This window comes from Salipiger abyssi, from assembly GCF_001975705.1.
GTDB classification, from domain to species: Bacteria; Pseudomonadota; Alphaproteobacteria; order Rhodobacterales; family Rhodobacteraceae; genus Salipiger; species Salipiger abyssi.
On record NZ_CP015093.1, the window covers coordinates 613190 to 668520 of the forward strand.

Genomic DNA, 55331 nt, shown 5'->3' on the forward strand with positions numbered 1-55331 from the left:
AACGACCGAAAACTCGTCGAGCCCGTTCGGATCGACATCGTCGCGCAGCGGCATGGCAGACTCCTTGTGCTTTTGCGCTATCGCTACCCTCTCGCGCGGCAAAGCGCAAAGCCTCCGATGGTCGCGCCCGCTCCGATCAGAGCGGCCCCGGACGACGCTCCTCGCTCAGCATGACATTGGCCTCGACATTGCCGACCCCGGGCAGCGTCATGATCCGCCGCCGCAGCACCCGCTCGAAATCCGGCAGGTCGCGCGCCGCCACCCGCAGCCGGTAATCGAAGGCGCCCAGCACATGCTCGACGATCTGCACCTCGGGGATGGCGCTCACCGCGCGCTCGAAATCCTCCAGGCTGACCCGCCCCTTGGTGGCCAGCTTGATGCCGAGGAACACCGTGACGCCGAAACCAAGCCGTGCGAGATCCAGATCCAGCCGCGCGCCCCGGAACAGCCCCGCCGCGCGCAGCCGCTGGATGCGCCGCCAGCAGGCCGGCTGCGACAGGCCGAAACGCCGCCCCAGCGCGCCCGCGCTGGCCTGCGCGTCCTCCGCCAGCGCCCGGATCAGCGCGCGGTCGGTGGCATCCAGGGTCAGCTCGGCGCTCACAGCGGCACCGTCTCGTCGGATTTCACCAGCGCCACATGCATCAGCGCCTCCACATCGGCGATATGCGGCAGGGTGAGCAGCTTTTCCCGATAGAGGCTCTGGTAATGCCCCAGATCGCGGGCGATCACCGCCAGCCGCACGTCGATGGAGCCCAGAAAGGTCTGGATCTCGATCACTTCCGGCACCCCGCGCGCCCCCGCGATGAACTCGTCGAAGGCGCGCGGCGCGGTCTTGTCGAGCGTCACCCGCAGGCTGACCTCCACATCGTATCCCAGCGCCGGCCAGTGGATCACCCCCCGCACGCCGCGCAGCACGCCGCCCTCGCGCATCGCCGCCAGCCGCCGCGCCAGCGTCGAGGGCGTCACGCCTGCGCGCTCGGCCAGTTCCACCGAGGGCGCCCCCGGCTCCGCCTGATACTGGCGCAGGATGCGCCGATCCGTGTCGTCCAGCATGAATTCTCCGGTAATCCGCCATTCAACGAATGATCTTTCATCTTTCCGACAAATACTCAAGAAAAACGCAACCACTCTCGCCCCGCCGGGCCTAGGCTGCGCAGCATAACAACACCAAGGAAGGACGAGAAAGATGCGCGTCTATTACGATCGCGATTGCGACATCAACCTCATCAAGGACATGAAAGTGGCGATCCTGGGCTACGGCTCGCAGGGTCACGCCCACGCGCTGAACCTGCGCGACAGCGGTGCCAAGAATGTCGTCGTCGCCCTGCGCGAAGGCTCGGCCTCGGCCAAGAAAGCCGAAGGCGAAGGCCTTCAGGTCATGGGCATCGCCGAAGCCGCCGCCTGGTGCGACCTGATCATGTTCACCATGCCCGACGAACTTCAGGCCGAGACCTACAAGAAATACGTGCATGACAACCTGAAGGAAGGCGCCGCGATTGCCTTCGCCCACGGTCTGAACGTGCATTTCGGCCTGATCGAGCCGAAGCCCGGCGTCGACGTCATCATGATGGCGCCCAAGGGCCCCGGCCACACCGTGCGCGGCGAATATGTCAAGGGCGGCGGCGTGCCCTGCCTTGTGGCCGTCGACAATGACGCCACCGGCAAGGCGCTGGAAATCGGCCTCTCCTATTGCTCCGCCATCGGCGGCGGCCGTTCGGGCATCATCGAGACCAACTTCCGCGAGGAATGCGAAACCGACCTCTTCGGCGAGCAGGTCGTGCTCTGCGGCGGTCTGGTCGAGCTCATCCGCATGGGCTTCGAGACCCTGGTGGAGGCCGGCTACGCCCCCGAGATGGCCTATTTCGAGTGCCTGCACGAGGTGAAGCTGATCGTGGACCTGATCTACGAGGGCGGCATCGCCAACATGAACTACTCGATCTCGAACACCGCCGAATACGGCGAGTATGTCTCGGGCCCGCGCATCCTCCCCTACGAGGAGACCAAGGCGCGCATGAAGGCGGTTCTCTCGGACATCCAGCGCGGCAAGTTCGTGCGCGATTTCATGCAGGAAAACGCCGTGGGTCAGCCGTTCTTCAAGGGCACCCGCCGGATCAACGACGAGCACCAGATCGAGCAGGTCGGCGCGAAGCTGCGCGAGATGATGCCGTGGATCTCGGCCGGCAAAATGGTCGACAAAGCCAAGAACTGATCGGTCACCTCCCGATCCGTCAGACCGAAGCCCGCGCCGCCATGGCGCGGGCTTTTTCGTACCCCGCGCCGGGCCTCAGAGCGCCTCGCCCTGCCCCAGCCGGATGGCGGCATCGACCTGCGGCGCGCCGGTGCACCATTTTTCACCCTTCGCCAGCCAGACCGCGTCGCGCACCTCCGCACGCACGGTGATCCGGTCGGGGGTCCTATCGACGATCTCCTGCGGCAGGACCGACAGGAAGAGAAACAGCGCTTGCGGGGTGAGGCACATATGGGCGCATCCTTTCATCATCCGCTCCTCCCGCCCGACAGTCTGCCCCGGCGCGCCAACGCGGCGCAGAGGTTTCCGCTGCATCGCAGCAAAACCCCGCCCGCCCGCGCAAAAGCGCTGAAAACACGGGCATCCGACGCGGATTTCAGAACAGCAGCCCCCAGAGGATCGGCAGCAGCAGCGCGGTGGCCAGCGCGTTCAGCCCCATGGCGAGCCCGGCAAAGGCGCCCGCCGTCTCGTTCACCTGAAGCGCCCGCGCCGTGCCGATGCCGTGGCTTGCAGTACCGATCGCCAGCCCGCGCGCGCTCCAGTCCCGCACGCCGGCGATGTTCAGCACCATAGGTCCGATCATCGCGCCCAGAATGCCGGTCACGATCACCAGCACGGCGGTGAGCGAGGGCACGCCGCCCAGCTCTTCGGCAATCGCCATGGCCACCGGCGCGGTGACCGATTTCGGCGCCAGCGAGGCCAGCACCTCGGCGCTGCCGCCGGCCAGCCAGGCCACGCCCAGCGCCGTCAGGATCGCGGTGAGCGAGCCGCAGAGCAGGCTCACGGTGATCGCCAGCGCCGAGCGCCGCACCAGCCGCCACTGGCGGTAAAGCGGCACGGCCAGCGACACCGTCGCGGGCCCCAGCAGGAAATGCACGAATTGCGCGCCCTCGAAATAGGTGGCGTAATCGGTGCCGGTCACCACCAGCACCGCCACCACAAGGACCACCGCCCCCAGCACCGGGTTCAGCAACGGGTTGTGCCCGCCCTTCTCAAAGAGCCAGGAGGCCGCCTGAAAGGCCAGCAGCGTCAGGGTCAGGTGAAAGAGCGGCGAGGCGCTGAGATAGACCCAGGTTTCCTGGAGATTGCCGAGATCATCCATCGGCCTTGCCCCGGCTCAGCCACGCCATGAACAGCCCGGTCACCGCGATGGTCGCCACCGTGCTCACCAGCAGCCCCAGCCCCAGCGGCAGCGCCGCCTCGCCCAGCAGGCGGAAATGCAGCATCACGCCCGTCCCCGCCGGCACGAAAAGCAGCGACATCGCCTTTTGCAGCCCGCCCGCCGCCTGCCCCAGCCCCTCGGGCACCGCGCCGCGCAGCATCAGGATGACAAAGAGCAGCACCATGCCCAGCACCGGGCCGGGCACCGGCAGCGCCAGCGCGCCGGCCACCAGCTCGCCCACGAGCTGACAGACGAAAATCAGTGTAAGATGGCCGAGCATCGGCGCCTCCCTAATGACGAAGCATCAGGGCCGGGCATCCCCGCCCCTTGCCAGCGATCCGGGCGAGAGCCGCCTTGGGGCCTATTCCCAGCAGCTCACCTTAACGGTCATGTCCGAGGCGGTCGCGGTCAGATCCTCCGGCGCCATGGCGCCTTCGCCGCGCGTCTCGCGACTCTCGACACTTGCGCGCGTCAGGAAGGCCTGAAGCGCCTCCGCATCGGCGGCAAAGGCCACGTCGCCCGGCAGGGTCTGGTCGCTCTCCGGTTTCGGCAGCAGCATGCCCAGCACCGCGCCGCCGGCATCCAGCACCGGGCCGCCCGCATCGCCGGGCTGCGCCGCCAGCGCCAGCCGTTCGAGCTCTGCCTCGCCGGCCAGCCCCTTGACGTCTTCCAGCGAGCCGAAGGTCAGCGTCGGTGCGCTCAGCACGCCGCCGAACGGGTAGCCCGCCACAGCGATCTCGGATTTCAGCCGCGGCGTATCGCCCCGGAAGGCCGCCACGGCGCGCGGCGCCAGCGGCGTCTCGGGGCGCAGCACCGCCACGCCCAGAGCCGCGTCGCTGGCCGTGACCGAGGCCTCGTAGACATCTTCCAGCGTGATCCGCCCGCAGGAGGCCACCGCATCGGCGGCAGTCACCACCGCACCGCCCGCATCGACGAAGAAGCCCGAGACCGTCGCCTTGGGCTGGCGAATCTGTAGCCCGGAGACCAGGTCCACCGCCTGACCCTCGTCGCTGACCTCCGCCGGATCCAGCACCGCGCCGGTGGTGCTGAACGATGTCTGCATCAGCCCCAGCACGCGCTCCCGGCGCTCTTCGTCACCGGCGGGCCAGATCAGCGTCCAGCCCTTGATCTGGCCGTCGCGCAGTGTCGCCTCGGTATGGCTGACGATGTCGTCATTGGCGCCGGTCAGGGTGAAACCGTCGCGGCGGCGCTCGCGCGGGCCCTCCAGCGGCACGATCTCCAGCGTCTGCATGATCTCGTAAAGCCCGCTCAGCGTCTGCCGATCACCCGGCTGGCTGATGAGCAGCACCCGCGCGGCAAGCGCGCCGCTGGGCTCATAGACCGCAAAGGGCGCCTCGTAATGATCGAATTCGACCGCGCCGGTCGGCATCTGGATGGAGATGCCGGCGCGGGTATCGCTGACCGGCGCCATGTCCAGCCCCTCCAGCACCGCGTTATACTGCCCCAGCAGCGCCGCGCGCTGGCGCGTGGTCAGCACGCCGGTGGTCTCGTAACCGTTGGAGCTCTGCCAGCCGGCCATGGCCGCGCGGGTGCCGCGCCCGAACGCGCCGTCGATGGCGGCGTTATAATGGCCGGACCATTGCAGCGCCACCTGAAGCATCTCGCGCTCGCCCCTGCTCAGCGCCGCCTCGCTGGCGCGCGCCTCGCGCGGGGTTTCCTCGATGATCACGGGCTCTGCGGGCGCCTCGGTCACGGTGGCGGTCTCGGGCGCGTCGGGCAGCGCCTCCTCCACCGGCTGATCGGGCACCGGCACCGCCATCTGCGCGCCGAGCGACGCGCCGACCGGCCAGAACTGATCGCGATATTCGCTGGTGGCGGAAAGGTAGGAATCGCGCGGGATAAGCCCGTTGCTGCGCAGCTGGCGCATCATCGGGCCGGCCTCGTCCGCCGCATAGGGACCGAGCGCGATGCCGTACCAGCCGCCGCCGAGTGAAAAGCCGTTCACATCCTCAAGCGACATCGCATAGCCGCGCAGCGCATTCTCGGCCTGGGTAAGGCTGGGCTGCGCCTCGATCTGGATATAGACCAGCTCTTCGCCCGTGCCCTGTGCAGCGGCCCCGCCCGCGATCAGCAAAGCCGTCGCGCTCACCATCATAAAGGATTTGAACATACCTGTGCTTGCCCCTCAGGCCCAATATTCTTCTTTGTCTGCCGATCTGTTTAGCAGACCGCACCGCGCCGTCACCTCAAAATATGGTCAGGCACGAATTGACCCCTGCGCCCGTGGCGCATAAGCAAGCGGCATCATGCAGACAGGGCAGATGCGATGACCGAGACCAGCACCAAACCGCGGAGTTTCCAGGAGATCATCCTGCGGCTTCAGGCCTATTGGGCGTCCAAGGGCTGTGCCGTCCTGCAACCCTACGACATGGAGGTCGGCGCCGGCACGTTCCACCCGGCGACCACCCTGCGCGCGCTGGGATCGAAGCCCTGGGCGGCGGCCTATGTGCAGCCCTCGCGCCGCCCCACCGACGGGCGCTATGGCGAGAACCCGAACCGGCTCCAGCACTATTACCAGTTCCAGGTGCTGATCAAACCCTCGCCGCCGGATCTGCAAGAGCTCTATCTCGGCTCGCTGCGCGCCATCGGCATCGACATGGCCATGCACGACGTGCGCTTTGTCGAGGACGACTGGGAAAGCCCGACGCTGGGCGCCTGGGGGCTCGGCTGGGAAGTCTGGTGCGACGGCATGGAGGTCTCGCAGTTCACCTATTTCCAGCAGGTCGGCGGGCATGATTGCGCACCGGTCTCGGGCGAGCTGACCTATGGGCTCGAACGGCTGGCAATGTATGTGCTGGGCATCGACCACGTCATGGACATGCCGTTCAACGACCCGCAAACGCCGATCGCGCTCAGCTATGGCGACATCTTCCGCCAGACCGAGGAAGAATATTCCCGCTGGAATTTCGACATCGCCGATACCGAGGTGCTGCTGCGCCATTTCGAGGATGCCGAGGCGGAATGCCAGCGCATCCTGGAGGCCGAGGCCGAGGATCCCAAGACCGGCAAGCGCATCGTCATGGCGCATCCGGCCTATGACCAGTGCATCAAGGCCAGCCACCTGTTCAACCTGCTCGATGCGCGCGGGGTGATCTCGGTCACCGAGCGGCAATCCTATATCGGCCGGGTGCGGGCGCTGGCGAAACGCTGCGCCGATGCCTTCGTGATGACCGAGGCCGGGGGCTACGCCGCCTGAGCGCGGCGCCCGGAAACCCGAGGAGACACAGCATGAGCGGCAAGATCCTTGCCATCTTCATCGTCGTGAGCGCCCTGCTCTTCGGCGCCGGCGTCTACTACTTCCAGGTCTTCTACTACTACACCAAGGTCGCCGACGATGCCGGCGAGGTGTTCCTGACGCCGCTGGACGGCGGCGCGCCCGAACACATTCCCTATTCGGAGTTCGAGGGCATCGACGCCACCAGCTCGCCGATCCGCTTCCGCGCCTGTTTCTCCACGCCCGAGACGCCGGCCTCGCTCGATACGCGCTACGAGCGCTACGAGGGCGCCGAGCCGCGCAACGCGCCGTTCTGGTTCGGCTGCTTCGACGCAGAGGAAATCGGCCTGCTGATCGAGACCGGCGAGGCGCATGTCTATACCGCCGAGCGCAATGTCGAATATGGCATCGACCGGGTGATCGCCGTCACCACAGACGGGCGCGGCTATATCTGGGAAGAGATCAACGACTGCGGCGACAAGGCCTATGACGGCACGCCGCTGGGCGAGGACTGCCCCCGCGCGAGTAGCCCCCGCGCGCCCCGCAACCCCTTTCATCTTTCTGCAAATACTCCCGGCCCGCCCTCTGCACCCGCGCCAGGTCTGGACGCCGCGCCGCTTGCCCGTTATCCCCCATGCGAACCCAGCTTTGGTGAGACCATGCCCGACCTTCTGATCGAACTCTTTTCCGAGGAAATCCCTGCCCGCATGCAGACGCGTGCCGCGGGGGATCTGAAGAAGCTCGTCACCGACGGTCTGGTGGAAAGCGGTCTGACCTATGCCGGCGCCGCCGGTTTCTCGACGCCGCGGCGGCTGACGCTGACCGTACAGGGGCTGCTCGCCGCCTCGCCCGCCACGCGCGAGGAACGGCGCGGGCCGCGGGTCGATGCGCCGGAAAAGGCCATCGAGGGCTTCCTGCGCGGCGCGGGTGTTTCCCGCGAGCAATGTGAAGAGCGCGAGGACAAGAAGGGCACCGTGCTCTACGCCATCATCGAAAAGCCGGGCCGTCCGGCGGCAGAGATCGTGGCCGAGGTGCTGGAAACCACCATCCGCAACTTCCCCTGGCCGAAATCCATGCGCTGGGGCGCGGGCAGCCTGCGCTGGGTGCGTCCGCTGCACCGCATCACCTGCCTGCTCACCGACGAGGCCGGCGCCGAAATCGTGCCGCTGGAGATCGACGGCATCGTTGCGGGCAAGACCACCGAGGGCCACCGCTTCATGGGCGACGGGCCCTTCGAGGTGTCGTCTTTCGAGGATTACGAGGCAAGGCTGAAACGCTCCAAGGTCGTCCTCTCGGCTGAGGAACGCGCCGAAACCATCTGGCATGACGCGACAAACCGCGCTTTCGCCAGCGGGCTGGAGGTGGTCGAGGATCGCGGATTGCTGGCCGAGGTCGCGGGGCTCGTGGAATGGCCGGTGGTGCTGATGGGCGAGATCGGCGCGGAATTCCTGTCGCTGCCGCCCGAGGTGCTGCAAACCTCGATGAAAGAGCATCAGAAGTTCTTTTCGGTCAAGAATCCAGCCACGAAGCGCATCGAACGCTTCGTAACGGTTGCAAATGTGGAAACGCCGGATCACGGCGCCACCATCCTCGCGGGCAATAACAAGGTGCTGTCCGCGCGTCTGTCGGATGCCAAGTTCTTCTGGGAGAACGATCTGCGCGTCGCCAAACAGCAGGGGCTGGAAGCCTGGACCGAGAAGCTCGGCAATGTCACCTTCCACCACAAGCTGGGCTCGCAGCGCGCCCGGATCGAGCGCATCGCGGCGCTGGCGCGCGAGATCGCGCCCGCCGTCGGCGCCGACCCGGCGCTGGCCGAACAGGCCGCGCGCGTCGCCAAGGCCGATCTCAGCACGGAAATGGTCTATGAATTCCCCGAACTTCAGGGGCTTATGGGCCGTTATTATGCCGAAGCCGCGGGCCTGCCCGCCGAGGTCGCCAATGCCTGCGAAGAGCATTATTCGCCGCTCGGGCCCTCCGACGAGGTGCCCTCGGAGCCGGTCTCCATCGCCGTGGCGCTGGCCGACAAGCTCGACACGCTCACCGGGTTCTGGGCCATCGACGAGAAACCCACCGGCTCGAAAGACCCCTACGCGCTGCGCCGCGCGGCGCTCGGGGTGATCCGGCTGGTGCTGGCCAACGAGCTGCGCCTGCCGCTCGACCGCTACGCCGACGCCCAGATCCTGCGCCACAAGCGCCACCTGAACGGCGAGGCCAGCGAGGCCGATCTCGCCGCACTCGACGCGCTGGTCGACGAGATCGCCGATCACGGCGTCTTCGGCTCCGCCTTCCACGCCCTGCTCGACAAGCTGAGCGGCAAGGATCCGGCGGCGGAGGGCTCGCTGTTCCGCACCGTCGCGGGGCTGGTGCCGGATCTGTCGACCGATCTGCTGGCCTTCTTCCACGACCGGCTCAAGGTGCATCTGCGCGAAGAGGGGCTGCGTCACGACGTGATCGACGCCTGTCTCGCCATGCCCGGCGCCGACGATATCCGCCTGCTGGTCGCCCGCGCCGAGGCGCTTTCGGCCTTCCTGGGCACCGATGACGGCGAGAATCTCGTGCAGGGCTTCAAGCGCGCCAACAATATCCTCACCCAGGCCGAAGAGAAGGACGGGGTGGAATACAGCTTTGGTGCCGAGGCGAAATTCGCCGAAAGCGATGAAGAGAAAGCACTTTTCGACGCGCTCGACGCCGCCGATGGCAAGATCGTCCCGGCGATGAAGGACGAGAATTTCGCCACCGCCATGGGCGCCATGGCCGGGCTGCGCGGTCCGATCGACGCGTTTTTCGACGCGGTACAGGTCAATGCCGAAAACCCGGTGGTGCGCCGGAACCGGCTCAACCTGTTGTCGCGTATCCGCACCATCTGCCTTCAGGTCGCCGATCTGACGAAGCTGGAAGGCTGAGGCCGGTTGCGAAAAGACATTTCAGATCAACCGCCTGCCGCCTATTTCTGACACCGGCAGGCGCGCCGGGAGGATATTGGACGCCAGACCCGGCAGGAATTAACCTCTCCTTCGCAAGGAAAGGTGATATTGCCAGACGCCTTTTACGGGTTATGCTGCGCTGCGGAAAGAAAGGGAGTCCCCGTGCGCGACACGCTTCGACAGGACCAGGACCCTTATGTCACCCTGATCACCCCCAAGGCGCCGGTCTCGACGCCGACCCATGGGGGGCGGGCGAAGTGTCTTCAGCGGCTCATCCGGCTTGAGCTGCCGGTGCCGCGCACCGTCGCGCTGAGCTTTGAGACCGTGCACAGGATCGCCGCCGGCGAGCTGCCCGATATCGACCGCATCCTTGCGCAGTTTCCGGCGGGCGCCCTGCTCTGCGTGCGCCCCTCCTCGGAGGATCCCGACTGGGGCGGCCCCGGCTCGATCCTCAATATCGGCATGAACGACGCCACCTTCGTGGATCTGTCCGACAGCATCGGGCACGCTGCGGCCTCCTCGCTCTACAAGCGCTTTGTCATGGCCTATGCAATCCATGTGGCGCGGCTCGACCCGGATGTCTTCGAAGAGATCGAGGGCGTCGGTCAGGAGGGGCTGAGCGAGGCGCTGCGCTGCTACGAGGAAGAGGCCGAGGAGCCGTTCCCTCAGGATCCGGCGGTGCAGCTTGCCGAGGTGCTGCGGTCGATGGCGCGCGCCTGGGAAGGCACCACCGCGCGGCTGCTGCGCCAGGCCAAGGGCGCGCCGGTCGATGCCGGGCTGGGGCTGATCGTACAGGAGATGGCGCTGGGGCTCGGCTCGGGCGAGCGCGGCTCGGGTGTGTTGCAGCTGGTCAATTCCGAAACCGGGCTGCCGCAGGTCACCGGGCGCTATCTCAGCCAGAGCCAGGGCCGCGAGGCGCTCGAAGGGGGCCCTGCCGCGCTCTATCTCGAACGCGACCCGCGCGGCCCTTCGCTGGAAGAACTGGAGCCCGCGGCGTTCGAGGCGCTGAAGGAATACGCCGCCTTCATGCGCAAGAAACTGCGTGCAGAGATGCAGATCGAATTCACCATCGAGAACGGCCGCGTGCATATTCTCGACGGGATGCGCGTCAAACGCAGCCCGCGCGCGGCGTTGCGCATCGCGGTCCATCTGGCCGAGGACGGCATCATATCTCGGCAGGAAGCGGTGATGCGGGTCGAACCGCGCGGCCTTTCGGAACTGCTGCACCGTCAGGTCGACCCCGAGGCGGCGCGCGATGTGATCGGGCGCGGCGTGGCCGCCTCGCCGGGGGCCGCGACTGGCAAGATCGTCTTCTCCTCGTCCGAGGCGCAGGCCAGCGCCGCGCGCGGCGAGAACTGCATCCTCGTGCGGCGCGAGACCTCGCCCGAGGATGTGCGCGGCATGCATGCGGCGGTGGCGGTTCTGACCGAACGCGGCGGCATGACCAGCCACGCGGCGGTGATCGGACGCGGGTTCGGCCTGCCCTGCGTGGTGGGCGCGGCGCGCATGGGGTTCCGCCTGCACGACAAAATCCTGATCACCGAGGACGGGCGCCGCCTGCGCGAAGGCGAGATGATCACGGTAGACGGCTCGTCTGGCCAGGTGCTCGCCGGCGCGCCGCGGATGATCGAGGCGGCGCTGGACGACGCCTTTCACGTCTTCATGTCCTGGGCAGATGCCGAGCGCGATATCGGCATCCGCGCCAATGCCGACACCCCCGCCGACGCCACCACCGCGCGCAATTTCGCCGCGCAGGGCATCGGGCTCTGCCGCACCGAGCACATGTTCTTCGAGGCGGACCGCATCACACCGATGCGCGAGATGATCTTTGCCGACAGCCCCGAAGACCGGAAAGCCGCGCTTGCGCGGCTGCTGCCGATGCAGCGCGCCGATTTCATCGAGCTCTTCCGCATCATGGAGGGGATGCCGGTCTGCATCCGCCTCTTCGACCCGCCTCTGCACGAGTTCCTGCCCTCCGATCGCGCCGGGCTGCGCGATCTCGCCGAGGCGCTGGACCTGCCGGTCTCCGACGTGACCCGGCGGGTGGAAAGCATGGGCGAATACAACCCGATGCTGGGCATGCGCGGCGTGCGGCTGGGCATCGCGGTGCCCGAGATCTACGACATGCAGGCCCGCGCCATCTTCGAGGCGACGCTGGAGGCCTCTCAGGAGGGCGCGGCGGTGGTGCCCGAGATCATGCTGCCGCTGGTCTCGGCGATGCGCGAGGTGGAGCTGGTGCGCACAAGGATCGACGCGGTGGCCGCCGCCGTGCGCAACGAGCGCGGGCGCGAATTCGACTATTCGCTGGGCGTCATGGTCGAGACCCCGCGCGCCTGCCTGCGCGCCGATGAGATCGCCCAGCACGCGCATTTCCTCAGCTTCGGCACCAACGACCTGACCCAGATGACCTACGGGCTCTCGCGCGACGATGCCGGGCGGTTCATGTCGCATTACGTGCAGCAGGGCGTCTTTGCCGAGGATCCGTTCCACCGGCTCGATCCCGAGGGCGTGGGCGAGCTGATCCGCATGGGGGTGGAGCGCGGGCGGCGCGGCAATGGCGGCGTGATGCTGTCGATCTGTGGCGAGCATGGCGGCGACCCCGATTCGATTGCCTTCTGCCGCAGCGCCGGAATCGACTATGTGAGCTGCTCGCCCTTCCGGGTGCCGGTGGCGCGGCTCGCAGCGGCGCAGCTCGCCATTCGGGACAAAATCGGGTAGGTCCAGCCCCGCGCGCCCGCAAGATATGCCTGGTTGACGATATGTTTGGGCCGGAATCCGCCGGTAAATTTGCCCTGCGCTGGACCGAAAGACACAATTTTATTAAGACGCCCGGGTTTTGAGCGGTTTTGGGACGACCGCCACCTGGGACGTTAGAGGGATAGATGATCAAAGCGTTTGTATTTGCGCTGGCCGCGCTCGCCGTGGCCGTGCCGGCTTTTGCTGAAGTGAAACAGGACAATATCCGCCGTCTGGTGAAACTGGAAAAGCGCGGTCTGCAATCCACCACAAAAACCCATCTCGACGGGCTGATCACCCCGGTCTCGACCGGAGCGGCCCGCGGCTTTGCCTATGATGCCGGCTGGCTCGCCCGTCAGCCTGCTGCGAATGGCGGCACGCAATGGCAATGCCTGGCCGAGGCGCTCTATTTCGAGGCGCGCGGCGAAACCGTCCGGGGCCAGTTCGCGGTCGCCGAGGTGATCCTGAACCGGGTCGACAGCCCGCGTTTTCCCAATTCGGTCTGCGGTGTGATCAATCAGGGAACCGGCCGCAAATACGCCTGCCAGTTCACCTATACCTGCGACGGCCATCCGGAACACATCAACGAGCCCGCCGCCTGGGAGCGGGTCGCCAAGATCGCCAAGGTGATGCTCTCGGGCGCGCCCCGGGCGCTGACCAACGGCGCCACATATTACCACACCCATGCGGTGCGCCCCTCCTGGTCGCGCAAGTTCACCCGCACCGCCGCGATCGGCGATCACCTGTTCTACCGCGCGGGCTATCGCCTGAGCAGCAACTGACGCCGCGCCCGCGCCCGGAGATGCCGTTTCCGGCCCTCGCGCCCCGGCGTCACCTGCGATAAGGTCGCGCAAGCGCGGCGCGGTCGCGGGCGCAAGAGTTTTCGAAAACTCTTGCAAATCTCTTCGAAGAGATTTGTCCCGCCCCAGCCGACCGCCGCCCGAACAACCGCAGATCCCAGCCGGAAGACCCCGCCATGGCCAGTGAAATCCGTCTCGCCTTCGCCCACCCGTCGGAGCGTGCCATCTCCACCGAGGGCGAGGCCCCGCGCGATCGCATCTCCCTGCGCGAGCATGTACGCGAGGTCGAGATCGGCGCCTTCCAGGCCGAGCGCGGCCACACCCAGCGCGTGCGCTTCGACGTGGTGGTCGAGGTCGCGCCGTCGACCGGGCCCGCGCCCGACGACGATGTCGACCGCATCCTCAGCTACGACCGGGTGACCGAGGCCATCGCCACCGAGCTCGCCGCCGAGCGCGTCAACCTGCTGGAGACCCTCGCCGAACGCATCGCCGAGCGCATCCTGCTGGAACCGCAGGCCATGCGCACCTTCGTGCGGATCGAAAAGCTCGACCGCGGCCCTGGCGCGCTCGGGGTCGAGATCGTGCGCACCCGGCGCGATTTCGGCGAGCATCTGCACGAGGTCGCCCAGACCCGGCCGCATCCGCGCGTGGCCTACCTGTCGAACGCCGCCATAGCCTCCGACGCACTGGCCGGCTGGATCGACGGTTTCGCCGCCGAAGGCGCCCCGCTCATCCTTTGCGTCGGCCTTCCCGATGTGCCCCGCCCGCAGGCCGCGCACCCGCTGGCGCAGCGCCGCATCGACCTGCTCTCCATCGAACAAAACGGCTGGGTGCTGGCCGCGCGCGATCCGCGCTGCAAGGTCGTGGCCACACGCACCGAGCTCGACTGGGCGATGAAGAATGGCCAGATCTGCATCTGGGCGCCCTCCAAGATCGTGCTCGACGCGGCTCAGGGCCCGGCCAGCCAGCCGCGCGACTCCGTGGCGCTGGCGGGCTGGTTCGCCGGACTCGTCGAGGCCTGCGAGCTGGTCGCCATCGGCGAAACCCCGCCCGCCGACTCACCCGTCCCCACCCGGGCTGTAACAGTCGGAAACAGCTGAGCGCCGCGCCGCTGGACAAAGCCCGCGCGCTGTCGCAAGACACGAGCCATGCGTGACTACTACCGCCCCCTCGTCCGCTCGGACGATCCCCGCCCGGACGACGCCCTGCCGCTCGCCGGCGGCCCCCGCTGGTTCTCTCATGTCATCCGCCACCGGCGCGACGGCAGCCTCGCGCGGCTCGCCGCCGCCGCGTTGCCCGACGATGTGCGCACCCGGCTGAGCGCCCCGCGCCCGTCGCTGCTGGGTCTGCCGATGGACCGCCCGCAGATCATGGGCATCCTCAATGTGACGCCCGACAGTTTCTCCGACGGCGGCTCCGACCGCTCCGCCGCCGAGGCCGCGCTGCGCGGGCGCCGGATGATGAGCGAGGGCGCCGACCTGCTGGATATCGGTGGCGAAAGCACCCGGCCCGGCGCGCAGGAGGTGGCCGTGGGCGAGGAGATCGGGCGCACCGAGCCGGTGATCCGCGCCCTGGCCGGCGTGCCGATCTCCATCGACACGCGCAAGACCCGGGTGGCGCGCGCCGGCATCCGCGCGGGCGCGGCGCTGGTCAACGATGTCTCGGGGCTGACCTTCGACCCGGAGCTCGCCGGTTTCTGTGTCGACCATGGCATCCCGGTCTGCATCATGCATTCGCTGGGCGGCCCGGAGACCATGCAGGACGACCCGCGCTATGACGACGTGCTGCTGGATGTCTACGATTTCCTGGAGGCGCAGATCGCCATGATCGAGGCGCTGGGGCTCAGCCGCGACAAGATCGTGGTCGATCCGGGCATCGGCTTCGGCAAGACCCAGGCGCACAATCTGGCTCTGCTGAACGGGCTGGCACTGTTCCACGGGCTGGGGTGTCCGATCCTGCTCGGCGCCTCGCGCAAGGGCTTCATCGGGCGGCTCGGCGAGGCCCCCGATCCGAAAGACCGCGCGCCCGGCTCCATCGCCGTGGCGCTGGCGGGAATATCCCAGGGCGCGCAGATCGTCCGGGTTCACGATGTGGCCGCGACACGCCAGGCGCTGGCGCTCTGGCAGGCGGTCGAGCAGGGAGGCCGGGATGACGCGTAAGCTTTTCGGAACCGACGGGGTGCGCGGCACCGCAAACGCCTTTCCGATGACCGCCGAGATGGCGCTGATGATCGGCGCCGCCGCCGGGCGCTATTTCCGCCGCGAGCAGGGCGGCGTGCACCGGGTGGTGATCGGCAAGGATACGCGGCTCTCGGGCTATATGTTCGAAAACGCGCTGACGGCGGGGCTCACGTCCACCGGCATGAACGTGCTGCTGCTCGGGCCGGTGCCGACCCCTGCGGTGGGGCTGCTGACGCCCTCGATGCGCGCCGATCTCGGCATCATGATCTCGGCCAGCCACAACCCGGCGCATGACAATGGCATCAAGTTCTTCGGCCCCGACGGGTTCAAGCTGTCGGACGAGGCCGAGGCCGAGATCGAGGCGCTGGTCGAGACCGGCGTCCGCCCCGCGCAATCGGGCAATATCGGCCGCGCCAGACGCATCGACGACGGCCGCTTCCGCTATCAGGAACGGGTGAAATCCACCCTGCCCCACGGCATGCGGCTCGACGGCATGAAGGTGGTGGTGGATTGCGCCAACGGCGCCGCCTATCGCACCGCACCGGAGGTGCTCTGGGAGCTGGGCGCCGATGTCGTGCCCGTGGGCACCTCGCCCAACGGCCTGAACATCAACGAGAATTGCGGGTCGACCAAGCCGCAGGCTGCGGCAGAGGCGGTGGTGGCCCATGGTGCCGATATCGGCATCTGTCTCGACGGCGATGCCGACCGGATCATCCTCATCGACGAGACCGGCACGGTGGCCGATGGCGATCAGATCATGGCGCTGATGGCCGCCCGCTGGGCCGAGGAAGACCGGCTCGCCGGCGGCACGCTGGTGGCGACGGTGATGTCCAATCTCGGGCTCGAACGCTTCCTTCAGGGGCGCGGCCTGTCGCTGGCGCGCACCAAGGTGGGCGACCGCTATGTGGTGGAGGCGATGCGCGCGCGGGGCTGGAATCTGGGCGGCGAGCAGTCGGGCCATATCGTGATGACCGATTACGCCACCACCGGCGACGGGCTGATGGCCGGGCTGCAATTCCTCGCCGAGATGGTGCGTACCGGCCAGCCGGCCTCGGCGCTGGCGCGCAGCTTCGACCCGGTGCCGCAGCTCTTGAAGAATGTGCGCTTCGCCGCCGGGCAGACGCCGCTGGAGACGGCCGCCGTGCAGGGCGCGATTGCCGAGGCGGAAGCCGCGCTGAACGGCAGCGGGCGGCTGCTGATCCGCAAATCCGGCACCGAGCCGCTGATCCGCGTGATGGCGGAATGCGAGGACGAGGCGCTGCTGGAACGGGTGGTCGACAGCATCGTCGCCGAGGTGCAGGCCGCCGTCTGAAATCGCCTCTCCCCTGCCCGGCGCCGGCGCGGCTGGCAGGGGGCGGATGCCTCCGGCGGGGATATTTTTGGCCAATGGATGCCCTGGAGGGCGCCGGGTCGGACGGCGTTATCTGCCGCCGCGCACGGGATCGCGGCTGGCCCGCAGGACGGGACCGGAGGGCGTAACAGGCCGGGCACGATGCAGCGGCGGCTCGGAGCGCGGAGCGGATCCGGCGCGAGGACCGCGGCGGCGGAACGGCAGGTACAGCAGCGCGAGCAGCGCCGCGGCGGCGAGCCAGCCGCCGGCAAATCCCATGCCCGCGAAAACCAGCCCTTCGGGGGTCGCGGGCAGCGCCGGGCGAAAGGCCTGCCAGGTGCGCTCGGCGATCTCGGGATCCGAGAAATGCGCCGCGCCGGTCAGCCGCTCGAAGGCGCCGCGCCCGTCGAGGGCCGCGAGATCCGCCGCGAGCCGGTCGTGGCGCGCAATGGTACGGGTCATGCTGTCGGCGCGGGCCGCGCCGAAGGCGCCGCCGGTGGCGAGCTGTTCCAGGGCGGCGTCGCGGGCAAAGCCCAGCCGCCCGGCATCCGCGTCGAACTCCGCGATCTGGCGCGACAGTTCATCCACCGCCCCGCCTAGCCGCTGGACATATTGCTGTGTGAATTCCGGAACCTGCGAAAGCCCCACCGCGCCGGTCACCCCTGCGGCAAGAGCCAGTGCCCTTGTGATCATCTCTGCCTCCTGCGGCCCTCTTGCGGGGCCGACAGGGCACAGTTTAGCGCGAATCGCAGGCCCTGTCAGGCCTTGGCGACACCGTAGATGGCGGCGATCTTTGCCACGGCGGCCTCGGGCGCCAGCTCTTCGCTTTCGCCGGTGCGGCGCGAGGTCAGCTCGACCACGCCGTTCTTGAGCCCGCGCGGGCCCACGGTGATCCGCCAGGGCAGACCGATCAGGTCCATGCTGGCGAATTTCGCCCCCGCCCGCTCGGTGGTGTCGTCGTAAAGCGGCTCCAGCCCCAGCGCGGTGAGCGAGGCATAGAGCGCCTCGCAGGCGGCATCGGCCTCGGCATCGCCCTGCTTGAGATTGACGATGCCGGCATGGAAGGGCGTCACGCCCTCGGGCCAGATGATGCCCTTGTCATCATGGCTGGCCTCGATGATCGCGCCCAGCAGGCGCGACACGCCGATACCGTGGCTGCCCATATGCACCGGCACCTGGTTGCCTTCGGCATCGGAGACGGTGGCGCCCATGGCATCGGAATATTTCGTGCCGAAATAGAAGATCTGCCCGACCTCGATGCCGCGCGCCACACGGCGGCGCTCTTCGGGGATCTGGTTGAACAGCGCCTCGTCATGGGTCTCGTCGGTGCGGGCATAGCGCGAGGTGAACTCCTCGAGCACCGCCTGGCACTGCTCGCGCGATTCGAAGTCGATCTGGCGGTCGCCGAATTTCAGGTCGGTGATCTGCGAATCGTAGCACACTTCGGACTCGCCGGTCTCGGCCAGCACCAGGAATTCATGGGTGTTGTCGCCGCCGATGGGGCCGGAATCGGCGCGCATCGGAATCGCCTGAAGCCCCATGCGCTCATAGGTGCGCAGATAGCTCACCAGATGGCGGTTATAGGCGTGCAGCGCGTCCTCTTTGGTGAGGTCGAAATTGTAGCCGTCCTTCATGTAGAATTCGCGGCCCCGCATCACGCCGAAACGCGGGCGGATCTCGTCGCGGAACTTCCACTGGATCTGGTAGAGCGTCAGCGGCAGATCCTTGTAGGAGGACACGTTGGCGCGGAAAATGTCGGTGATCAGCTCTTCGGCGGTGGGCGTGAACAGCATGTCGCGGTCGTGCCGGTCCTTCATCCGCAGCATCTCGGCGCCATAGGCATCGTAGCGGCCCGACTCGCGCCACAGATCCGCCGACTGGATGATCGGCATCTGCATCGCGATATGGCCGGCGCGCGCCTGCTCTTCGTGGATGATGTTCTCGATCTTGCGCAGCACCTTGAAGCCCAGCGGCAGCCAGGAATAGATCCCGGCGCTGGCCTGCTTGATCATGCCCGCGCGCAGCATGTAGCGGTGCGAGACGATCTGCGCCTCGGCGGGCGTCTCCTTGAGGACGGGCAGGAAATAGCGGCTGAGGCGCATCGAGAGCTCCCGGAAAAATAAGGTCCGGGATGGGGTAAGCGAAGGGCGGCGCAAGAGCAAGGGGCTCGCGGTGGCAGAGCCTGCGCAAAGCCTTGCCCGCAAGCGCTGCCAGCGGATCCACTCGGAGCCGACGTGATCCTGCACGCTATGCAGCCAAAACACGCTGGAGCTGGATGACCGGCGATGTGTCCCCGCTCAAAGGCAGGACGCGATATCGCGGTACTGGCTTGAGGCGGGATCGGTCCAGGGGCTGTCGGCGCGGGTGATCCCCGCACCAGGCTTTGCACCCGGACGGGCCGGCGCGGCAGAGAGAAGGGTGAAAATCTTGCTGGCAATCTGTTTCGTCATGGGATCGAGCCTTATCTATCCTGCGGGGGGTCTTGAATGCATACGAGGCTAACAATGCCCTCCTCCGCGCCACAGGCGGGAAAACCCGACCCGGGGCGCGATCCGGGGGCGGGTATTCCCGACCCGGCCCGGCGCGCGGCCTTGAATCCGGCGCGGCGACACGCGATGTAGGGGCAGAGATTTCGGGGAAAGACCGCATATGGCGCTGCCGGTACGCACACAGCTGAAATACTGGGGGCTCGCCGCGGCGGTGTTCGCGGTGATCCTGTGGTTCCTTGGCGACGTGCTGCTGCCCTTCGTGCTGGGCGGGGCCATCGCTTATTTCCTCGACCCCGTCGCCGACCGGCTGGAACGTCTGGGGCTCAGTCGCGGCATGGCCACCGGCACGATCACCGTGGCTACCGGGCTGCTCTTTGTGATCCTGGCACTGGCGGTGGTGCCGGCGCTGGTGCGCCAGACCACGCAGCTTGTGGATTTCGCGCCGCAGCTTTTCCGCAACCTGCAAAGCTTCCTCACCGAACAGTTCCCCTCGGTCATGGTCGAGGACAGCCCGGTGCGCTCGGCACTGGTCTCCATCGGCGACACGGTCAAGGAGCGCGGCGCAGAGCTTTTGAACACCGCGCTGACCTCGGCGCTGTCGGTGATCAACATCCTGCTGCTCTTCGTCATCGTGCCGGTGGTGGCGGTCTACATGCTGCTCGACTGGGACAATATGGTCGCCCGCATCGACGAGCTGCTGCCGCGCGACCACGCGCCGGTGATCCGCCGGCTGGCCCGCGATGTCGATGCGACGCTCGCCGGCTTCATCCGTGGCATGGGCTCGGTCTGCCTGATCCTCGGCACCTATTACGCCGTGGCGCTTTGGCTGGTGGGGCTGCAATTCGGCCTCGTCGTGGGTGTGGTCGCGGGCATGCTGACCTTCATCCCCTATGTCGGCGCCATCGTCGGCGGCGTGCTGGCCATCGGGCTGGCGCTGTTCCAGTTCTGGGGCGACTGGTTCTGGATCGCCGCCGTGGCGGGGGTGTTCTTCTTCGGCCAGTTCCTTGAGGGCAATTTCCTCACGCCGAAACTGGTGGGCGACTCGGTCGGGCTGCACCCGGTCTGGCTGATCCTGGCGCTGTCGGTCTTCGGCACGCTGTTCGGCTTCATCGGCATGCTGGTGGCGGTGCCGCTGGCCGCCGCCCTGGGCGTCTTTGCCCGCTTCCTTGTCGAGCAATATACCGACAGCCGGCTCTATCGCGGCCTCACCGACGAAGAGCAGGAACAGCCATGATCGGGCCGGAGCAGCTGCCCCTGCCCCTGCCGGTCCGCACGGCACTGGGGCGCGAGGATTATTTCGTCGGCGGCTCGAACGCGCTGGCGGTGGCACTGATGGACAACTGGCGCGACTGGCCCAGCGGCAAGCTGGTGCTGGTGGGACCCGGCGGCGCCGGCAAGACCCATCTCGCCCATGTCTGGGCCGCCGAGACCGGTGCCGCCATCATCGGCGCCGCCGATCTGCCCGGCGCCGATATCCCGGCGCTCGCCACGGCACCGGTCTGCGTGGAGAATGCCGACCGCAGCGCCGGCGACCGCGCCGCCGAGGAGGCGCTCTTTCACCTGCACAACCTCGCGCTGGCGCAACGCCAGCCGCTGATGGTCACCGCCAGCGCCCCGCCGGCGCTCTGGCCGCTCACCCTGCCCGATCTGAAAAGCCGGATGGAGGGCACCCAGACCGCCACCCTGCCCGATCCGGACGACACGCTGCTGGCGGCGGTGCTGGTCAAGCAGCTCGCCGACCGGCAATGCGTGCCGGCGCCGGATGTGATTCCCTATCTCGTGCGCCACATGCCGCGCAGCTTCGCCATGGCGCAGGCGCTGGTCAAGGCGCTCGACGCCAGCGCCATGAGCCGGCCCAAGGGGATCACGCGGGCGCTGGCGCGCGCGGTGCTGACGCGGCTTGTAACGCCCCCGGAGGAGCTGTCAGAATAATCCAAGACCCCGTCACAAAGCTGTTGCAAACCTGAGCGCATAAGCCCCCCATGAGTATTGCAGATTTCCTTACAGCCCCGCTGCCCGCCCCCGTCGAGTTCGCCGATACCGATCTCTCGGGCTCCGGTCGTTTCTTCAACCGCGAGCTGAGCTGGCTCGGTTTCAACTGGCGCGTTCTGGAAGAGGCCGAGAACCCGCGCGTGCCGCTGCTGGAACGGCTGCGCTTTCTGTCGATCTCGGCGGGCAATCTCGACGAGTTCTACACCGTGCGCGTCGCCGGCCTGCGCGAGCTGGCACATGAGGGCAACACCACCCCCGCCGCCGACGGGCTGAGCCCGGCGGAGCAGCTTGTGCTGATCGACGAGGACGCGCGCCGGCTCATGGCGCATCAGCAAAAGGTGCTGCTGGCGCTGGAGACCGAGATGGCCGCGGCCGGCATCGACATCGTGCCGCGCGACCAGCTCGCCCCGGCGGATCTGGCGCATGTGGAAGAGGTCTTTCTCAATCAGGTCTTCCCGGTACTGTCGCCGCTGGCCATCGACCCGGCGCACCCGTTCCCCTTCATCGCCAATATGGGCTATTGCCTCGCGGTCACGCTGGAGCGCAAGCGCGACCGGCGCTCGCGCAACGCGCTGCTGCCGATCCCGCATCAGATCGACCGTTTCCTCGCGCTGCCCTCCACCGACGGTCAGCAGCGCTTCATCTATCTCGAAGACGTGCTGCTGCTTCATATCGACAGCCTGTTCCCGGGCTACCGGGTGAAGGATCATTTCGGCTTCCGCGTGCTGCGCGACAGCGATCTCGAGGTGGAGGAAGAGGCCGAGGATCTGGTCCGCGAATTCGAGGTGGCGCTGAAGCGCCGCCGCCGTGGCGAGGTGGTCCGGCTCACCGTCACCGCCGGCGCCCCCAAGGCGCTGCGCGACATCGTCCAGCGCGAGCTGCATGTGCAGGACGACGAGGTGATCGAGCTCGAGGGCATGATCGGCATCGCCGATGTCAAAGAGCTCGTGCTCGACAACCGCCCCGACCTGCTCTGGCCGAACTTCACCCCGCGCGTGCCGGAACGGGTGCAGGATCACGACGGCAACATGTTCCGCGCCATCGCGCAGAAGGACATGCTGCTGCACCACCCCTACGAGACCTTCGACATGGTGGTGCGTTTTCTGCATCAGGCGGCGCTGGATCCGGATGTGGTGGCGATCAAGCAGACGCTCTACCGCACCTCCAAGAACTCCCCCATCGTCGAGGCGCTCTGCGAGGCGGCGGAGGACGGCAAGTCGGTCACCGCGCTTGTCGAGCTGAAGGCGCGGTTCGACGAGGCCGCCAATATCCGCCAGTCGCGGCGGCTGGAGCGCTCGGGCGCGCATGTGGTCTATGGCTTCCTCGACTGGAAGACCCACGCCAAGATCTCTCAGGTGGTGCGCCGCGAGGGCGACAGGCTGGTGACCTATACCCATTGGGGCACCGGCAACTACCACCCGATCACCGCCAAGATCTATACCGACCTGTCGTTCTTTACCTGCGACCCGGCGCTGGGGCGCGATGCGGCCAAGATCTTCAACTATCTCTCCGGCTACGCCCAGCCCGAGGGGCTGGAAAACCTTTCGATCTCGCCGCATTCGCTGAAACCGCGCATGCTGGAGCTGATCGCCGCCGAGGCCGAGCATGCCCGCGCCGGAAAGCCCGCGCAGATCTGGATCAAGATGAACTCGTTGATCGAGCCCGACATGATCGACGCGCTTTATGCGGCAAGTCAGGCGGGGGTGAAGATCGACTGCGTGATACGCGGCATCTGCGGGCTGCGGCCCGGCATCAAGGGGCTGTCGGAGACTATCCGGGTGAAATCCATCGTCGGGCGGTTCCTCGAACACTCGCGCATCGCCTGTTTCGGCAACGGACACGGGCTGCCGCACAAGAATGCGCGGGTCTTCATGTCCTCGGCCGACTGGATGGGGCGCAACCTGAACCGGCGGATCGAGACCGGGGTGGAGATCCACAATGCCACGGTGAAGGCGCAGATCGTCAGCCAGATCATGGCGGCGAACCTTGCCGACACGGCGCAGAGCTGGGTGATGGAGCCCTCGGGCAAGTTCACCCGCCACGCGGTGCCGGAGGGCGAGACGCCGTTCAACTGCCACCGCTTCTTCATGGAGAACCCCTCGCTCTCGGGCCGTGGCTCGGCGGGCGCGGGCGATGTGCCGAAGCTCACACATGGCGACTGAACGGGGCGTGTAACGTTTGTGATGTAGGGCGGGCAAATTTTGCCCACCCTGCGGCGCCACGAACTGGAAAACCGCATCATCGCCGGCACATGGGCTCGCGGCGGCACGGTGCGCCTCGAGTCCGCGCCGGCTACGTGGCTCAAACGAGACGAAACCGGCACGTTTCTCCCCTCCCCTTAACCGACGCTCAATCTTTTCCGCCGAATCTGCCTTCCGCGCTCGGGGGGCGGGCGGCGCGGGAGGGCCATGCGCCCATGTCCCGTTTCTGCCGGAATGGCTAGACGGATGCCCCGGACACGGGGCCGCAGCGGTGCAAAGCGCCCGTTACCCCCGCCAAAGGCTTTGCCCCATGTCCAGCATTCTCACCAATGAGAGCGCCTCCATCGCGCTCCAGACCCTGCATCAGATCAACCTCAATATCGCCAGCACCCAGCAGGAGATCGCCACCGGCCGCCGCGTTTCCAGCGCCGAGGACAACGCCGCCGTCTGGGCGATCTCCCAGACCATGCAGGCCGATGTTCTGGGCTATAAACGCGTCTCCGACAGCCTCTCGCTCGGCAGTGCCACGCTGGCGGTGGCGCGCGACGCCTCGGAGACGGTGGCCGACCTGCTCACCGAGATGAAGGGCAGGATCGTCGCCGCGCAGGGCGAGAATGTCGACCGCGGCAAGATCCAGAACAATATCGACGCGCTGCGCGACCAGATCGGTGCGGTGGTCGAGATGGCGCAGTTCAACGGGCTGAATCTGCTGACGAACACCGAGAACACCGCCGGTTCCGGCAGCGAGGCGGTGCTGGGCTTCCTGCGCCGCGATGCGCAGGGGGTGACCGGCGCCGATATCGCCATCGCGAGGCGCGACCTCACCACCGGGGCCTCGGCGATTTCCGCGAGCGGCGGCACCTACACTTCCGACGCCGCCAGCGCCACGCTCGACGCCACGCAGAGCCGCGAGATCGACGCCAGCGGCATCGCGGTCGAGACCGGCATGGGCTTTACCCTCTCGGTCTTCGGCACCGATGCGGACGATTCGAGCTTTACCGAGGCGGATCTGCGCACCACGACCGGTGCCTCCGAAACCCGCGCCCAGATGGCCACGTCAGAGCTGCGCTATGTCGCCCGCGACGGCGACGGCATCAGCGATGTGGTGACCGCGCTGGCGCGGAAATGGGGCGACTACGCTGCCCGGAACGGCATCGACGACTCGGTTCTCTCGATCGCCGCCTCCGGCACCAGCCTGACCGTCTCCTCCTCCGTCACCGGCGGCACCGACACCATCGACGTGAATCTCAACACGCTCAGCGCCGAGGCCGGCAATACCATCGGCGGCGGGCTGGAGCTTCTCGCCGATCTCGACGTCTCCACCGCCGCCGGCGCCGAGGCAGCGCTGACCAGCATCGAAGGGCTGCTGGATTACACCGTCGCCGCCTCCGCCGGCTTCGGCTCGGATCAGAACCGGCTCGAAACCCAGCAGGCCTTCAACGACAAGCTCTCCGACGCGATGACCTCCGGCATCGGCACGCTGGTCGACACCGATATGGAAGAGGCCACCGCCCGGCTTCAGGCGCTGAATGTGCAGCAGCAGCTCGCGGTGGAGGCGCTCTCCATCGCCAACAACGCCCCGCAATCGCTGCTGTCGCTCTTCCGCTGACCCGACGGAACCGCTCGCCCTCTCCGTGCATTTCCCCGTCTGAGGTCTTTCGCGCCGCGGCAAAGCCGTGATACAGGGTCTCGCAGACAAACCGGGGATGCACATGGACGGACAAACCGATTCCGCCCACGGCGATTGGGGGCCTTTCGGGCACCCGCTCTTCGACAACCCGCAGGCGCGGCGCCTGTCGCGCGTGGGTGTCGTGGATATCGGATCGAACTCGGTCCGGCTTGTGGTATTCGACGGCGCGGCGCGCTCTCCGGCCTATTTCTACAATGAAAAGATCATGTGCGGGCTTGGCGCCGGCATGCCGGAGACCGGGCGGCTGAACCCCAAGGGCAAGGAGCGCGCGCTCTCCGCCCTGGCGCGGTTCCAGACGCTGGCGCGCGGCATGGACCTGCCGCCGCTCACCGCCGTCGCCACCGCCGCCATGCGCGAGGCCGAGGACGGCCCCGCCTTCCGCTCGGAAATCGAGCAAAAGACCGGGCTCAAGATCTGGGTGATCGACGGCGAGGAAGAGGCGCGGCTCTCGGCGCAGGGCGTGCTGCTCGGCTGGCCCGGCGCCGACGGCATGATCTGCGATATCGGCGGCTCCTCGATGGAGCTGGCCGGGCTTTCGGGCGGTCAGGTGGGCCGCCGCATGACCTCGCCGCTGGGCCCGCTGCGCTTCAAGGATCTCGACGGCGGCAAGAAGGCGCGCGAAAAGCATATCCGCAAGAACATCCAGAAGCTCGCCGACAAGATGGAGATGCCCGGCTCGCGCCTGTTCCTCGTCGGCGGTTCCTGGCGCGCCATTGCCCGTATCGACATGGAGCGCCGCGGCTACCCGCTGCATGTCCTGCACGAATACCGCATGGACCGCGAGGCGGTGAACGAGACGCTGAAATTCATCGAGAAGGCCGATCTCGAGGCGCTGCGCGGCGCCTGCTCGATCTCTTCGGCGCGGATGAGCCTGGTGCCCTATGCCGCCGAGGTGCTGGCCGAGCTGATGGAGGTGTTCGCCCCGTCCGAGATCGCCATCTCCTCCTACGGGATCCGCGAGGGGCTGCTTTACGAACAGATGCCGCAGATGCTGCGCGACCGAGATCCGCTGGTCGAGGCCTGCCGCTTTTCCGAGGCCAAGGACGCGCGCCTGCCGGGCTTCGGCAAAAAGCTCTACCGCTTCGTTCTGCCGCTCTTCGCCGGCGCCGGCGAGGCGCGGCTGCGCATCGTCAAGGCCGCCTGCCTGCTGCACGATGTGAGCTGGCGCGCCCATCCCGATTACCGCGCCGAGACCTGTTTCGACTATGTCACCCGCGCCAATCTCGGCGGGCTCGACCATCAGGAACGGGTGTTTCTCGGGCTGGCGCTGCTGCACCGCTACAAGAACAAGCGTGACGGCACCCGGTTCGAGGATTTCTACACGCTGATCGACGAGAGCGAGCAGCAAAAGGCCGAGGTGCTGGGCAAGGCGATGCGTTTCGGCTCGATGCTGTGGATGTCGGATGCCAGCCAGGAGGGCGGCGCGCATCTCGACTGGGATGCCGAGGCGCGCGCGCTGGTGCTGAATCTGACGCAGGAGGCGGCGCCGCTCTTTGGCGAGGTGGCCGAATCGCGCTTCAACTCGCTGGCCAGGTCGCTGAACGCCGACGAGGTGCGGGTGGAGATCGCCGGCGCCTGAGGTCGGCGCTCAGAGGTCGATCTCGCCCTCTTCCGGCGGATCGAGCTCCGGCGGGGTGAGCGGCGCGGGCAGATCCGGCGCCTCCGGCTTGCGGCGCAGGATGATATCGCCATTGGGCAGCATCTCGGGCGGTTCGTAGCGCGACCAGTCCTGCACCTGCCCCATGAGATCGCGCAGCGCCGGGCCCATCTCCTCGCCGAAACTGCGCAGCGCCGGCTCCATCTCGCCGGCCAGATCCTCCAGCTCGCGCATTGCCGGGTCCAGCTCGTCCATCAGCCCGCGCAGGAACATCTCCGCCCCGCGCTTCATCAGGCTGTCGGACTCGTCTTTTTCGGCCTCCTGCGCATAGGCGGGCGGGGACATCAGGCAGGCGGCGAGGATCAGGGCGGGTATGCGTTTCATGAGGTCAATATAGGGCGGCGGGCGCGGCCCGTTAAGCCCCGGCTCAGAGCGGATCGGTCCGGTAGAGCCGGATCTTCAGCGGCCCATGCGCCACCGGCGGCCCCGGCGGCAGGAAGGGCAGGCCCGTGGCCTTGGCCAACCCGGGCTCGGAGGTCACGATCCCCACGCGCCAGCCGCGGAAGCGCGCTTTCAGCACATCGCCCAGGCTCTTGTGCAGCGCGTGCAGCGGCCCCGGTTTGCCGATCCGCGCGCCGTAAGGCGGGTTCACCATCACCAGCCCCGGCGGCCCCTCGGGCCGCTCCAGCGCGCTGAAGGGCTGGCAGGCAAAGCTGGCAATACCCTCGACCCCGGCACGCGCGGCATTGGACGCCGCCATGCGCACCGCGCCCGCGTCACGGTCGAAGCCATGAAACCGCAGCGCCGTCTCGCGCGGCGCGTACTCCGCCTTCATCGCTTCCCAGGTATCGCCATCGAACCCGGCCAGCCGCTCGAAATCGAACGCTCGCGAACGCCCCGGCGCCAGCCCCATCGCGATCTCCGCCGCCTCGATCACAAAGGTGCCCGAGCCGCACATCGGATCGAGCACCGGCTCCTCGCCGCGATAGCCGCATTGACGCAGGAACAGTGCCGCCAGCGTCTCGCGCATCGGCGCCTTGCCAACCGCCTCTTTGTGGCCGCGCCGGTGCAGCGGCGCGCCGGAGGTATCGACCGAGAAACTCACCATGTTTTCCTCGATGCGCAGCAGCAGCCGCACGCCGTCATCGCCCACCGGCGCGCCCAGCTCCTCGGAGATCGCCCGCTCCACCCGCTCCTTCGCGGCGCCCGCGTGATAGATCTTCGACTTGCGGCTCAGCGCCTCGATCTTCACCGGCTGATCGGCGCGCAGCACCTCGCCCCAGGGGAATTTCCGCGCCCGCTTGTCGAGCTGCGCCAGATGCACCGCCGGAAACCCGCCGATCCGCGCCAGCACCCGCGCCGCGCCGCGCAGATACAGGTTGGCGCGCATGACCTCGACCCAGCCGCCATCGAAGGCCACGCCGCCCGCCACGGGGCGCAGAGGCCCGAACCCCGCCGCCTTGGCCTCACCCGCCAGCGCCGCCTCCAGCCCCGGCGCGCAGGCCAGGAAGATCTCGAATGTCTCACCCATCCCGCCCGCATACAGGCTTTGCCCGCCGGGAACGAGCCCCTGTTGTCTTCTCTTTTCCAAATACGCATTCCGCCCTCTCGGCCCGCGCGCCCCCTTCCCCCCGCGCGCAATCCGCGCCATAAGGCCCCCATGCTCAAGACCCGCATCATCCCCTGTCTCGATGTCGCCGATGGCCGTGTGGTCAAGGGCGTGAATTTCGTCGACCTGCGCGATGCGGGCGACCCTGTCGATGCCGCGCGCGCCTATGACGCCGCCGGCGCCGACGAGATCACCTTTCTCGACATCCACGCCACGCACGAGAATCGCGGCACGATGTTCGATGTGGTCACCCGCACCGCCGAGCAATGCTTCATCCCGCTCACCGTGGGCGGGGGCGTGCGAACGGTGGCCGATGTCCGCGCCCTCCTGCTCGCGGGCGCGGACAAGGTCAGCTTCAACTCGGCGGCGGTGGCCAACCCCGATGTGGTGGCCGAGGCCGCCGATCATTTCGGCTCGCAATGCATCGTGGTCGCAATCGACGCCAAGACCGTGGAACCGGGCCGCTGGGAGATCTTCACCCATGGCGGCCGCAAGCCCACCGGCATCGACGCTGTGGACTTCGCCCGCACGGTGACCGCAAAAGGCGCCGGAGAGATCCTGCTCACCTCCATGGACCGCGACGGCACCAAATCGGGCTTCAACCTGCCCCTGACCCGCGCCATCGCCGATGCGGTGGATGTGCCGGTGATCGCGAGCGGAGGCGTCGGCACGCTCGACCATCTGGTCGAGGGCGTGACCGAGGGCCATGCCTCCGCCGTGCTCGCCGCGTCGATCTTTCATTTCGGCGAATATTCCATCCAGGAGGCCAAGCAGCACATGGCCACCGCAGGCATCCCGGTGAGGCTCTGAATGACGCTGGAAGAACTCGAAACCATCGTCGCCACCCGCGCCGAGGCCTCGCCCGAGGAAAGCTGGACCGCCAAGCTGCTCGCCAAGGGGCCGGAGAAATGCGCCGAGAAATTCGGCGAGGAGGCGGTCGAGGCAATCATCGAGGCGGTGAAGAACGACCGCGAGAAACTCACCGGAGAGGCGGCGGATGTGCTCTTCCACTTCCTGGTGATGCTGAAGGCGCGCGATCTGCCGCTCTCTGACGTGATGGCCGAGCTGGCGCGGCGTCAGGGGCAGTCCGGCCTGGCCGAGAAGGCCGCGCGCAAGGGCTGAGAGGCGGCGCCCCTGCCCGGGGTCGCGCCCGGCCCCACGGTCGCGCCGTGAGTATTTGCCGGAAAGATGAAAGCAGCGGTCGGTCTGCGGGACGGCGGGCGGGGCGATGTTGCCCCCGGCAACGAGCGCCGTCCACCGTCAGAGCTTCGAGGAAATCACCCCGGTGTTGAACCCGCCCATGCGCAGCTCGCCATTGAGGCGCTGGTATTCGATCTTCGGGCAGCGGTTCATCACCACATCGACGCCCCGCGCCTCGGCCTTTGCGGCGGCCTCCGCATGCGCGACGCCGATCTGCATCCAGATCGTGCGCAGATTGGGCAGATGTTCCAGCGCCGCGTCGACGATGGGCGGCACTCCCTCGGAGCGGCGGAAGATGTCGACCATATCCACCTCCGCCGGCAGATCCTCGATCCCGCCGCGCACCGTCTCGCCAAAGAGCTGCGCGCCCGCATGACCGGGATTGACCCCGATCACCCGGTAGCCGCGCAGGCTCAGATAGCGCGCCACGTAATAGCTGGGCCGCACCGGATTCAGCGACACGCCGATGACAGCGATCACCCTGGTGCGGGCGAGAATCTCTTTCAGGAAGGCGTCGGAATAGCTCATGGCCTGAGGCTAGCGCGGCGCGGCGCAAAGAAAAAGCGCCCAAGGAAATCCTTGGGCGCCAGTCACGGAACGAGGGACAGTGAAGGCGTCGCGGAGGTTCCGTCTCCGCGATCCTGAGAAAGAGATGGGCAGGAAAGCCACATTTTAAAGCCTTCTCAAGAAAGCGTGACCAAAAAACTTGACCTTCCGTATTTTCGGGAGATCGGACCTATTCCGCCGCCATCCGCGCCCCGCCCATAAGGCGCCAGAGCCGCATCGGCGTGAACGGCATGTCCACCTGACGCACGCCCAGCGGCCAGAGCGCATCCTGCACCGCGTTCGACACCGCCGCCAGCGCGCCCACCGTGCCGGCCTCGCCGCAGCCCTTCATCCCCATCGGATTGCCGGTCGAGGGCACCGGCTCCACGTCGAAATGAATGAAGGGCACATCATAGGCGCGCGGCATGGCGTAATCCATGAAGGTCGCGGTCAGAAGCTGGCCGTCCTCGTCGAACACCACCTGCTCGCAAAGCGCCTGACCCAGCCCCTGCGCCACCCCGCCATGCACCTGGCCCTCGGCCAGCATCGGGTTGATCAGATTGCCGAAATCGTCGACCACCGTGTATTTCACCACTTCGGCGACGCCGGTCTCGCGGTCGATCTCGATCTCGGCGAAATGCGCGCCGTTCGGGTAAGAGCGCGCCTGGATCTGGTCGCGTATATCCCAGCTCAGCAGCTCCGCGCGTCCCCTGGCGCGGGCCATTTCCGCCACCTCCAGCATGGTGGGCGTCAGGTTCGAGCCCTCGGCGCGGAAACGCTCGTCATCGAAAGCGATCTCGGAGGCGGGCACATCCATCTCTTCGGCGAGGAACTCGGTGAACCCGTCCACCATCGCCTTCACCGCGGTCAGCGTCACATTGGCCTGCATGGTCACCGAGCGCGAGCCGCCGGTGCCGCCGCCCTGCGCGATCAGGTCGCTATCACCCTGCACGAACTCGATTTTCTCGAAGGGAATGCCGGTCTGGTCGCTGAGGAACTTGGCAAAGACCGTCTCGTGCCCCTGCCCGTTCGACTGCGTGCCGACATAGAGCCGCGCGCCGCCCTGCTCGGTGAACTCGATCTTCACCCCCTCGGAGGGATCGCCCAGAATCGACTCGATATAGAAACAGAGCCCCAGCCCGCGCAGCTTGCCCCTTGCCTCGCTCTCGGCCTTGCGCGCGGCAAAGCCCGCCACGTCGGCATCGGCAATGGCGTGATCCAGCACGCGGGGAAAATCGCCCACGTCATAGGTCTCACCCGTGGGGGTCTTGTAGGGGAAGTCCTTGATGAAGTTGATCTTGCGCAGCTCGATCGGATCGACGCCCAGATCGCGCGCGGCGCGGTCCATCACCCGCTCCAGCACATAGATCGCCTCAGGGCGGCCGGCACCGCGATAGGCGTCGACCTGCGTGGTGTTGGTATAGATCCCCTCCACCCGCATATAGGCCGCCGGAATGTCATAGGTGCCGGTCAGCACCTTGGAAAATAGCAGCGTCTGGATCGGCTGGCCGTAACCGGAGTTGTAGGCGCCGAGATTGCAGATCGTGTGGATCCGGTAGCCGGTGATCCGGTTGGCCTCGTCAAAGGCCAGCTCGGCCATGGTCACCAGATCGCGGCCCGCATGGTCCGACAGCATCCCCTCGGTGCGCTCCGACATCCAGCGCACCGGCTTGCCCAGCGCCCGCGCCGCCTGCGCCACGCAGAAATACTCCGGGTAGGACGCCGCCTTCATGCCAAAGCCGCCGCCGACATCGGGGTTGGTGATGCGCACATCCGCCTCGTCGAGCCCCATGGCCTCGGCCATCTCGCCCTTGATGTCCCAGACGCCCTGGCCGTTGAAGGCCACATGGATGCGCTTGCCGTCCCATTCCGCGAAACAGCCGCGCCCCTCCATGGCGTTCACGATCACGCGGTTGTCGCCGACCTCCAGCCGCACGGTTTTCGCCGCTTTGTCAAACGCCTCCGCCGTTGCCGCCTCGTCGCCCATACCCCAGTCGAAGGCGCGGTTGTCCGGCGCCTCGGGATGGATCGTCTCGCCGCCCGCGCAGACCTCCACATGCGCCGGCAGCTCGTCGAAATCGAGCTCGATCAGCTCGGCGGCATCCTTGGCCTGCTGCATGGTCTCGGCCACCACCAGCGCCACCGGCTCGCCGACATGGCGCAGCCGCCCGCGCGCCAGCAGCGGACGCTCCGGCGCAGCACCCTTCGTGCCGTCGCGATTGGTCAGCACCGTGCCCGGCATGTTCACATCCATGCCCGCCGCGAGCAGATCCTCGACGGTCAGCACCAGATGCACGCCCTCGGCCTCGCGTGCGTCACTCACATCCAGTGTGGTGATCTCCGCATGGGCCACCGGCGAGCGCAGCACATAGGCATGCAGCGCGCCCTCGGGGGCGATATCGTCGATATAACGGCCATGTCCGGTGAGAAAGCGCACATCCTCGCTGCGCTTCATGGACTGGCTCTTGCCGAATTTTTCCATCCCTGGTGCCTCCGCGCGCCGCTTGTCACTGCGCGGGACTGTAAGCCCCGCTTGGGCAGTGTCCAGCACCGGGCGCGGGATTTCTCAGCAGGCGGAGGTCATCGCGACGATCCTGCGCGCTCCGTAGCCGTTGAACCCGGTGACCAGCGCGCGCGAATAGGCCCCCATGCCCTCGAAGACGAGGTAATCGCCCTCACGGATCGCCTCGGGCAGCGCCACCGACTCGGGCAGCCGGTCGAGACTGTCGCAGGTCGGGCCGAAGACAATGCGCTCGCGCGCCGCCCCGCCGCGCGGCAGCCCCTCGGGCGTCACCACCCGCAGCCGCGCCATGGGGCCGAGATCGCGCCACTCGGCCATGCCGCCATAGATCCCGTCATTGAGAAACACCGCGTCATCCCCGACCGCCTTCACCCGCAGCACCAGCAGGAAGGCCTCGGCGCAGAGCCCGCGCCCCGGCTCGCAGACCAGCCGCGGCGGCGTGGCAAAGGCGGCACGGGTGGCGGTTTCGATTGTGGCAAAGATCGCCTCGAGATCGGGATGGCCCTCGCCCCGGTCCGATGGAAAGCCGCCGCCCACATTCAGCCGGTGCAGGGTGACCCCTGCCGCCCGCGCCACATCGGCGGCAGCCCGGACATAGCGCGCCCAGGGCGCCGGCGTGCGGCATTGCGTGCCGGGATGAAAGGTGAGCGACGGGGTAAAGCCCAGCTCCGCGACCCGGCGCAGCAGCGCCTCCGCCAGCTCCGGCCCCGCACCGAATTTCGCACCAAAATCATAGGCCGCACCCTTGACCGGCAGTTTCAGCCGCACCGCGATCTCCGTGCCCTTCGGCAGGCACCGCAGCTTTTCCAGCTCGCCCGGCCGGTCCACCGACCAGGAGGTACAGCGATGCGCCAACCCGGCGGCGATCTCGGCCTCCGAGCGCACCGGGTTGTGGTAGTGCAACACGGCATCGGGGCAATGTTCGCGCACCAGCGCCATCTCGGCGGGCGAGGCGACGTCAAAGGCCCGGATCCCGGCGGCAACCAGCCCGTCGATCATCTCGGGCGCCGGGTTGGCCTTGACCGCATAGGTCACGAGCCCCGGAAAGCCGCTCTGGAACCGCTCCGCCACCTGCGCCAGCCGCAGCGGGCAGAAGAAGAACACCGGATCGTCGGGCCGCGCGCGGGCCAACCAGGACTCCGGCGACGGCATCAGGGTCTGCTCGATCCCCATGGCAATACCTCCTGTTGTTGCGTTTCCCTCCAGTATGGGTGCGGTTTCGCTCGATTTCGCGCGTCAGATATGTCAATCTGAGGGGCAAATGGCACAAATCGACAACGCGACCTCACAGATCGACGAAACCGACCGGGCGCTGGTCGCCCTGCTCTCGGCCAATGCGCGCATGCCGGTCTCGGATCTGGCGCGCCGACTGGGGTTGGCGCGCACCACGGTTCAGGCGCGGATCGACCGGCTGGTGATGCGCGGTGCCATCGCGGGCTTCACCCTGCGGCGCGGCCCGGCGCTGAAGGAGGCGATCCGCGCCACGGTGCTGGTCTGCATCGAGCCGCGCGCCCAGGCCGATGTGCTGGCGCGGCTGAAACAGATGCCGGCGGTCGAGACGGTGCACACCACCTCGGGCCGCGTGGATCTGATGGTGATCGTCTGCGCGGGCTCCACCGAAGAGCTCGACGCCACGCTCGACCGCATTGCCGAGGCGCGGGGGGTGAAAAGCTCGGAAAGCCTGATCCACCTGACGACCAAGCTCGACCGGCGCGGCTGACCCCGCCCTTTCATCTTTCCAAAAATACTCTCAATCCGACACCCGCCAGATGCAAAAAACGGCGGGCGCTCGCGCACCCGCCGTTTCCAAATGCCCTGTCCGGCCTCTCAGCCCGCGGCGCGCGCGTCCGGCTTGAAGCTGATGCGTTCGGAGGCGGTGAACCGCCCGCCGCGCGTCTTCTCGATCTTGCCCTCGCGCAGAAGCTGGCCAAAGGTCCGCAGCCGGTCTTCACGGCTCGACTCGTGCATCTCCACCTGGCGCACCTTGGTCATCAGCTGCGGGCGCGAGAACTGCTCGCGGCCCTCGACAAAGGAGAGATAAGCCGCCGCCGCCTCCAGCAGCTCGGGCAGATCGACCGCACCGACGCTTTCCGCATAATCGGCAAACCCGGCCGCAGCCTCGGTCTCGACCTCGGCGACATGCACGCGGCGCGGACGCGGCGCCGGCTGCTGCGCATCGACCCGCTGCTCGGCCACCAACTTGAGCGGCGCCGGGCGGACCGGCTCGGCGGGACGCTCGGTGTGGTGATCCGGTGCGTGCGGGCGGCGCGGGCGCACCACATTGGCGAGATCCTCGCGATAGGGCTCAAACGCCTCTTCGCTGTCCTTCCGGCGGCCCAGCAGCTTGTCGGCACGGGTTGCGGCGACAGCGGCACGCAGATGCGCGATGGCGCTGCGGCGGCGGTTGCCCTCGGGTTCTTCGAGCTGGGTGTTGGTCTCGTCGAGGATGCGCGAGGCGTCGGTATCGCCGACGCTGTTCTCGGTCAGCATGGCGCGGGCCGGGCTCGACATCTTGATCGCCTTGCGGGCGCCCTTGCGGGCGAGCTGTTCGACCGCCTCGTCATCGATCTCGGGCTCAGGCTCGGCGGTTTCGGCCTTCTCCATCTCGGGCTCGAAGACCTCGTCGAACTCGCTTTCGATGTTGCGGGCGAAGGCGGCGTCCTCGTCGGCCTCGTCGTCGGCAGGCGCGACATCCTCCTTGCGCAGCCGCAACGGCGCGCTCGGCAGATCCTCCGCCTCGGCGCCGTCCTCCTCATACTCGTCCTCCGAAACCGAGGCCGCGACGGCGGACAGGATGCCCTTTTCGTCATCGTCGCCCCAGTCGTCGAAATCCTCATCGTCTTCATCGGAGGCAACGGCGTGCGCGTCGTCGGCTCCGGCCTCGTCTTCGGCCTCATCCCAGGCGGCGTCGAAATCAGCCTTGAGTTCGGCTTTCACCGCGGCGAGTTCGCGGGCGAGATCGTCCTCCTCCTCGGCGCTGAGGCTGCTCACGGTGTCGTCAGCGCCCTGCCCGCCATCGGCGACCTCTTCGATCAGCCCATCCGCCAGCGCGGAGTCGAACGCCGCGCGCTTGACCTTGACCACGCGGGCGCGCGGGCGCTTCGGCGGCGTGACCGCGTCGGGTGCGGCCTCTGCCTTGACGGCGGGGGCGGCTTCCGGCTCTGGCGCTGTCTCGGGTGTCGGAGCGGCGTCCTCTTCCTCGTCGTAGCTGTCGTCATAGGCGAGCCCCGCGAGGGTGTCGGTGAAGAGGTTCTCGCCTTTCTCTTCGGCGGCGAGCGTGTCCTCGCTCTCCGCCGTCAGCGCGCCCAGCATCGCCGACATGGCCGGCGCGTCGGGTGCCTCGTCGGCCTCGTCCAGCGCGTCGGAATCGGCAGGTGCAGCCCTCCGATCTTCACCGGCGACCACCGCACGGATGCGGCGCAGTTTGGCGGCAACGCTCTCGGGATCGTTCAGCGGCGCAGGTGCAGGTGCCTCGGCACGCGGCGGCTCGGCCGCCTCTGTTTCGAAGAATTCCGCCTCGGCCTCCAGACTGTCATCGCCGGAGATATCGGCCACGACGTCGGCGACAGGCTCCGGCTCGGCCGCAATGGCAGCTTCCTCACCAGCATTGTCCGCTTCAGCGACAGGCGCCGCGTCCGCGGTCTCGGGTGCCCGAGCGGCGGCGAGCGCCGCGCCGATGCTGTCTTCGAGCGGCGGCTGATCGTCATCGGCGGCGACGCTCTCCTCACCGGGTTTGTCCGTGACCGCAGCCTCGGGCTCCGGCTCGGCCATGGCGGGCGCCGCGGCAGCCGGACGCAGCGCCGACGGGCCGGCGGCCAGCGCCGCGCTCAGCGCGCCGGCAGAGGCCGCGCCACCGCTGAACGGGCTGCGCAGGGTCAGCGACCCCTCGCCCATCTCGGATTTCAGTTGCGATTGCAGAAGCTCCGCAGCCATGTCAGGGTCGAACTGCGGCGGTTCGGCGCCGAAGAACCTGTCCTCGCGGATCACCCCACGGAAGAAATGGGTGGTCTCCTTGACCACACCCAATGGATCCTCGAACCCTTCCGCCGTGCAGGAAAAGGTGCCGTAGGAGACCGTCAGAATCTTGCTCGAACTCACCATGTGCTGCTCACTTTCAATCGTTTTGCAACAGTGTGTTTACCACGATCACCAAGACCAAAGCTGACCGAATCTTAGGTATTCACCGTATCATTTCGTGACCGCATTGTGGTCGGTTTCCCAAATCGCCATTAAATTGACATGAATCACGCAACTCATCACAGTGACCGCCCGGTATTGCTCGCCGGAGGCGGCGATCACAGCCCTGAACTGCTGCAATCGCTGCTGCCGCAGTGCGAGACCCGCATCGCGGCGGATGGCGGCGCGGCGGCCCTGCTGCGCGCGGGCGTCATGCCGGACGCGGTGATCGGCGATCTCGACTCGCTCTCCGAAAGCACCCGGGTGCAGATCCCCGCAGCGCGGATCCACCACATATCGGAGCAGGATAGCACCGATTTCGACAAATGCCTGCGCCATATCTCGGCCCCGCTGATCTATGGCACCGGCTTTCTCGGACCGCGCGTCGATCACCAGCTTGCCTCGCTCACCGTGCTCGCGCGGCGCGCCGACCGGCGCTGCATCCTTGCAGACGCCTCCGACGCGGTGGCGCTGGTGCCGCCGCGGCTGGAGCTGGATCTGGATCCGGGCAGCCGCGTCTCGCTTTATCCCATGGGGGCGGTGCGCGGCGAAAGCGAGGGGCTGCGCTGGCCGCTGGCCGGGCTTGACTTCGCACCGCATCTGCGCGCCGGCACCTCGAACGAGGCGAGCGCCGCGCGGGTCAGCCTGCGTTTCGACGCGCCGCTGATGCTGATCATTCTGCCAGTGGCGGAACTGCCGGCGCTGGCGCGGGGGCTGCTTTCTGCGCCCGATGCATGGCCCGCTCCCGAATGAAGATATAGAGCCCGGCGCCAATGGTGACACAGATCCCGGCGCTGGCCAGCGGGTTCGGGAACTCACCGAAGACCACGAAGCCGATGATCGTGGCAAAGGGGATCTCGAGATACTGCATCGGCGCCAGGGTGGCCCCGGGCGCGTAGCGCAGCGACCAGGTCATCAGCAGATGGCCCAGCGTGCCCAGCAGCCCAATGGCGAGCAACTGGCCCCAGATTCCGCCCTCGACACTCTCCCAGGCCAGTTCCGGCACCGTGTCTTCCGGCAGCACCAGCATCAGTGCGCCGATCACCAGAACCGCCATGATCCCCGAAACGCCCTGCAAGGAGATCGCATCCACCTCGCGCGAGATCTGCCGCGTGGTCAGCATGAAGACGGAGAAGTTCACCGCCACTCCGAGGGGCAGCAGCGCCGGCCAGCCGACATCGCGAAACGCCGGCTGCACCACCATCAGCGTGCCGACAAAGCCCACCGCGCAGGCCGCGAGCCGGCGCCAGCCGACCTCTTCTCCCAGCACGTAGTGACCGAGGATCAGCATCAGGAAGGGCATGATGAAGGCAATCGCCACCGCATCGGCCAGCGGCAGATAGCGCAGCGCCGTCACCATCATGCCGATCCCGAGGATGTGCAATAAGGTGCGGAAAAATGCGATCCAGAAAACCTTGCGCGGCATCCGGAAACTGCGCCCCGTCGCCAGCATCAGCGGCATCAGGACCAGCGCCTGAATGCCGAAGCGGATGAGCACAAGCTCGGCCAGCGGCACCACGGTCGACAAAAGCTTTGCAATCGCATCCGCCATCGGCGCGACAACACAAAAACCGAGCATCAGAAGAATGCCCAACAGGGGTTTGTCCTGACTCATGAAATAAAGCCTAGCCGCGCCCCGATACGCCGGCAAGACACCACTTGCGTTATTTTGATCAAACAGGGGCACAACCCCTGCGCGAGAGCGCACCGCTGCCGTCAGACCCATCACAGTACTCTGCGGCGACGTCTCTCCGTGGCGGGTTGCGTGTCTGCCCCGCTTCCCCTACATAGCGCGCCAAGACCGCAGGATCCGGGACCCTCCATGCAGAACGTCATTCTCATCGTCCATCTTCTTCTCGCGCTTGCGCTGATCGGCGCGGTGCTGCTTCAGCGCTCCGAAGGCGGTGGGCTCGGCATGGGCGGCGGCGGTGGCGCAATGAGCCAGCGCGCGGCCGCAACGGCGCTCGGCAAGGTGACCTGGGGGCTGGCCATCGCCTTTATCGCGACCTCGCTGACCCTGACGATCCTGGCCGCGCAGGACGCATCGGGCGTATCCGTCATGGACCGTCTGAGCGGCGACGCCCCGGCGGCGGAAGGCGATGCGGGCAGCACAGGCACCGACGGCATCGACACCGACGCGCTGCTGCCGCCGCCCTCGGCGGAAGACAGCAACACGTCGCCCGACGCACCGCTGGTTCCGCGCGCCGACTGACCGGCGCGCTTGGGGCCAGGGTGGCCCCCTCTTCATCGCGAGACGCATCACAGGCAATGAAACCGGCTTCGGGCCGGACAGGCGCAACCATGTCATCGGTGTCCGGCTTTCTCTGCTCCCGTCCTCATGAGCGGCGGCGGTGGACCCACAACAGATTGCCCGGGCGCCAGCAAGCGCAACAGCATCTTGAGGTATGCTAGACATCTCTTCCCGAATCCCCTATACCTCAAATCCCGTGATGACGCGTTTTGCGCATGCGGATTCATCATAAAAATACAGGCAATATCACGGGGTTACGCGGCCAATGGCACGTTTCATCTTCATTACTGGCGGCGTTGTTTCGTCGCTCGGCAAGGGGCTGGCATCGGCCGCGCTCGGGGCACTTTTGCAGGCGCGGGGCTTTTCCGTCCGGCTGCGAAAACTCGATCCTTATCTGAATGTCGATCCCGGCACGATGTCGCCCTTCGAGCATGGCGAGGTCTTCGTCACCGATGACGGCGCCGAAACCGATCTCGATCTCGGCCATTACGAACGCTTCACCGGCGTCTCGGCGCGCAAGACCGATTCCATCTCTTCGGGCCGGATCTATACCAATGTGCTGGAGAAGGAGCGCCGCGGCGATTACCTCGGCAAGACCATTCAGGTGATCCCGCACGTCACCAACGAGATCAAGGACTGGATCGACATCGGCGAGGACGAGGTCGATTTCATGCTCTGCGAGATCGGCGGCACGGTGGGCGATATCGAAGGCCTGCCCTTCTTCGAGGCAATCCGGCAATTCTCTCAGGACAAGCCGCGCGGCCAGTGCGTTTTCATGCACCTGACGCTGCTGCCATGGATCAAGGCCTCGGGCGAGCTGAAGACCAAGCCGACGCAGCACTCGGTGAAGGAGCTGCGCTCCATCGGTCTGGCGCCCGACATCCTCGTCTGCCGCTCCGAAGGGCCGATTCCGCAGAAGGAGCGCGAAAAGCTGGCGCTGTTCTGCAATGTGCGCCCCGACGCGGTGATCGCCGCGCAGGATCTGCCGTCGATCTACGACGCGCCGCTGGCCTATCACCGCGAGGGGCTCGATCAGGCGGTGCTGGACGCGTTCCAGATCACCCCGGCGCCGCGCCCCAATCTGGAGAAATGGGAGGATGTGTCCGAGCGCATCCACAACCCCGAGGGGGACGTGAATGTTGCCATCGTAGGCAAGTACACGCAGCTCGAAGACGCCTATAAATCCATCGCCGAGGCGCTGACTCATGGCGGGCTGGCCAACCGGGTCAAGGTCAATGTGAACTGGGTCGATGCCGAGCTCTTCGAGCGCGAAGATCCGGCGCCCTATCTGGAAAATTACGACGCGATCCTGGTGCCCGGCGGTTTCGGCGAGCGCGGCACCGAGGGCAAGATCAAGGCGGCGCAATTCGCCCGCGAGCACAAGGTGCCCTATCTCGGCATCTGCCTCGGCATGCAAATGGCGGTGATCGAGGCGGCGCGCAACGTCGCCGGGGTCAAGAAAGCCGGGTCGGAGGAGTTCGACCATGAGAAGGGCGAGAAACGGTTCGAGCCGGTGGTCTATCACCTCAAGGAATGGGTGCAGGGCAACCAGAAGGTCAACCGCTCGGTGGCCGACGACAAGGGCGGCACCATGCGGCTCGGCGCCTATGACGCGGTGCTGAAGGACGGCTCCAAGGTGGCCAAGGTCTACGGCACCAACGCCATCGACGAGCGCCACCGCCACCGCTACGAGGTCGATATCAAGTATCGCGAAGCGCTGGAGACGAGCGGGCTGTGTTTTTCGGGCATGTCGCCGGACGGGCGTCTGCCGGAAATCGTGGAATGGCCCGATCATCCGTGGTTCATCGGTGTGCAGTTCCACCCGGAGCTGAAGTCGAAACCCTTCGATCCGCACCCGCTGTTCAAGGATTTCGTGCGCGCCGCCAAGGACGTTTCGCGGCTGGTTTGAGGGCCCACCGCTCCGCAAAATATCCCCCCGCCTCTCACCAAAAAGGGCGCCCAGCCGGGCGCCCTCTTTCTTTCGGCGATCATACCCGCCTCAAACTTCTTTCTTCAACGCCTCGGCGAGATTGGTCTGCTCCCACGAGAACCCACCTTCCGCATCGGGTTCGCGCCCGAAATGGCCATAAGCCGCGGTGCGCTCGTAGATCGGCTTGTTGAGATCGAGATGCGTGCGGATGCCGCGCGGGGTGAGATCCATCACTTTCGGGATCGCCGCCTCGATCAGCGCCTCGTCAAGCTCACCCGTGCCGTGGGTGTCGACATAGATCGACAGCGGCTTGGCCACGCCGATGGCATAGGAGAGCTGCACGGTGCAGCGCTCGGCCATGCCCGCGGCGACCACGTTCTTGGCCAGATAGCGCGCCGCATAGGCCGCCGACCGGTCGACCTTGGTGGGATCCTTGCCCGAGAACGCGCCGCCGCCATGCGGGGCCGCGCCGCCATAGGTGTCGACGATGATCTTGCGCCCCGTGAGACCGGCATCGCCATCGGGCCCGCCGATCACGAAGGCGCCGGTCGGGTTCACCCACCATTCGGTCTCCGCACTCAGCCAGCCCTCGGGCAGCACTTCGCGGATATAGGGCTCGACGATGGCGCGCACATCTTCCGAGGTCAGCGCCGGGTCGAGATGCTGGTGCGACAGCACCACCGAGGTCACGCCGACGGGCTTGCCGCCCTCGTAACGCACCGAGAACTGCGATTTCGCGTCCGGCCCCAGCACCGGCTGTTCGCCGGATTTGCGCGCCTCGGCCAGCCGCTTCAGCACAGCGTGGGAGAACAGGATCGGCGCCGGCATCATCTGCGGCGTCTCGTTGGTGGCATAGCCGAACATGATGCCCTGATCGCCGGCCCCCTCGTCACGGTTGCCGCCGCCGGTCACCCCTTGGGCGATATGCGCCGACTGCTCGTGCAGAAGGTTGGTGATCTCGCAGGTGGCATGATGGAACTTGTCCTGCTCATACCCGATATCCTTGATGCAGGCACGGACGATATCCGGGATCGCCTCCATGTATTCGGCGAGTTTCTCCTGATCGGTCAGCCCGATCTCGCCACCGATGACCACGCGGTCGGTGGTGGCAAAGGTCTCGCAGGCGACGCGCGCCAGCGGATCCTCCGCCAGAAGGGCGTCGAGAACCGCATCGGAAATGCGGTCGCAGACCTTGTCAGGGTGACCTTCGGACACGGATTCCGAAGTGAAAGTATAGTTTTGTCGGGACATGAGCGCTCCATTGAGTACCGACCGTCACGCCAGGAAGCCGTTGTGACGGGGATGTAACGCGACATGGCTACGTGGTTGCGGCAGGGCCGTCAATCGAATTCCGCCCGCGCCGCAGGAATGCCGCAATCGCAAGCACAAAGAGCAGCCCCAGCGCCGGCAGATCGCCCATGCGGCTGTAGGGCGTCACGCGCAGCGGCGGCGGTAGGCGCGCGTCGAGATAGCCCGCTTCGCCCAGCGGCAGCGATTGCAGCACCCGCCCCGCCCCGTCGATCACCGCCGAAACCCCGGTATTGGCGGCGCGCAGCATCGGCAGCCCCTGCTCGATGGCACGGATGCGGGCCTGTGCCAGATGCTGGTAAGGGCCGGAGAAGGTGCCGAACCAGGCGTCATTGGTGATCTGAAGCAGCAGATCGGGGCGGCCCGGCGCGCGCAGATCCTGCGGAAACACCGCCTCGTAGCAAATGAGCGGCAGCGCATGGCCCAGCTCCGGCCCGAGATCCAGCAGGCGCGGCCCCGGCCCGGAGGCGTAGCCCCCGCCGCGCGCTGCGCCAGCCCGGCGATGTTCCAGCGCTGAAAGATCTCGGCGGCGGGCATGTATTCGCCGAAGGGCACGAGATGATGCTTGTCATAGACCTGCGACACCCGCGGCCCCTGCCCCGCCAGCACCAGCGAATTGTACCAGGCACCGCCCTCCTCGCGCTGGATGCCCAGCACCACCTCGCCGGGAAAGGCGGCATCGGTGACGATGCCCAGCGCCTCGTCGGCATGGTCGAGCAGCATCGGCAGCGAGGTTTCCGGCCAGACCGTCAGCGCCGGGCGCGGCAGCCCGTCATGCGAGGGCGCGGCGGTGAAATCTACCTGCCGGTCGAAGAACATTGGAATATAGGCGCGATCCCATTTCTGCTGCTGCGGCGCATTGGGCTGCACCAGCCGCACCACGGGCCTGTCGGCGAGATCCTGAAGCGGCGGCACCAGCGCCGCGCCACCGCCGAGGAGCGCGACAAAGAGCAGCAGCGCCCCGAGCCCGGAGCGCCAGGCCCGGCGCCCGCCGCGCAGCCCTGCCACGGCCAGCGCCGCAAGGCCGAGGGTGACGAAGGTGAGCCCGTGCGGTCCGAGCACCGCGCTCCACTGGATCGCCGTCACCGGTGCCCAGAGCGAGCCGACCATCGCCCAAGCGAAGCCGGTGAAAACATAGGCCCGCGCCAGCTCCGCCGCCGCCCAGCACGCTGCCAGCGCAAAGAGCCGGCGGCGCGGCGGCGCATAGGCCGCGCCCCAAAAGGCCAGCGCCCAGAACAGCGCCAGCCCGGCGGCAAGGAAGAACAGAGCAAAAGGCGCCATCCAGCCGGTGGCGGCGGCATCGACCTGGAACGGCTCCAGCACCCAGCCCAGCACCAGCCCGAAATAGCCGAGACCGACACCCCAGCCGACTCCGACCGCGTCGAGCGGGCGGCGCGTGGCGGAAAAGAGTGCGACGGCGGCAATGAGTCCGGCCAGCGCCAGCCAGGTCAGATCCCAGGGCGCCTGCCCCAGCCCCATAACGGCGCCGGCACCGATGGCAATCGGCAGGCGCGACCAGCGCGGCAGCCGGTCCAGACGCCGGCCCAGAGACGTGTCAGGCACGCTGCGTCCCGGATGCAGGCTCGGCGGGGGCAGGATCAGCGGAGGCCGTTTCGGTCGACGGGGCCGATTCGACCCTGGCGGGCACAGGTGGCGCAGGTTTCGCGGCAGGCACACCGGTGGCCTCTGTATGCGGCCGCACCCGCAGCCGCTTGATACGGCGCGGATCGGCATCCACCACTTCGAAATCGATCCCCGCCGGGTGCGGGATCACCTCGCCGCGCGCCGGCACATGGCCCGCGAGCATGAAGACCAGCCCGCCCAGCGTGTCGATCTCTTCTTCGTCGATCTCGTCATCCTCGGTGAGTGCCAGACCGGTCGCGGCCTCGAACTCCTCGAGCGGGGTCTTGGCGAGCGCCAGCCAGCTGCCGGCCTTCTCGCGCGAGAAATTGCGGCCCTCGTCGATATCGTGCTCATCCTCGATCTCGCCGATCACCTGTTCGATGAGATCCTCGATGGTCACCAGCCCGTCGACCCCGCCATATTCGTCGATCACCAGCGCCATGTGCCGGCGTTCGGTCTGCATCTTGGTGAGCAGCACGCCGATCGGCATGGAGGGCGGCACGAAGACCAGCGGGCGCAGCATCTTTTTCAGATCGAAGCGCTGGCCGGAGCCGTTGAACCCGTGTTTGAGGGCGAAATCCTTGAGGTGGGCCATGCCCACCGGCGTGTCGAGCGTGCCGGAATAGACCGGCAGCCGGGTCATGCCGCTGTCGCGGAAGACCTGCACCAGCTCGGCCTTGGTGATGGTGTCGGGCACCGCGACGATATCCGCCTTGGGAATCGCCACATCCTCGACCCGCATCCGCCGCAGGTTCATCATGCTTGGGGTGGTTGTGGGCTGGGGCGTTGTCATGGACGTGCCGTTCACCTGGGCGGGTTCCGCCGGTGCCACTCTGAAGCCGCTGAAAATACGACGAAAAAGCCCTTCGCCGTCCGTTGAATCCGCCATCGTCCGCGCGCTCTGCGCTGCCGTAGACGAGCCGTCACTGTCGCCCATTTTTCCTATCCGTTGGCGGGGCTGGCGCCCCTTCTGTCATGAATATGGGTTCGCCACCCCCAGTTTGCCAAGTATCCCGACCTCGAGAGTTTCCATAACCGTGGCATCCGCGTCACGGATATGGTCATAGCCCAGAAGGTGCAAGATTGCGTGAACGATCAAATGGGTGATGTGATCGGCGGCGGGCTTGCCCTGCTCGGCGGCCTCGCGCTGGCAGGTTTCCCAGGCGATGGCGATGTCGCCCAGCTCTTCGGGCATCCCCTCCTCGCCGCCTTGCGGCGGCTCCTCGGGGCTGCGCTCTTCCGAGGGCCAGGAGAGTACATTGGTGGGCGTGGGCTTTTCACGGAATTCGGCGTTGAGCTCGGCGATGCGGGCGTCGTCGCAGGCCAGCACCGCGATCTCGAACCCGTCGGGGTCGAGCCCGAGATGGCTGAGCGCCGCGCGCGCGGCGGTCTCTGCCAGCGTCTCCAGCCCGGCCTGCAGCCAGCGGTCGTCTTCGAGAATGACATCGGTGAGCATGGGATCTCCGCAGCGCAGGGCGGGGGCGCCGCCCCCTTCGGCACATGCGTGCCTCACCCCCGGGATATTTTCGGCCAATGGAAACGGCGCGGGTCAGGCGCCGGTCGCGATGTCCTGCTCATAGGCGTCGATGATGGCGGCGACAAGCGGGTGTCGCACCACATCCTTGCCGGTGAAGTAGTTGAAGCCGATCTTCTCGATGTTCTTGAGCAGCCGCTCGGCGTCCTGAAGCCCCGAGGGCACGCCGCGCGGCAGGTCGACCTGGGTGCGGTCGCCGGTGATCACCATGCGCGAGCCCTCGCCGAGACGGGTGAGGAACATCTTCATCTGCATGGTGGTGGCGTTCTGCGCCTCGTCGAGCACCACGAAGGCGTTCGACAGGGTGCGCCCCCGCATGAAGGCCAGCGGCGCGATCTCGACGGTCTTTTCCTCGCGCATCTTGGCAAGCTGCTTGCCCGGCAGGAAATCGTTCAGCGCGTCGTAGAGCGGCTGCATATAGGGATCGACCTTCTCCTCCTGCGTGCCGGGCAGGAAGCCCAGCCGCTCGCCCGCCTCGACGGCGGGACGGCAGAGGATGATCTTGTCGACGGCGCCGGTGATCAGCATGTTCACGCCCACGGCGACGGCGAGATAGGTCTTGCCGGTGCCCGCCGGGCCGATGCCGAAACACATCTCGTGCTGGTAGAGCGAGCGCACATAGGCCTTTTGCGCGTCGGTGCGCGGCTCGATGAGCTTCTTGCGGGTCTTGATCTCGACCTTGCCGCCCTCGAACATCTCGAGCTGCGATTCGGCGGCATCCTCCTCGGGGGCGAGGCGGAATTCGCGGTCGATATCGGCGCGGCCCACGCTGCGCCCCTGTTCGAGCCGCTGATAGAGCGCCGAGAGCACGTCGCGCGCCGCCGCCTGGGCCTCTTCCGGCCCGTGGATCGCCAGCTGGTTGCCGCGGCGGAGGATCTGCACGCCGGTGCGGGTCTCGATATCGGTCAGGTTGCGGTCGAACTCGCCGCAGAGATCGATCAGCAGACGGTTGTCGGGAAATTCCAGGATGGCTTCTGTGAGGGTGCCTGTGTTCACGCATGTCTCCTGCGCTTGGGATCGTGTTCATGGTGCCAAGCGGCGCGGCTTTGGGCAAGCCCCTGCCGCGCGGCAACCGCCCTTGAAACGCAAAACGACCGCGCGGTGGGCAACCGCGCGGTCGGGGTTTGACAGGTCGCCATGACCAGACTCAGAGCGGGTCGCCGATGACCGAGGTCGAGCCCTGCTTGAAATCGCCGGTGGCCACCGTCGGCGGCGCCACGCCGGAGCAGATCGGCTTGCCGTAGCGGTCGTAGCGGCGGGCAAGATAGCCCTCGACGCCATCGTCGGCGATCCAGTTGTCGCAGCCGTCCGGATCGACCCAGACGCCCCACTTGATCTGGCTGAGATCGTCACGGTCGATCAGGTTGACGTCCTTGCTCTTGTCCGGGCCGATGGGCATGTCGCCGGCACAGGCCGAGAGCATCGAGGCGGCGCCGAGAACGAAGGCGAGTTTCACGAGTTTCATATCCGTCTCCTCAGCGCACACACAGGATTTCGACGCGGCGGTTCTTGGCCATGCCCTCGACGGTGCGGTTGGTGGCGACCGGGTAGGATTCGCCATAGCCGCGTACATCGATGATCCGGGCGCCGACCGATTGCGCGACCGAGGCCACGGCGTTGGCGCGGTTGTAGCTCAGGCGGCGGTTGTATTCGTCGCTGGCGCGCGCATCGGTGTGACCGACGATGATGAACCCGAAGGCCGAGGCGTTGCGGAAGAACTCCTCAAGCCGACCGCGGCTCTTGGGCCAGATATTGTATTTGTCGGTGGCGAAATACTGATCGGTGTTGAGCGTGCCGCAGACATTGATGTCGCGGCAGACCGGACGGCCGTCCGGCGTCATGCGGGACACGGCGTAACCCTCGACGCCATCGTCCATCACCCAGATCTCGCAGCCGTCGGGCGAGATCGAGATCCCCGGAATATAGCGCTCGCCCTTGATGGTGCGGGTGTTCTGCGTCGAAATGAACGGTGCGATCCCGCCGTCGCTGCCGGCAGCAACAGGGCCAACGGCCCCGGTGGCAGCGAGACTGGCCAGCGCCACAGCGCCGAACACGCCCCGGATGGCTTTGGAAATGCGATTTGCCACAGCCTCTGTCCCTTTTACTTGGTGTTTCCCCCAGATGCCCCGGAGCCGGAATCGGACATCTCGGTGCAAAGTTACTATAATCCAAGACATTAACAGACAAATCCGGTCTGTGAAGCGAAAACCACCAGATATTGTGGTTAATCGCGGGACAAACCACCCCAAGTGCCACAATTGTCCGAGCATTTTGCGCAAACGCCGGGAATATGGAGATTTTTTCGCGCTTTTCTCCGGGCGCTGGCGCTCAGGCCAGCACGCCCTTGAGCGAATTGGGCCCGCTCTCGACGATCCGCACGCGGCGCAGATCGCCGGGCGCGAGCCCATCGGCCGCCACATGCACCGCGTGCAGATAATCGGATTTGCCCACCATCTGGCCCGGCATCCGCCCCGGTTTCTCGAAAAGCACACCCAGCTCGCGGCCCACCATGGCATCCTGCAACGCCCGCTGTTGACGGGTGAGCAGCGCCTGGAGCCGCTGGAGCCGGTCGTCCTTTTCCGCCTCGGGCACCTGCGGGCGCTCGGCGGCGGGGGTGCCGGGACGTTCGGAATACTTGAACGAGAAGGCCGAGCCGTATTCCACCGCTTCGATCAGATCCAGCGTCGCCTGGAAATCTTCCTCGGTCTCTTCCGGGAAACCGACGATGAAATCGCCCGACATGTGCAGATCGGGGCGCGCCGCGCGCAGCCGCTCGATCAGCCGCAGATATTGCTCGGCGGTGTGCTGGCGGTTCATGCGCTTGAGGATCTTGTCGGAGCCCGCCTGCACCGGCAGATGCAGATAGGGCATGAGCTTGTCGCAATCGCCATGGGCGGCGATCAGGTCGTCGTCCATGTCATTCGGGTGCGAGGTGGTGAAGCGGATGCGCGCCAGCCCGTCGATCCTGGCCAGTTCGCGGATCAGCCCGGCGAGCCCCTTTTCGTGACCGTGATAGGCGTTGACGTTCTGTCCCAGCAGGGTGATCTCGCGCACCCCGCGCTCCACCAGATCGCGCGCCTCGGCCAGCACACGATCCGCCGGGCGCGAGACCTCGGCGCCGCGGGTATAGGGCACCACGCAGAAGGCGCAGAACTTGTCGCAGCCTTCCTGCACCGTGAGAAACGCGGTGGGGCCGCGCTTGGCCTTGGGGCGGGATTTCAGGTGCTCGAACTTGTCTTCCTCCGGGAAATCCGTGTCGAGCGCCTTGGCGCCGTTGCTCGTGCGCGCCATCAGATCCGGCAGCCGGTGATAGCTCTGCGGGCCGACCACCAGATCGACCAGCGGCTGACGGCGCATGATCTCCTCGCCCTCGGCCTGGGCGACGCAGCCCGCCACGCCGATCTTGAGATCGGGCCGGTCGCTCTTCAGCCCCTTGTAGCGGCCAAGTTCGGAATAGACCTTTTCGGCGGCCTTCTCGCGGATATGGCAGGTGTTGAGCAGGATCATGTCCGCGTCTTCGGGCCGGTCGGTCTGGACATAGCCCTGACCGCCCATGGCCTCGGCCATGCGCTCGCTGTCATAGACGTTCATCTGGCAGCCATAGGTCTTGATGAAGAGCTTTTTCGGCTGGGTCATGGGGGACTCCCGGTCGCGCGGTTCAAGGGCGGGCGGATAGCGCAAAACCGGCGTCATGAAAAGGGTGTCGGACAAGGCCGGGCGTTTTGAGCGCCACCCACGGGTTTATGCGCGGCGCGAGCGGGGAAGACTGCGCGCTCTGCACCGCCTTGCAATACCCCGATTTTTCACAGAACCTGCCAGCAATTCCGATAGAGGCAGGTGATGCAGTATTCCGGACTGGAGGCGTTTCTGAAACAGGCCGGCCCTGCCTTGGGCGACGGCCCGGTGGCGATGGTGTTCTGCGAGGACGAGACCGAGATCGACACCACTCTGCGACATCACATCCAGACGGGCTTCCGATCCGTGCTGGCCTTCATGCCCCCGCAATTCTCCCTTGCCTCCGACCTGCGCACGCGCGTTCACCGCATCGACTACAACCTCACCGCCAGTGGCGCCGTGCGCCATGCGGTGAATGCGGTGAACGAGGCCGGGCCGGGGCTCTGGATGTTCTACTGCTACAATGCCGAATACCTTTTTTACCCGTTCTGCGAGACGCGCTCAGTGGGCGAGATGCTCGCTTTTCACGCCGAGGAACGGCGCGATGCCATGCTGACCTATGTGGTCGATCTCTATGCCGGCGATCTGGACCGCTATCCCGAGGCGGTGTCGCTGGACGAGGCCTATCTCGACCGTTCCGGCTACTACGCGCTGGCGCGCAACGATCCGGCCAATCACAACCACCCAAAGGAGCGGCAGCTCGACTTCTTCGGCGGGCTGCGCTGGCGCTATGAGGAGCATGTGCCCGCAGAGCGCCGCAAGATCGACCGTATCTCCGTCTTCCGCGCCAGGCCCGGGCTGCATCTGCGCGCGGATCACACCTTCGACGACGAAGAGTACAATACCTATGCCTGCCCCTGGCATCACAACCTGACGGCGGCGCTGGTATCGTTCCGCACCGCCAAGGCGCTGAAGCGCAACCCGGGCAGCACCTTCGACATCGGAAGCTTTCGCTGGCACAATTCCGCACCCTTCGAGTGGCATTCGCGGCAATTGCTCGATCTCGGCCTAATGGAGCCCGGACAATGGTTTTGACTGTCCGGACGCTGACGCCCGAAGATGCCGGGGCCTGGAAAGCGCTGCGGCTGGAAGCGGTCGAGACCTATCCCGACGCGTTCCTTGCCAGCGCCGACGAGGTGCGCGCGATGACGTCGGAGACGGTGGCCGGGATGCTTGCCGCCGCTCCGTCTCTGGGTCTCTTCGATGGCGCGGCGATGGTCGGCATGACCGGGCTGCGCCGCCTGCCCTTCGCCCGCGCGGCCCACCGCATCGAGATCGGCGGCTTTTATATCCGCCCCGCACTGCATGGGCAGGGGGCGGCGGATGCGCTCATGACGGGGATCGAGACGCATGTCACGGCCCTCGGGGTCTGGCAGCTCGAACTCTGCGTCGCCGAAAAGAACCCGCGCGCGATCCGGTTTTACGAACGTCACGGCTTTGTCCGGCAGGGGCGGATGCCCAATACGGTGATCGGCACAGACGGGCCGGAGACGGATCTCTTCTACACCCGCGATCTGCGGGTCTGAGCCCGCGTCAGTCGAATTCCTCGGTGACGATCGCGGGTTCTGCCACGCCAATCTCGCGCAGCGCTTCCGCCATGTCGTCGAGCATCGCGTCGGGGCCGCAGATATAGCAGGTATCGCGCCCGGGGCGCACATGCTCGCGCAGGAGCGCCGCGTCGATCTGTGCGGCATGGAAGGGGCTGCCCTCCTCCTCGGTCACCACGAAGCGGGTCGCGAGGCCCGGCATCTTCTCGAAACTGTCGCGCAGGATGATGTCGCGCTCGGCCTTGTTGGAAAACACCAGCGTGTTGCCCTCCAGCGTGCCGTTGCGCGCCAGCTTGTCGCGCAGGATGGCGATGAAGGGCGTGACACCGGCGCCGCCGGCGATGAACACGCCGTCGCCCTTGTCCTCGATGGCACCCCAGGGATCCTCGACCAGCATCGTGTCACCGGGCTGCATGCGGGCGATGCGCGCGGTCATGCCCTCATGGCCCTCGGCGCTTTCGGGATAGGATTTGATGACGAAATCCAGCGTCTCCTCCCCCGGCAGCGAGGTCATGGTGAAGGGGTGGCGCGCCTCGCGCCAGCCGTCGCGGTCGAGCGCCATGTCCACCGCCTGACCGGGGGTGAAGTCGAAGCTTTCGGGGCGCTCGAACACCAGATGCGATACGTCATGGGTGACGGGCTCGATGCTGCGGAGTGTCAGTGTGTGGGTCATGTCGTTTCTCCCTTTCGCAAGGCGAAACGAGCGGGCGCCCCGCGCGGTTCCGACCGCCGGGCGGGACGTCAAATCTTTTGGAAAAAGATTTGCAAATTCCTCACAAGGAATTTGCGGCGCGGATCAGCGGCGTTTGCGCAGGCGGATGACCACATCCACGGCGGCGATCTCGGCATCCTCGGGCACATCCGGCAGCCGCGAGATCACCACCTGATCGGCGGGCGCATCGGTCAGATGCCCCTCGTCCTCCCAGTAGAAATGCGGGTGATCGTAGGTGTTGGTGTCGAAATAGCTGCGGCTGCCGTCGACGATGACCTCTTGCATCAGCCCGGCGTCGCGGAAGGCACGCAGCGTGTTGTAGACCGTGGCCAGCGACACGCTCTCGCCATGTTTCTTGGCGGCGGCGAAGAGGCTTTCGGCGGTGACGTGGCGGTTCTTGCCGTCGCCCACCAGAAGCGCCGCGAGCGCAACGCGCTGACGGGTCGGCCGCAGGCCTGCCCGGCCCAGCCAATCGGTGCCTCTCTGTACGGCTTCTGACGTCATCACTGCTTCCGTCCGCGTTTCGATCCTGTCTTATATAGGGGAAGCCACCCCGGGAATTCAAATGAAAATCCGGATTTCGCCCGCCCGGCCCGCCGTGTCGGCAGGCTTGCATGCCGCGCTTTCACGGTGATAGAGGGGGCGCAATCTGAAACCCAAGGAACGAAGGGCCTCCCGCTCATGGCCGACTACCCCACCAGCTTCGGCAAGGAAGACCTGTTGAAATGCGCCCGCGGCGAACTGTTCGGCCCCGGCAATGCGCAGCTTCCCGAACCGCCCATGCTGATGATGGACCGCATCACCGATATTTCCGGAGATGGCGGCCCGAACGGCAAGGGCCATGTGGTGGCCGAATTCGACATCACGCCCGACCTTTGGTTCTTTGCCTGCCATTTCCCCGGCAACCCGATCATGCCGGGCTGCCTCGGGCTCGACGGGCTCTGGCAGCTCACCGGCTTCAATCTGGGCTGGCGCGGCTGGCAGGGGCGCGGCTATGCTCTCGGCGTGGGCGAGGTGAAGCTCACCGGCATGGTGCGGCCCGACCGCAAGATGCTGACCTATTACGTGGATTTCACCAAGGCCGTGCAGACCCGCCGCCTCACCATGGGCGTGGCCGATGGCCGCGTGGAGGCGGATGGGGAAACCATTTATCAGGTCAAGGACATGAAGGTCGCCCTGTCCGAAAGCTGAACCAGGAGTATGTCCATGCGCCGCGTCGTCGTCACCGGACTCGGGATTGTCTCGTCCATCGGCAACACTGCCGACGAGGTACTCGCCTCGCTGAAGGCGGGCAAATCCGGCATCAGCGCCAATGCGCAGATGCAGGAACACGGGTTCCGCAGCCAGATCGCCGGGGATGTCGATATCGACGTCTCCGAACATGTGGACAAGCGCACCCTGCGCTTCATGGGGCCGGGCGCCGCCTATGCCCATATCGCCATGCAACAGGCCATCGCCGATAGCGGGCTCGAGGAGTCCGACGTCGTCAATCCGCGCACCGGGCTGGTGGCGGGCTCCGGCGGGCCGTCCACCTCGGCCCTGCTCACCGCGCATCAGACCGTGCTGAAGACCGGCGGCACCAAGCGCGTCGGCCCCTTCGCGGTGCCCAAGGCGATGTGTTCGACGATCTCGGCGAACCTCTCGACCGCCTTCAGGATCAAGGGCATCAACTATTCCATCACCTCGGCCTGCTCGACATCGCTGCACTGCATCGGCAACGCCGCCGAGCAGATCATGATGGGCAAGCAGGACGTGATGTTCGCCGGCGGCGGCGAAGAGCTCGACTGGACGCTCTCCTGCCTGTTCGACGCCATGGGCGCGATGAGCTCCAAGTACAACGACACGCCCGAGACCGCCTCGCGCGCCTTCGATGCCGGGCGCGACGGCTTCGTGATCTCTGCCGGCGGCGGCATCCTGGTGCTGGAAGAGCTCGAACACGCGAAGGCGCGCGGCGCCAAGATCTATGCCGAGGTCACCGGCTATGCCGCCACCTCCGACGGGCACGACATGGTCGCGCCCTCCGGCGAGGGCGGCGAGCGCGCCATGCGGCTGGCGCTCTCCACCCTGCCCGAGGACCGCAAGGTCGGCTATATCAACGCGCATGGCACCTCGACCCCGGTCGGCGACGTGGGCGAGATCGAAGCGGTGCGCCGGGTCTTTGGCGACGGCAGCACGCCGCCGGTCAGCTCGACCAAGTCGATGACCGGCCACAGCCAGGGCGCCACCGGCGCGCAGGAGGCGATCTATTGCCTGCTGGCACTGCATCACGACTTCATCATCCCCTCGATCAACGTGGAGACGCTCGATCCGGCGCTGAAGCCGGAAGAGATCGCCACATCGCTGGTCGAGAATGCCGGGCTGGATACGGTGATGACCAATTCCTTCGGTTTCGGCGGCACCAACGGCTCCATGCTGTTGAGCCGGTATCGCGACTGATCAACAAGAAAAACAACGGGTAACTGGAACATGTCGGAGCTTCTGAAGGGCAAGCGCGGGCTGATCATGGGCGTGGCGAATGACCGCTCCATCGCATGGGGCATCGCCAAGGCGCTGCACGAGGCGGGGGCCGAGCTGGCCTTCACCTATCAGGGCGAAGCCTTCGGCAAGCGCCTGGAACCGCTGGCCGCCTCGGTGGGCAGCGATTTCATGGTCGATGTCGATGTGACCGACGACGCCTCGCTCGAAACGGCCTTTGCCGAGCTCGGGTCGCGCTGGCCCACGATCGACTTTCTGGTGCACGCCATCGCGTTTTCCGACAAGTCCGAGCTGACCGGGCGGATCCTCAACACCAGCCGGGCGAACTTCAAGAACTCGCTCGACATCTCGTGCTACAGCTTCATCGAGGTCGCCCGCCGGGCGCATCCGCTGATGGTGGAGAACGGCGGCACGCTGATCACCCTGACCTATGAGGGCTCGCAGCGGGTCGTGCCCAATTACAACGTCATGGGCGTGGCCAAGGCGGCGCTGGAATCGGCGACGCGCTATCTGGCCAACGATCTCGGCCCCGAGGGCATCCGCGTCAACGCGATCTCTCCCGGCCCGATGAAGACGCTGGCCGGCGCCGCCATCGGCGGGGCGCGCAAGACCTACAAGCATACCGACCAGAACGCCCCGATGCGCGCCAACGCGACGCTGGACGCGGTGGGCGGCACGGCGGTCTATCTGGTCTCGGATGCCGGCGCCTGTACCACGGGCGAGATCCTGCATGTGGATGGTGGCTTCCATGTGCTCGGCATGCCGCAATACGAAAACCTCTGAGGCCGGCGCCGCCTTCCGGGCCGCCCGCCTCTTCCGGACGACATTGAAGACAGGAGCGCGGCGATGCTGACGGCGATCATCGACTACGAGAGCGGCAATCTGCACTCCGCCGAAAAGGCCTTTCAGCGCATGGCGCGGGAAACCGATGCCGGCGAGGTCGTGGTGACCACCGATCCCGAGACCGTGGCCAATGCCGACCGCATCGTGCTGCCCGGCGACGGCGCCTTTCCGGCCTGTGCCGCGGCGCTTTGGCGCTCCGGCTGCTTTCAGGCCATGGTCGAGGCGGTGGAGACGCGCGGCGTGCCCTTCCTCGGCATCTGCGTCGGCATGCAGCTCCTTGCCCGCAAGGGACATGAATACGAGGAAACCGACGGGCTCGGCTGGATCGACGGCGAGGTCGAGCGGATCGTGCCTTCGGACGCCTCTCTGAAAGTGCCGCATATGGGCTGGAACGATCTGGTGATCGACACGGCCCACCCGGTGCTCGACGGCATCGCGACCGGCGATCACGCCTATTTCGTGCATTCCTACCAGATGCGCATGTCCGATCCCGCGCAGCGGCTGGCACATGTGGAGTATGGCGGCGACGTCACCGCCATCGTCGGGTGCGACACGGTGCTCGGCTTGCAGTTCCATCCGGAGAAAAGCGCCGCCACCGGCCTGCGCATGATCGCCAATTTCCTGCGCTGGCGCCCGTAACCGGCGATGTCCGCGCAAAAGCTTTTTCGCGCCGAAGCCGCATGAAAGGCAGAAAGCGCAATCCAGAGGTGTGAAATTGCCGCATTTCTGCATCACCGGCGGGCGTCGAATGTCCGTTTCCATTCGGCAATGACCTAAGCTCGGATTGCATCGCACCG

General features: G+C 66.8%; 52 protein-coding genes, 2 pseudogenes and 1 riboswitch (1 of these 55 cut by a window edge). Of the genes and pseudogenes, 26 read left to right on the top strand and 28 right to left on the bottom strand.

From position 1 onward, the window contains the following. The 3 genes from Ga0080574_RS06535 to Ga0080574_RS06545 all read right to left on the bottom strand — a co-directional run. On the bottom strand, positions 1 to 54 hold the beginning of the coding sequence (locus Ga0080574_RS06535) for an aminotransferase class V-fold PLP-dependent enzyme (protein WP_076696270.1). The gene continues 1071 nt to the left of window position 1, outside the view; 54 of the gene's 1125 nt are visible here — the first part of the coding sequence; it begins with the start codon at positions 52 to 54; its stop codon lies off the left edge, out of view. An 82-nt stretch (positions 55 to 136) separates the two neighbouring features. Next, on the bottom strand, positions 137 to 601 hold the full coding sequence (locus Ga0080574_RS06540) for an Lrp/AsnC family transcriptional regulator (protein WP_076696272.1): 465 nt from the start codon (positions 599 to 601) through the stop codon (positions 137 to 139). Then, complete coding sequence (locus tag Ga0080574_RS06545) at positions 598 to 1053, bottom strand: Lrp/AsnC family transcriptional regulator (RefSeq protein WP_076696274.1); 456 nt, start codon at positions 1051 to 1053, stop codon at positions 598 to 600. The genes Ga0080574_RS06540 and Ga0080574_RS06545 overlap by 4 nt, the downstream gene beginning before the upstream one ends. Before the next feature lie 133 nt (positions 1054 to 1186). Here Ga0080574_RS06545 and ilvC point away from each other — a divergent pair, with 133 nt between their 5' ends. Beyond that, a complete protein-coding gene (gene ilvC / locus Ga0080574_RS06550; protein ID WP_076696276.1) occupies positions 1187 to 2209 on the top strand; it encodes a ketol-acid reductoisomerase in 1023 nt (340 codons plus the stop codon). A 75-nt stretch (positions 2210 to 2284) separates the two neighbouring features. Here ilvC and Ga0080574_RS06555 read toward each other — a convergent pair whose 3' ends face one another. From Ga0080574_RS06555 to Ga0080574_RS06570, 4 genes are all read right to left on the bottom strand, one after another. Beyond that, entirely contained in the window at positions 2285 to 2500 is a 216-nt protein-coding gene (locus Ga0080574_RS06555) for a hypothetical protein (protein WP_237219330.1), read from the bottom strand. 124 nt (positions 2501 to 2624) lie between these two features. Then, positions 2625 to 3350, bottom strand: coding sequence for an LrgB family protein (locus Ga0080574_RS06560; RefSeq protein ID WP_076696280.1), 726 nt, complete (start codon positions 3348 to 3350; stop codon positions 2625 to 2627). Beyond that, positions 3343 to 3690, bottom strand: a complete 348-nt coding sequence (locus Ga0080574_RS06565; protein WP_076696282.1) for a CidA/LrgA family protein — start codon at positions 3688 to 3690, stop codon at positions 3343 to 3345. Before Ga0080574_RS06565 ends, Ga0080574_RS06560 begins: the two co-directional genes overlap by 8 nt. Before the next feature lie 81 nt (positions 3691 to 3771). Then, entirely contained in the window at positions 3772 to 5541 is a 1770-nt protein-coding gene (locus Ga0080574_RS06570) for a serine protease (protein ID WP_076696284.1), read from the bottom strand. A gap of 156 nt (positions 5542 to 5697) precedes the next feature. Here Ga0080574_RS06570 and Ga0080574_RS06575 point away from each other — a divergent pair, with 156 nt between their 5' ends. The 8 genes and pseudogenes from Ga0080574_RS06575 (at position 5698) to glmM (ending at position 16597) form a co-directional block, all read left to right on the top strand. Continuing rightward, positions 5698 to 6627, top strand: a complete 930-nt coding sequence (locus Ga0080574_RS06575; protein WP_076696286.1) for a glycine--tRNA ligase subunit alpha — start codon at positions 5698 to 5700, stop codon at positions 6625 to 6627. A 32-nt stretch (positions 6628 to 6659) separates the two neighbouring features. Continuing rightward, positions 6660 to 7151: pseudogene (locus Ga0080574_RS26440) on the top strand (DUF6446 family protein); the annotation flags it as partial. A 153-nt stretch (positions 7152 to 7304) separates the two neighbouring features. Continuing rightward, positions 7305 to 9548: a glycine--tRNA ligase subunit beta gene (gene glyS, locus Ga0080574_RS06580; RefSeq protein WP_076705744.1), complete on the top strand. Its 2244-nt coding sequence runs from the start codon at positions 7305 to 7307 to the stop codon at positions 9546 to 9548. Between the two features lie 183 nt (positions 9549 to 9731). Then, positions 9732 to 12287 (top strand): putative PEP-binding protein, encoded by a 2556-nt coding sequence (locus tag Ga0080574_RS06585; protein WP_076696288.1) that lies wholly within the window; start codon positions 9732 to 9734, stop codon positions 12285 to 12287. Positions 12288 to 12451: 164 nt separating this feature from the next. Further along, complete coding sequence (locus Ga0080574_RS06590; RefSeq protein ID WP_156876315.1) at positions 12452 to 13087, top strand: cell wall hydrolase; 636 nt, start codon at positions 12452 to 12454, stop codon at positions 13085 to 13087. A gap of 194 nt (positions 13088 to 13281) precedes the next feature. Then, positions 13282 to 14205, top strand: a complete 924-nt coding sequence (locus Ga0080574_RS06595) for a dihydroneopterin aldolase (RefSeq protein ID WP_076696290.1) — start codon at positions 13282 to 13284, stop codon at positions 14203 to 14205. A gap of 48 nt (positions 14206 to 14253) precedes the next feature. Further along, a complete protein-coding gene (folP, locus tag Ga0080574_RS06600; RefSeq protein ID WP_076696293.1) occupies positions 14254 to 15264 on the top strand; it encodes a dihydropteroate synthase in 1011 nt (336 codons plus the stop codon). Next, a complete protein-coding gene (glmM, locus tag Ga0080574_RS06605; protein WP_076696295.1) occupies positions 15254 to 16597 on the top strand; it encodes a phosphoglucosamine mutase in 1344 nt (447 codons plus the stop codon). Before folP ends, glmM begins: the two co-directional genes overlap by 11 nt. Before the next feature lie 108 nt (positions 16598 to 16705). Here glmM and Ga0080574_RS06610 read toward each other — a convergent pair whose 3' ends face one another. The 3 genes from Ga0080574_RS06610 to Ga0080574_RS25845 form a co-directional block, all read right to left on the bottom strand. Continuing rightward, positions 16706 to 17308 (bottom strand): DUF2937 family protein, encoded by a 603-nt coding sequence (locus Ga0080574_RS06610; RefSeq protein WP_076696297.1) that lies wholly within the window; start codon positions 17306 to 17308, stop codon positions 16706 to 16708. A gap of 65 nt (positions 17309 to 17373) precedes the next feature. Then, positions 17374 to 18717 carry a proline--tRNA ligase gene (gene proS, locus Ga0080574_RS06615; RefSeq protein ID WP_076696299.1) on the bottom strand — a complete coding sequence of 448 codons (1344 nt, stop codon included), beginning with the start codon at positions 18715 to 18717 and terminating at the stop codon, positions 17374 to 17376. Positions 18718 to 18912: 195 nt separating this feature from the next. Then, complete coding sequence (locus Ga0080574_RS25845) at positions 18913 to 19065, bottom strand: hypothetical protein (protein ID WP_156876317.1); 153 nt, start codon at positions 19063 to 19065, stop codon at positions 18913 to 18915. 199 nt (positions 19066 to 19264) lie between these two features. Here Ga0080574_RS25845 and Ga0080574_RS06620 point away from each other — a divergent pair, with 199 nt between their 5' ends. From Ga0080574_RS06620 to Ga0080574_RS06640, 5 genes are all read left to right on the top strand, one after another. Continuing rightward, entirely contained in the window at positions 19265 to 20338 is a 1074-nt protein-coding gene (locus Ga0080574_RS06620) for an AI-2E family transporter (protein WP_076696301.1), read from the top strand. After that, on the top strand, positions 20335 to 21036 hold the full coding sequence (locus Ga0080574_RS06625) for a P-loop NTPase family protein (RefSeq protein WP_076696303.1): 702 nt from the start codon (positions 20335 to 20337) through the stop codon (positions 21034 to 21036). The genes Ga0080574_RS06620 and Ga0080574_RS06625 overlap by 4 nt, the downstream gene beginning before the upstream one ends. A gap of 50 nt (positions 21037 to 21086) precedes the next feature. Continuing rightward, the gene (locus Ga0080574_RS06630) at positions 21087 to 23258 is read left to right on the top strand and encodes an RNA degradosome polyphosphate kinase (RefSeq protein ID WP_076696305.1); all 2172 of its coding nucleotides are present in this window, start codon (positions 21087 to 21089) and stop codon (positions 23256 to 23258) included. Positions 23259 to 23607: 349 nt separating this feature from the next. Further along, a complete protein-coding gene (locus Ga0080574_RS06635; RefSeq protein WP_076696307.1) occupies positions 23608 to 24906 on the top strand; it encodes a flagellin N-terminal helical domain-containing protein in 1299 nt (432 codons plus the stop codon). A 103-nt stretch (positions 24907 to 25009) separates the two neighbouring features. Next, the gene (locus Ga0080574_RS06640) at positions 25010 to 26566 is read left to right on the top strand and encodes a Ppx/GppA family phosphatase (RefSeq protein WP_156876319.1); all 1557 of its coding nucleotides are present in this window, start codon (positions 25010 to 25012) and stop codon (positions 26564 to 26566) included. A gap of 9 nt (positions 26567 to 26575) precedes the next feature. Here the strand turns inward: Ga0080574_RS06640 and Ga0080574_RS06645 are convergent, their stop codons facing one another. Both Ga0080574_RS06645 and Ga0080574_RS06650 read right to left on the bottom strand, forming a co-directional pair. Then, the gene (locus tag Ga0080574_RS06645; RefSeq protein ID WP_076696311.1) at positions 26576 to 26968 is read right to left on the bottom strand and encodes a hypothetical protein; all 393 of its coding nucleotides are present in this window, start codon (positions 26966 to 26968) and stop codon (positions 26576 to 26578) included. A gap of 43 nt (positions 26969 to 27011) precedes the next feature. After that, positions 27012 to 28115: a THUMP domain-containing class I SAM-dependent RNA methyltransferase gene (locus Ga0080574_RS06650; RefSeq protein ID WP_076696313.1), complete on the bottom strand. Its 1104-nt coding sequence runs from the start codon at positions 28113 to 28115 to the stop codon at positions 27012 to 27014. A 129-nt stretch (positions 28116 to 28244) separates the two neighbouring features. On the opposite strand from Ga0080574_RS06650, the gene hisF reads away from it, so the two are divergent. Then, entirely contained in the window at positions 28245 to 29003 is a 759-nt protein-coding gene (gene hisF / locus Ga0080574_RS06655; protein WP_076696315.1) for an imidazole glycerol phosphate synthase subunit HisF, read from the top strand. Beyond that, entirely contained in the window at positions 29004 to 29315 is a 312-nt protein-coding gene (locus tag Ga0080574_RS06660; RefSeq protein WP_076696317.1) for a phosphoribosyl-ATP diphosphatase, read from the top strand. Positions 29316 to 29453: 138 nt separating this feature from the next. Here the strand turns inward: Ga0080574_RS06660 and Ga0080574_RS06665 are convergent, their stop codons facing one another. From Ga0080574_RS06665 to Ga0080574_RS06675, 3 genes are all read right to left on the bottom strand, one after another. Then, complete coding sequence (locus tag Ga0080574_RS06665) at positions 29454 to 29921, bottom strand: CoA-binding protein (RefSeq protein ID WP_076696319.1); 468 nt, start codon at positions 29919 to 29921, stop codon at positions 29454 to 29456. A gap of 208 nt (positions 29922 to 30129) precedes the next feature. Continuing rightward, positions 30130 to 32421, bottom strand: a complete 2292-nt coding sequence (locus tag Ga0080574_RS06670; RefSeq protein WP_076696321.1) for a xanthine dehydrogenase family protein molybdopterin-binding subunit — start codon at positions 32419 to 32421, stop codon at positions 30130 to 30132. 84 nt (positions 32422 to 32505) lie between these two features. Further along, complete coding sequence (locus Ga0080574_RS06675; protein ID WP_076696323.1) at positions 32506 to 33633, bottom strand: type III PLP-dependent enzyme; 1128 nt, start codon at positions 33631 to 33633, stop codon at positions 32506 to 32508. Positions 33634 to 33721: 88 nt separating this feature from the next. Between Ga0080574_RS06675 and Ga0080574_RS06680 the strand changes: the two genes are divergently transcribed. Beyond that, on the top strand, positions 33722 to 34180 hold the full coding sequence (locus Ga0080574_RS06680; RefSeq protein ID WP_076696325.1) for an Lrp/AsnC family transcriptional regulator: 459 nt from the start codon (positions 33722 to 33724) through the stop codon (positions 34178 to 34180). Positions 34181 to 34287: 107 nt separating this feature from the next. Here the strand turns inward: Ga0080574_RS06680 and Ga0080574_RS06685 are convergent, their stop codons facing one another. Continuing rightward, positions 34288 to 36561 (bottom strand): hypothetical protein, encoded by a 2274-nt coding sequence (locus tag Ga0080574_RS06685; protein WP_076696327.1) that lies wholly within the window; start codon positions 36559 to 36561, stop codon positions 34288 to 34290. 138 nt (positions 36562 to 36699) lie between these two features. Between Ga0080574_RS06685 and Ga0080574_RS06690 the strand changes: the two genes are divergently transcribed. Further along, complete coding sequence (locus Ga0080574_RS06690) at positions 36700 to 37389, top strand: thiamine diphosphokinase (RefSeq protein WP_076696329.1); 690 nt, start codon at positions 36700 to 36702, stop codon at positions 37387 to 37389. Here the strand turns inward: Ga0080574_RS06690 and Ga0080574_RS06695 are convergent. Beyond that, positions 37310 to 38251 carry a DMT family transporter gene (locus tag Ga0080574_RS06695; RefSeq protein ID WP_076696331.1) on the bottom strand — a complete coding sequence of 314 codons (942 nt, stop codon included), beginning with the start codon at positions 38249 to 38251 and terminating at the stop codon, positions 37310 to 37312. The two genes, Ga0080574_RS06690 and Ga0080574_RS06695, sit on opposite strands and share 80 nt — an antisense overlap. A 207-nt stretch (positions 38252 to 38458) precedes the next feature. Between Ga0080574_RS06695 and secG the strand changes: the two genes are divergently transcribed. Together secG and pyrG are read left to right on the top strand one after the other, a co-directional pair. After that, a complete protein-coding gene (gene secG, locus Ga0080574_RS06700; RefSeq protein ID WP_076696333.1) occupies positions 38459 to 38848 on the top strand; it encodes a preprotein translocase subunit SecG in 390 nt (129 codons plus the stop codon). Between the two features lie 304 nt (positions 38849 to 39152). Beyond that, positions 39153 to 40796: a CTP synthase gene (gene pyrG / locus Ga0080574_RS06705; protein WP_076696335.1), complete on the top strand. Its 1644-nt coding sequence runs from the start codon at positions 39153 to 39155 to the stop codon at positions 40794 to 40796. 90 nt (positions 40797 to 40886) lie between these two features. On the opposite strand, the gene metK is transcribed toward pyrG, so the two are convergent. From metK to miaB, 9 genes and pseudogenes are all read right to left on the bottom strand, one after another. Further along, positions 40887 to 42068 (bottom strand): methionine adenosyltransferase, encoded by a 1182-nt coding sequence (gene metK / locus Ga0080574_RS06710; protein WP_076696337.1) that lies wholly within the window; start codon positions 42066 to 42068, stop codon positions 40887 to 40889. A 3-nt stretch (positions 42069 to 42071) separates the two neighbouring features. Further along, a riboswitch (SAM-SAH riboswitch) is annotated at positions 42072 to 42120 on the bottom strand. Positions 42121 to 42135: 15 nt separating this feature from the next. Then, positions 42136 to 42516 (bottom strand): nitrilase-related carbon-nitrogen hydrolase, encoded by a 381-nt coding sequence (locus tag Ga0080574_RS26835; RefSeq protein WP_335743519.1) that lies wholly within the window; start codon positions 42514 to 42516, stop codon positions 42136 to 42138. 173 nt (positions 42517 to 42689) lie between these two features. Further along, positions 42690 to 43604: pseudogene (locus tag Ga0080574_RS26840) on the bottom strand (apolipoprotein N-acyltransferase); the annotation flags it as partial. A gap of 76 nt (positions 43605 to 43680) precedes the next feature. Next, a complete protein-coding gene (locus Ga0080574_RS06720) occupies positions 43681 to 44685 on the bottom strand; it encodes a hemolysin family protein (RefSeq protein ID WP_237219331.1) in 1005 nt (334 codons plus the stop codon). A gap of 36 nt (positions 44686 to 44721) precedes the next feature. Next, positions 44722 to 45204 carry an rRNA maturation RNase YbeY gene (gene ybeY, locus Ga0080574_RS06725; RefSeq protein ID WP_076696339.1) on the bottom strand — a complete coding sequence of 161 codons (483 nt, stop codon included), beginning with the start codon at positions 45202 to 45204 and terminating at the stop codon, positions 44722 to 44724. Positions 45205 to 45297: 93 nt separating this feature from the next. Then, positions 45298 to 46278, bottom strand: coding sequence for a PhoH family protein (locus tag Ga0080574_RS06730; RefSeq protein WP_076696341.1), 981 nt, complete (start codon positions 46276 to 46278; stop codon positions 45298 to 45300). 151 nt (positions 46279 to 46429) lie between these two features. Then, complete coding sequence (locus Ga0080574_RS06735) at positions 46430 to 46747, bottom strand: hypothetical protein (protein WP_076696344.1); 318 nt, start codon at positions 46745 to 46747, stop codon at positions 46430 to 46432. A 10-nt stretch (positions 46748 to 46757) separates the two neighbouring features. Further along, positions 46758 to 47369, bottom strand: coding sequence for an OmpA family protein (locus Ga0080574_RS06740; RefSeq protein WP_076696346.1), 612 nt, complete (start codon positions 47367 to 47369; stop codon positions 46758 to 46760). Between the two features lie 241 nt (positions 47370 to 47610). Further along, positions 47611 to 48918 carry a tRNA (N6-isopentenyl adenosine(37)-C2)-methylthiotransferase MiaB gene (miaB, locus tag Ga0080574_RS06745; protein WP_076696348.1) on the bottom strand — a complete coding sequence of 436 codons (1308 nt, stop codon included), beginning with the start codon at positions 48916 to 48918 and terminating at the stop codon, positions 47611 to 47613. 204 nt (positions 48919 to 49122) lie between these two features. On the opposite strand from miaB, the gene Ga0080574_RS06750 reads away from it, so the two are divergent. Beyond that, positions 49123 to 49992 (top strand): hypothetical protein, encoded by an 870-nt coding sequence (locus Ga0080574_RS06750; RefSeq protein ID WP_076696350.1) that lies wholly within the window; start codon positions 49123 to 49125, stop codon positions 49990 to 49992. After that, positions 49983 to 50483: a GNAT family N-acetyltransferase gene (locus Ga0080574_RS06755; protein WP_076696352.1), complete on the top strand. Its 501-nt coding sequence runs from the start codon at positions 49983 to 49985 to the stop codon at positions 50481 to 50483. The genes Ga0080574_RS06750 and Ga0080574_RS06755 overlap by 10 nt, the downstream gene beginning before the upstream one ends. A 7-nt stretch (positions 50484 to 50490) precedes the next feature. Here Ga0080574_RS06755 and Ga0080574_RS06760 read toward each other — a convergent pair whose 3' ends face one another. Then, entirely contained in the window at positions 50491 to 51177 is a 687-nt protein-coding gene (locus Ga0080574_RS06760) for an FAD-binding oxidoreductase (RefSeq protein ID WP_076696354.1), read from the bottom strand. Between the two features lie 123 nt (positions 51178 to 51300). Continuing rightward, the gene (irrA, locus tag Ga0080574_RS06765) at positions 51301 to 51720 is read right to left on the bottom strand and encodes an iron response transcriptional regulator IrrA (protein WP_076696356.1); all 420 of its coding nucleotides are present in this window, start codon (positions 51718 to 51720) and stop codon (positions 51301 to 51303) included. Positions 51721 to 51897: 177 nt separating this feature from the next. Between irrA and fabA the strand changes: the two genes are divergently transcribed. From fabA to hisH, 4 genes are all read left to right on the top strand, one after another. Next, a complete protein-coding gene (gene fabA / locus Ga0080574_RS06770; RefSeq protein ID WP_076696358.1) occupies positions 51898 to 52407 on the top strand; it encodes a bifunctional 3-hydroxydecanoyl-ACP dehydratase/trans-2-decenoyl-ACP isomerase in 510 nt (169 codons plus the stop codon). Positions 52408 to 52422: 15 nt separating this feature from the next. Continuing rightward, complete coding sequence (gene fabB / locus Ga0080574_RS06775) at positions 52423 to 53652, top strand: beta-ketoacyl-ACP synthase I (protein WP_076696360.1); 1230 nt, start codon at positions 52423 to 52425, stop codon at positions 53650 to 53652. A gap of 30 nt (positions 53653 to 53682) precedes the next feature. Beyond that, entirely contained in the window at positions 53683 to 54474 is a 792-nt protein-coding gene (locus tag Ga0080574_RS06780) for an enoyl-ACP reductase FabI (protein WP_076696362.1), read from the top strand. Between the two features lie 63 nt (positions 54475 to 54537). Beyond that, positions 54538 to 55173, top strand: a complete 636-nt coding sequence (gene hisH / locus Ga0080574_RS06785; protein WP_076696365.1) for an imidazole glycerol phosphate synthase subunit HisH — start codon at positions 54538 to 54540, stop codon at positions 55171 to 55173. Positions 55174 to 55331: the final 158 nt, after the last annotated feature.

What these genes read in the sequence shown, in the direction of transcription:
- Ga0080574_RS06620 (WP_076696301.1), top strand. Translation starts at nt 19,265, where the DNA reads ATGGCGCTGCCGGTACGCACACAGCTGAAATACTGGGGGCTCGCCGCG.
- Ga0080574_RS06675 (WP_076696323.1), bottom strand. Translation starts at nt 33,633, where the DNA reads ATGGGGATCGAGCAGACCCTGATGCCGTCGCCGGAGTCCTGGTTGGCC.
- Ga0080574_RS06630 (WP_076696305.1), top strand. Translation starts at nt 21,087, where the DNA reads ATGAGTATTGCAGATTTCCTTACAGCCCCGCTGCCCGCCCCCGTCGAG.
- ilvC (WP_076696276.1), top strand. Translation starts at nt 1,187, where the DNA reads ATGCGCGTCTATTACGATCGCGATTGCGACATCAACCTCATCAAGGAC.
- Ga0080574_RS06545 (WP_076696274.1), bottom strand. Translation starts at nt 1,053, where the DNA reads ATGCTGGACGACACGGATCGGCGCATCCTGCGCCAGTATCAGGCGGAG.
- hisH (WP_076696365.1), top strand. Translation starts at nt 54,538, where the DNA reads ATGCTGACGGCGATCATCGACTACGAGAGCGGCAATCTGCACTCCGCC.
- Ga0080574_RS06565 (WP_076696282.1), bottom strand. Translation starts at nt 3,690, where the DNA reads ATGCTCGGCCATCTTACACTGATTTTCGTCTGTCAGCTCGTGGGCGAG.
- Ga0080574_RS06640 (WP_156876319.1), top strand. Translation starts at nt 25,010, where the DNA reads ATGGACGGACAAACCGATTCCGCCCACGGCGATTGGGGGCCTTTCGGG.
- Ga0080574_RS06680 (WP_076696325.1), top strand. Translation starts at nt 33,722, where the DNA reads ATGGCACAAATCGACAACGCGACCTCACAGATCGACGAAACCGACCGG.
- Ga0080574_RS06780 (WP_076696362.1), top strand. Translation starts at nt 53,683, where the DNA reads ATGTCGGAGCTTCTGAAGGGCAAGCGCGGGCTGATCATGGGCGTGGCG.
- Ga0080574_RS25845 (WP_156876317.1), bottom strand. Translation starts at nt 19,065, where the DNA reads ATGACGAAACAGATTGCCAGCAAGATTTTCACCCTTCTCTCTGCCGCG.
- Ga0080574_RS06750 (WP_076696350.1), top strand. Translation starts at nt 49,123, where the DNA reads ATGCAGTATTCCGGACTGGAGGCGTTTCTGAAACAGGCCGGCCCTGCC.
- Ga0080574_RS06595 (WP_076696290.1), top strand. Translation starts at nt 13,282, where the DNA reads ATGGCCAGTGAAATCCGTCTCGCCTTCGCCCACCCGTCGGAGCGTGCC.
- Ga0080574_RS06555 (WP_237219330.1), bottom strand. Translation starts at nt 2,500, where the DNA reads ATGATGAAAGGATGCGCCCATATGTGCCTCACCCCGCAAGCGCTGTTT.
- glmM (WP_076696295.1), top strand. Translation starts at nt 15,254, where the DNA reads ATGACGCGTAAGCTTTTCGGAACCGACGGGGTGCGCGGCACCGCAAAC.
- folP (WP_076696293.1), top strand. Translation starts at nt 14,254, where the DNA reads ATGCGTGACTACTACCGCCCCCTCGTCCGCTCGGACGATCCCCGCCCG.
- Ga0080574_RS06670 (WP_076696321.1), bottom strand. Translation starts at nt 32,421, where the DNA reads ATGGAAAAATTCGGCAAGAGCCAGTCCATGAAGCGCAGCGAGGATGTG.
- Ga0080574_RS06685 (WP_076696327.1), bottom strand. Translation starts at nt 36,561, where the DNA reads ATGGTGAGTTCGAGCAAGATTCTGACGGTCTCCTACGGCACCTTTTCC.
- Ga0080574_RS06720 (WP_237219331.1), bottom strand. Translation starts at nt 44,685, where the DNA reads ATGGGCGACAGTGACGGCTCGTCTACGGCAGCGCAGAGCGCGCGGACG.
- proS (WP_076696299.1), bottom strand. Translation starts at nt 18,717, where the DNA reads ATGCGCCTCAGCCGCTATTTCCTGCCCGTCCTCAAGGAGACGCCCGCC.
- irrA (WP_076696356.1), bottom strand. Translation starts at nt 51,720, where the DNA reads ATGACGTCAGAAGCCGTACAGAGAGGCACCGATTGGCTGGGCCGGGCA.
- secG (WP_076696333.1), top strand. Translation starts at nt 38,459, where the DNA reads ATGCAGAACGTCATTCTCATCGTCCATCTTCTTCTCGCGCTTGCGCTG.
- hisF (WP_076696315.1), top strand. Translation starts at nt 28,245, where the DNA reads ATGCTCAAGACCCGCATCATCCCCTGTCTCGATGTCGCCGATGGCCGT.
- fabB (WP_076696360.1), top strand. Translation starts at nt 52,423, where the DNA reads ATGCGCCGCGTCGTCGTCACCGGACTCGGGATTGTCTCGTCCATCGGC.
- pyrG (WP_076696335.1), top strand. Translation starts at nt 39,153, where the DNA reads ATGGCACGTTTCATCTTCATTACTGGCGGCGTTGTTTCGTCGCTCGGC.
- Ga0080574_RS06760 (WP_076696354.1), bottom strand. Translation starts at nt 51,177, where the DNA reads ATGACCCACACACTGACACTCCGCAGCATCGAGCCCGTCACCCATGAC.
- Ga0080574_RS06690 (WP_076696329.1), top strand. Translation starts at nt 36,700, where the DNA reads ATGAATCACGCAACTCATCACAGTGACCGCCCGGTATTGCTCGCCGGA.
- Ga0080574_RS06575 (WP_076696286.1), top strand. Translation starts at nt 5,698, where the DNA reads ATGACCGAGACCAGCACCAAACCGCGGAGTTTCCAGGAGATCATCCTG.
- Ga0080574_RS06625 (WP_076696303.1), top strand. Translation starts at nt 20,335, where the DNA reads ATGATCGGGCCGGAGCAGCTGCCCCTGCCCCTGCCGGTCCGCACGGCA.
- fabA (WP_076696358.1), top strand. Translation starts at nt 51,898, where the DNA reads ATGGCCGACTACCCCACCAGCTTCGGCAAGGAAGACCTGTTGAAATGC.
- ybeY (WP_076696339.1), bottom strand. Translation starts at nt 45,204, where the DNA reads ATGCTCACCGATGTCATTCTCGAAGACGACCGCTGGCTGCAGGCCGGG.
- Ga0080574_RS06695 (WP_076696331.1), bottom strand. Translation starts at nt 38,251, where the DNA reads ATGAGTCAGGACAAACCCCTGTTGGGCATTCTTCTGATGCTCGGTTTT.
- Ga0080574_RS06660 (WP_076696317.1), top strand. Translation starts at nt 29,004, where the DNA reads ATGACGCTGGAAGAACTCGAAACCATCGTCGCCACCCGCGCCGAGGCC.
- Ga0080574_RS06570 (WP_076696284.1), bottom strand. Translation starts at nt 5,541, where the DNA reads ATGTTCAAATCCTTTATGATGGTGAGCGCGACGGCTTTGCTGATCGCG.
- Ga0080574_RS06650 (WP_076696313.1), bottom strand. Translation starts at nt 28,115, where the DNA reads ATGGGTGAGACATTCGAGATCTTCCTGGCCTGCGCGCCGGGGCTGGAG.
- Ga0080574_RS06645 (WP_076696311.1), bottom strand. Translation starts at nt 26,968, where the DNA reads ATGAAACGCATACCCGCCCTGATCCTCGCCGCCTGCCTGATGTCCCCG.
- Ga0080574_RS06560 (WP_076696280.1), bottom strand. Translation starts at nt 3,350, where the DNA reads ATGGATGATCTCGGCAATCTCCAGGAAACCTGGGTCTATCTCAGCGCC.
- Ga0080574_RS06635 (WP_076696307.1), top strand. Translation starts at nt 23,608, where the DNA reads ATGTCCAGCATTCTCACCAATGAGAGCGCCTCCATCGCGCTCCAGACC.
- Ga0080574_RS06610 (WP_076696297.1), bottom strand. Translation starts at nt 17,308, where the DNA reads ATGATCACAAGGGCACTGGCTCTTGCCGCAGGGGTGACCGGCGCGGTG.
- metK (WP_076696337.1), bottom strand. Translation starts at nt 42,068, where the DNA reads ATGTCCCGACAAAACTATACTTTCACTTCGGAATCCGTGTCCGAAGGT.
- Ga0080574_RS06665 (WP_076696319.1), bottom strand. Translation starts at nt 29,921, where the DNA reads ATGAGCTATTCCGACGCCTTCCTGAAAGAGATTCTCGCCCGCACCAGG.
- miaB (WP_076696348.1), bottom strand. Translation starts at nt 48,918, where the DNA reads ATGACCCAGCCGAAAAAGCTCTTCATCAAGACCTATGGCTGCCAGATG.
- Ga0080574_RS06755 (WP_076696352.1), top strand. Translation starts at nt 49,983, where the DNA reads ATGGTTTTGACTGTCCGGACGCTGACGCCCGAAGATGCCGGGGCCTGG.
- Ga0080574_RS06590 (WP_156876315.1), top strand. Translation starts at nt 12,452, where the DNA reads ATGATCAAAGCGTTTGTATTTGCGCTGGCCGCGCTCGCCGTGGCCGTG.
- Ga0080574_RS06735 (WP_076696344.1), bottom strand. Translation starts at nt 46,747, where the DNA reads ATGAAACTCGTGAAACTCGCCTTCGTTCTCGGCGCCGCCTCGATGCTC.
- glyS (WP_076705744.1), top strand. Translation starts at nt 7,305, where the DNA reads ATGCCCGACCTTCTGATCGAACTCTTTTCCGAGGAAATCCCTGCCCGC.